The 57,671-nt window shown below is 63.3% G+C and carries 47 protein-coding genes and 2 riboswitches (1 of these 49 running past the window's edge); of the genes, 15 read left to right on the top strand and 32 right to left on the bottom strand.

The window, feature by feature from the left end:
- On the top strand, positions 1 to 587 hold the 3' portion of the coding sequence (locus tag FHS03_RS26690; protein ID WP_183443943.1) for a hypothetical protein. Its footprint begins 157 nt before the window's first position; the window shows 587 of its 744 coding nt (coding positions 158–744); the start codon falls outside the window, past its left edge; it ends in the stop codon at positions 585 to 587.
- Positions 588 to 687: 100 nt separating this feature from the next.
- On the opposite strand, the gene FHS03_RS26685 is transcribed toward FHS03_RS26690, so the two are convergent.
- The 17 genes from FHS03_RS26685 to rpsB all read right to left on the bottom strand — a co-directional run bounded on the left by FHS03_RS26685 (position 688) and on the right by rpsB (position 17,297).
- The gene (locus FHS03_RS26685) at positions 688 to 1,881 is read right to left on the bottom strand and encodes an EAL domain-containing response regulator (protein WP_183443942.1); all 1,194 of its coding nucleotides are present in this window, start codon (positions 1,879 to 1,881) and stop codon (positions 688 to 690) included.
- Positions 1,882 to 1,912: 31 nt separating this feature from the next.
- The gene (locus FHS03_RS26680) at positions 1,913 to 2,698 is read right to left on the bottom strand and encodes a TrmH family RNA methyltransferase (protein ID WP_183443941.1); all 786 of its coding nucleotides are present in this window, start codon (positions 2,696 to 2,698) and stop codon (positions 1,913 to 1,915) included.
- The gene (rnhB, locus tag FHS03_RS26675) at positions 2,695 to 3,315 is read right to left on the bottom strand and encodes a ribonuclease HII (RefSeq protein WP_183443940.1); all 621 of its coding nucleotides are present in this window, start codon (positions 3,313 to 3,315) and stop codon (positions 2,695 to 2,697) included. Before rnhB ends, FHS03_RS26680 begins: the two co-directional genes overlap by 4 nt.
- Entirely contained in the window at positions 3,312 to 4,469 is a 1,158-nt protein-coding gene (lpxB, locus tag FHS03_RS26670) for a lipid-A-disaccharide synthase (RefSeq protein WP_371871779.1), read from the bottom strand. The genes rnhB and lpxB overlap by 4 nt, the downstream gene beginning before the upstream one ends.
- Positions 4,453 to 5,253, bottom strand: coding sequence for an acyl-ACP--UDP-N-acetylglucosamine O-acyltransferase (gene lpxA / locus FHS03_RS26665; protein WP_183443938.1), 801 nt, complete (start codon positions 5,251 to 5,253; stop codon positions 4,453 to 4,455). Before lpxA ends, lpxB begins: the two co-directional genes overlap by 17 nt.
- Positions 5,253 to 5,735, bottom strand: coding sequence for a 3-hydroxyacyl-ACP dehydratase FabZ (gene fabZ / locus FHS03_RS26660; RefSeq protein ID WP_183443937.1), 483 nt, complete (start codon positions 5,733 to 5,735; stop codon positions 5,253 to 5,255). Before fabZ ends, lpxA begins: the two co-directional genes overlap by 1 nt.
- The gene (lpxD, locus tag FHS03_RS26655; RefSeq protein ID WP_183443936.1) at positions 5,732 to 6,787 is read right to left on the bottom strand and encodes a UDP-3-O-(3-hydroxymyristoyl)glucosamine N-acyltransferase; all 1,056 of its coding nucleotides are present in this window, start codon (positions 6,785 to 6,787) and stop codon (positions 5,732 to 5,734) included. The genes fabZ and lpxD overlap by 4 nt, the downstream gene beginning before the upstream one ends.
- Before the next feature lie 30 nt (positions 6,788 to 6,817).
- Positions 6,818 to 7,339 (bottom strand): OmpH/Skp family outer membrane protein, encoded by a 522-nt coding sequence (locus FHS03_RS26650; protein WP_183443935.1) that lies wholly within the window; start codon positions 7,337 to 7,339, stop codon positions 6,818 to 6,820.
- A gap of 34 nt (positions 7,340 to 7,373) precedes the next feature.
- Entirely contained in the window at positions 7,374 to 9,710 is a 2,337-nt protein-coding gene (bamA, locus tag FHS03_RS26645; protein WP_183443934.1) for an outer membrane protein assembly factor BamA, read from the bottom strand.
- A 64-nt stretch (positions 9,711 to 9,774) separates the two neighbouring features.
- The gene (rseP, locus tag FHS03_RS26640; protein ID WP_183443933.1) at positions 9,775 to 11,133 is read right to left on the bottom strand and encodes an RIP metalloprotease RseP; all 1,359 of its coding nucleotides are present in this window, start codon (positions 11,131 to 11,133) and stop codon (positions 9,775 to 9,777) included.
- Positions 11,130 to 12,311: a 1-deoxy-D-xylulose-5-phosphate reductoisomerase gene (gene ispC / locus FHS03_RS26635; protein ID WP_183443932.1), complete on the bottom strand. Its 1,182-nt coding sequence runs from the start codon at positions 12,309 to 12,311 to the stop codon at positions 11,130 to 11,132. Before ispC ends, rseP begins: the two co-directional genes overlap by 4 nt.
- 8 nt (positions 12,312 to 12,319) lie before the next feature.
- Positions 12,320 to 13,153, bottom strand: coding sequence for a phosphatidate cytidylyltransferase (locus FHS03_RS26630; protein ID WP_183443931.1), 834 nt, complete (start codon positions 13,151 to 13,153; stop codon positions 12,320 to 12,322).
- Entirely contained in the window at positions 13,153 to 13,905 is a 753-nt protein-coding gene (uppS, locus tag FHS03_RS26625; protein WP_050407452.1) for a polyprenyl diphosphate synthase, read from the bottom strand. The genes FHS03_RS26630 and uppS overlap by 1 nt, the downstream gene beginning before the upstream one ends.
- A 117-nt stretch (positions 13,906 to 14,022) precedes the next feature.
- The gene (gene frr / locus FHS03_RS26620) at positions 14,023 to 14,583 is read right to left on the bottom strand and encodes a ribosome recycling factor (RefSeq protein WP_050407451.1); all 561 of its coding nucleotides are present in this window, start codon (positions 14,581 to 14,583) and stop codon (positions 14,023 to 14,025) included.
- Between the two features lie 29 nt (positions 14,584 to 14,612).
- The gene (gene pyrH, locus FHS03_RS26615) at positions 14,613 to 15,329 is read right to left on the bottom strand and encodes a UMP kinase (RefSeq protein ID WP_050407450.1); all 717 of its coding nucleotides are present in this window, start codon (positions 15,327 to 15,329) and stop codon (positions 14,613 to 14,615) included.
- A 147-nt stretch (positions 15,330 to 15,476) separates the two neighbouring features.
- Complete coding sequence (tsf, locus tag FHS03_RS26610; RefSeq protein WP_183443930.1) at positions 15,477 to 16,391, bottom strand: translation elongation factor Ts; 915 nt, start codon at positions 16,389 to 16,391, stop codon at positions 15,477 to 15,479.
- Between the two features lie 153 nt (positions 16,392 to 16,544).
- The gene (gene rpsB / locus FHS03_RS26605; protein ID WP_183443929.1) at positions 16,545 to 17,297 is read right to left on the bottom strand and encodes a 30S ribosomal protein S2; all 753 of its coding nucleotides are present in this window, start codon (positions 17,295 to 17,297) and stop codon (positions 16,545 to 16,547) included.
- Positions 17,298 to 17,633: 336 nt separating this feature from the next.
- On the opposite strand from rpsB, the gene FHS03_RS26600 reads away from it, so the two are divergent.
- From FHS03_RS26600 to FHS03_RS26580, 5 genes are all read left to right on the top strand, one after another.
- Positions 17,634 to 18,413, top strand: a complete 780-nt coding sequence (locus FHS03_RS26600; RefSeq protein WP_183443928.1) for an MHFG family PEP-CTERM protein — start codon at positions 17,634 to 17,636, stop codon at positions 18,411 to 18,413.
- Between the two features lie 100 nt (positions 18,414 to 18,513).
- Positions 18,514 to 19,347 (top strand): type I methionyl aminopeptidase, encoded by an 834-nt coding sequence (gene map, locus FHS03_RS26595; RefSeq protein WP_371871780.1) that lies wholly within the window; start codon positions 18,514 to 18,516, stop codon positions 19,345 to 19,347.
- Positions 19,348 to 19,367: 20 nt separating this feature from the next.
- The gene (locus FHS03_RS26590) at positions 19,368 to 21,935 is read left to right on the top strand and encodes a [protein-PII] uridylyltransferase (protein ID WP_183443926.1); all 2,568 of its coding nucleotides are present in this window, start codon (positions 19,368 to 19,370) and stop codon (positions 21,933 to 21,935) included.
- Entirely contained in the window at positions 21,935 to 22,684 is a 750-nt protein-coding gene (locus FHS03_RS26585) for a pseudouridine synthase (RefSeq protein WP_183443925.1), read from the top strand. The genes FHS03_RS26590 and FHS03_RS26585 overlap by 1 nt, the downstream gene beginning before the upstream one ends.
- A gap of 180 nt (positions 22,685 to 22,864) precedes the next feature.
- Entirely contained in the window at positions 22,865 to 23,617 is a 753-nt protein-coding gene (locus FHS03_RS26580; protein ID WP_307729575.1) for a flagellar brake protein, read from the top strand.
- Between the two features lie 27 nt (positions 23,618 to 23,644).
- On the opposite strand, the gene FHS03_RS26575 is transcribed toward FHS03_RS26580, so the two are convergent.
- Positions 23,645 to 25,048: an ATP-binding protein gene (locus tag FHS03_RS26575; protein WP_229426459.1), complete on the bottom strand. Its 1,404-nt coding sequence runs from the start codon at positions 25,046 to 25,048 to the stop codon at positions 23,645 to 23,647.
- A complete protein-coding gene (locus FHS03_RS26570; RefSeq protein WP_183443924.1) occupies positions 25,045 to 25,728 on the bottom strand; it encodes a response regulator in 684 nt (227 codons plus the stop codon). The genes FHS03_RS26575 and FHS03_RS26570 overlap by 4 nt, the downstream gene beginning before the upstream one ends.
- 167 nt (positions 25,729 to 25,895) lie before the next feature.
- Between FHS03_RS26570 and FHS03_RS26565 the strand changes: the two genes are divergently transcribed.
- A complete protein-coding gene (locus FHS03_RS26565) occupies positions 25,896 to 26,702 on the top strand; it encodes a MipA/OmpV family protein (RefSeq protein WP_183443923.1) in 807 nt (268 codons plus the stop codon).
- Between the two features lie 161 nt (positions 26,703 to 26,863).
- On the opposite strand, the gene FHS03_RS26560 is transcribed toward FHS03_RS26565, so the two are convergent.
- From FHS03_RS26560 to FHS03_RS26520, 9 genes are all read right to left on the bottom strand, one after another.
- A complete protein-coding gene (locus FHS03_RS26560; RefSeq protein ID WP_183443922.1) occupies positions 26,864 to 27,712 on the bottom strand; it encodes an aldo/keto reductase in 849 nt (282 codons plus the stop codon).
- A gap of 1 nt (position 27,713) precedes the next feature.
- On the bottom strand, positions 27,714 to 29,696 hold the full coding sequence (locus tag FHS03_RS26555; RefSeq protein WP_183443921.1) for an OPT family oligopeptide transporter: 1,983 nt from the start codon (positions 29,694 to 29,696) through the stop codon (positions 27,714 to 27,716).
- Positions 29,697 to 29,820: 124 nt separating this feature from the next.
- Positions 29,821 to 30,357, bottom strand: coding sequence for a peptide deformylase (def, locus tag FHS03_RS26550; protein ID WP_183443920.1), 537 nt, complete (start codon positions 30,355 to 30,357; stop codon positions 29,821 to 29,823).
- On the bottom strand, positions 30,354 to 31,250 hold the full coding sequence (galU, locus tag FHS03_RS26545; RefSeq protein WP_183443919.1) for a UTP--glucose-1-phosphate uridylyltransferase GalU: 897 nt from the start codon (positions 31,248 to 31,250) through the stop codon (positions 30,354 to 30,356). Before galU ends, def begins: the two co-directional genes overlap by 4 nt.
- A 20-nt stretch (positions 31,251 to 31,270) precedes the next feature.
- A complete protein-coding gene (gene ligA, locus FHS03_RS26540) occupies positions 31,271 to 33,619 on the bottom strand; it encodes an NAD-dependent DNA ligase LigA (RefSeq protein WP_183443918.1) in 2,349 nt (782 codons plus the stop codon).
- Positions 33,620 to 33,632: 13 nt separating this feature from the next.
- On the bottom strand, positions 33,633 to 34,820 hold the full coding sequence (locus FHS03_RS26535; protein WP_371871778.1) for a cell division protein ZipA C-terminal FtsZ-binding domain-containing protein: 1,188 nt from the start codon (positions 34,818 to 34,820) through the stop codon (positions 33,633 to 33,635).
- An 11-nt stretch (positions 34,821 to 34,831) separates the two neighbouring features.
- A complete protein-coding gene (gene smc, locus FHS03_RS26530) occupies positions 34,832 to 38,359 on the bottom strand; it encodes a chromosome segregation protein SMC (protein ID WP_183443916.1) in 3,528 nt (1,175 codons plus the stop codon).
- Positions 38,360 to 38,466: 107 nt separating this feature from the next.
- Positions 38,467 to 39,111 carry a phosphatase PAP2 family protein gene (locus tag FHS03_RS26525; protein ID WP_183443915.1) on the bottom strand — a complete coding sequence of 215 codons (645 nt, stop codon included), beginning with the start codon at positions 39,109 to 39,111 and terminating at the stop codon, positions 38,467 to 38,469.
- Positions 39,112 to 39,197: 86 nt separating this feature from the next.
- Positions 39,198 to 40,616 (bottom strand): serine hydrolase domain-containing protein, encoded by a 1,419-nt coding sequence (locus FHS03_RS26520; RefSeq protein WP_183443914.1) that lies wholly within the window; start codon positions 40,614 to 40,616, stop codon positions 39,198 to 39,200.
- Positions 40,617 to 40,733: 117 nt separating this feature from the next.
- Between FHS03_RS26520 and FHS03_RS26515 the strand changes: the two genes are divergently transcribed.
- Complete coding sequence (locus FHS03_RS26515) at positions 40,734 to 40,943, top strand: arsenate-mycothiol transferase ArsC (RefSeq protein WP_183443913.1); 210 nt, start codon at positions 40,734 to 40,736, stop codon at positions 40,941 to 40,943.
- A 55-nt stretch (positions 40,944 to 40,998) separates the two neighbouring features.
- On the opposite strand, the gene FHS03_RS26510 is transcribed toward FHS03_RS26515, so the two are convergent.
- Entirely contained in the window at positions 40,999 to 43,476 is a 2,478-nt protein-coding gene (locus FHS03_RS26510; RefSeq protein WP_183443912.1) for a DUF1631 family protein, read from the bottom strand.
- 286 nt (positions 43,477 to 43,762) lie between these two features.
- Between FHS03_RS26510 and FHS03_RS26505 the strand changes: the two genes are divergently transcribed.
- On the top strand, positions 43,763 to 43,957 hold the full coding sequence (locus tag FHS03_RS26505; RefSeq protein WP_183443911.1) for a hypothetical protein: 195 nt from the start codon (positions 43,763 to 43,765) through the stop codon (positions 43,955 to 43,957).
- Positions 43,958 to 44,016: 59 nt separating this feature from the next.
- Here the strand turns inward: FHS03_RS26505 and FHS03_RS26500 are convergent, their stop codons facing one another.
- Positions 44,017 to 44,577, bottom strand: a complete 561-nt coding sequence (locus tag FHS03_RS26500; RefSeq protein ID WP_183443910.1) for an ATP-dependent Clp protease proteolytic subunit — start codon at positions 44,575 to 44,577, stop codon at positions 44,017 to 44,019.
- 115 nt (positions 44,578 to 44,692) lie between these two features.
- A riboswitch (glycine riboswitch) is annotated at positions 44,693 to 44,779 on the top strand.
- Positions 44,780 to 44,798: 19 nt separating this feature from the next.
- Positions 44,799 to 44,895: riboswitch (glycine riboswitch) on the top strand.
- A 76-nt stretch (positions 44,896 to 44,971) separates the two neighbouring features.
- Here FHS03_RS26500 and gcvT point away from each other — a divergent pair.
- From gcvT to mgtA, 5 genes are all read left to right on the top strand, one after another.
- Positions 44,972 to 46,090 carry a glycine cleavage system aminomethyltransferase GcvT gene (gene gcvT, locus FHS03_RS26495; protein ID WP_183443909.1) on the top strand — a complete coding sequence of 373 codons (1,119 nt, stop codon included), beginning with the start codon at positions 44,972 to 44,974 and terminating at the stop codon, positions 46,088 to 46,090.
- A gap of 34 nt (positions 46,091 to 46,124) precedes the next feature.
- Positions 46,125 to 46,505, top strand: a complete 381-nt coding sequence (gene gcvH, locus FHS03_RS26490; protein ID WP_183443908.1) for a glycine cleavage system protein GcvH — start codon at positions 46,125 to 46,127, stop codon at positions 46,503 to 46,505.
- Between the two features lie 62 nt (positions 46,506 to 46,567).
- Positions 46,568 to 49,462 (top strand): aminomethyl-transferring glycine dehydrogenase, encoded by a 2,895-nt coding sequence (gene gcvP, locus FHS03_RS26485; RefSeq protein WP_183443907.1) that lies wholly within the window; start codon positions 46,568 to 46,570, stop codon positions 49,460 to 49,462.
- 343 nt (positions 49,463 to 49,805) lie between these two features.
- Positions 49,806 to 50,507 (top strand): PA4824 family protein, encoded by a 702-nt coding sequence (locus FHS03_RS26480; RefSeq protein WP_183443906.1) that lies wholly within the window; start codon positions 49,806 to 49,808, stop codon positions 50,505 to 50,507.
- A 55-nt stretch (positions 50,508 to 50,562) separates the two neighbouring features.
- A complete protein-coding gene (gene mgtA, locus FHS03_RS26475; protein WP_183443905.1) occupies positions 50,563 to 53,253 on the top strand; it encodes a magnesium-translocating P-type ATPase in 2,691 nt (896 codons plus the stop codon).
- A 119-nt stretch (positions 53,254 to 53,372) separates the two neighbouring features.
- Here the strand turns inward: mgtA and FHS03_RS26470 are convergent, their stop codons facing one another.
- The gene (locus FHS03_RS26470; protein WP_183443904.1) at positions 53,373 to 55,007 is read right to left on the bottom strand and encodes a hypothetical protein; all 1,635 of its coding nucleotides are present in this window, start codon (positions 55,005 to 55,007) and stop codon (positions 53,373 to 53,375) included.
- A 13-nt stretch (positions 55,008 to 55,020) separates the two neighbouring features.
- Entirely contained in the window at positions 55,021 to 56,391 is a 1,371-nt protein-coding gene (locus FHS03_RS26465) for a hypothetical protein (protein WP_183443903.1), read from the bottom strand.
- A 145-nt stretch (positions 56,392 to 56,536) separates the two neighbouring features.
- Between FHS03_RS26465 and FHS03_RS26460 the strand changes: the two genes are divergently transcribed.
- On the top strand, positions 56,537 to 57,628 hold the full coding sequence (locus FHS03_RS26460) for an nSTAND1 domain-containing NTPase (RefSeq protein ID WP_183443902.1): 1,092 nt from the start codon (positions 56,537 to 56,539) through the stop codon (positions 57,626 to 57,628).
- The last annotated feature ends 43 nt before the right edge of the window (positions 57,629 to 57,671 follow it).

Raw genomic sequence — 57,671 nt, 5'->3', positions numbered from 1 at the left:
GATCAGAAGTAGAGGTAGGCCAGAGTATGGTATCAACAGCGCTCCGTTCCACAACACCAGCAATCGAAACAAAAATGGATATTGTTCACAAAAGTGAACGTATGGGACTCAACTCAGTCACATTTCGGGCTGGAAAATTCTATCTTTCAGGTGAAAATAGAGAAGGAAAATTCTATCGTTCAAGCAATGAGGTTCTGCTCAGTAGAGCCACTACAAGCCGAGTTGTAGGAGGTTTATTCATTCCGAACCAGACTAACAACCCAACAAAGGTATATTGGTTCCCACATCCAAATTCGCGCAACCCGGATGCAGATGATCATCCATCAATCGACTACAAAGCAACAACAGTGGAGCGTTGGGGAAGTACCTCATTTAAAAGAGAGCTAGTTTACAGCGGAGTTTCTCAAAACACAATATCAATTCTCTATCGAGAATTTAAGGATGACATGGCACGCCCCGCCTTCTCTCAAGAACTCAAATATGACTTGGCTCAAGGACGTTCGATTGGCTATAGAGGCGCACGTTTCGAAATTGAACGGGCCACAAACATTTCTATTACATTTAAGGTTTTGAAGTCTTTGGATTAATTTAATTCGCTTAAGTTACAAGGCAACATCAGCCCTTTAAAAAACGAATTATTAGTTCCACCATTACTAACTTCGCAATGAAACTGCTAAAAGAGTCTTTTCAGAAGAAGTGGCGCCAGTCCGCCAGCCAGCCGGGAATCTCTTCCACCGGCATTGGGCTGGCAATGTAGAAGCCCTGGGCGTAGGTACAGCCCAGGCCTTGCAGAAAGTCCCAGTCCTGGCGGGTTTCGACGCCGACGGCGCAGGAGTGCCGATCCAGGCTGCGCGCCAGGCCAAGGCAGGATTTGAGCACAGTGCCGATGGCTCGCTTTCTTGAGGCGCCATCGACGAAGCTGCGGTCAATTTTGAGTTCCGAAAATGGGATGGCCGCCAGCAGTTGCAGGTTCGAACGCGCGGTGCCGTAATCGTCGATGGCCAGGCCGAAACCCAGCATGCGCAGGCGCAGCAGGCGTTCCAGGAAGTGCGCGTTGGTGGACAGCACGGCCGATTCGGTGATCTCGAAGGTGATGTAGTCGGCCAGGATGCGGTGGCGTTCCAGGCAGGCCGTCATCTGCGGGATGAACTGGGGATGGGCCAGCGTGGTGGGATCGACGTTGACCGAGAAGGAAATCGGGATGTTCTGATCGTGCAGCGCGCGGCAGGCGGCCACCGATTTTTCGATCATGCTCCAGTCGAGGAAATCGATGCGCCGGTTCTCCTCCAGCACGCCGACAAAGGCGGCCGGTCCGAGCACGCCATGCTGGGGGTGGCGCCAGCGCGCAAACATCTCCAAGCCCTTTAACTGCCCGGTTTCCAGCTCGATCTTGGGCTGGAAGAAGGGATCGAATTCGCGCGCCTGCAGGCCGCGGCCCACGTCGGCGAAGCTGAAGGACGGCAGATTCACCGGCTTGGCCGTGGCGACGGGCGTGGTGTAGTTGGCGATCAGGGGCTGCAGGCGTGTGCTGCTGAGCGGTTTGCCGAGGGCGCCCAGCAGATTAACGCCGTAGGCCAAGGCCATGGTTTCGACGCAGAACAGCAGGTCGCTGCTTTGCGAGCCGACCACGATCAGGCCGGCGGCGCTGTCGGCATCGGACAGGCGGCGTATCAGTTCCAGCCCGTCCATGCCGGGCAGGGCCAGGTCCAGCAAGGCGATGTCGATGGGCGGTTCGCTGCCCTCCAGCATATTCAGGGCGGTCTGCCCATCCGCCACCGTCGAGACGCGTACCGCGCCCATATGGCGCAGCATCCCGGCCAGCAGTTCGCGCTGGACCGGTTCACCTTCCGCCACCAGAAAATGCAAAGCCGCGATATCCATGGATTGCTCCTGTACGCGCGCCGCGAGGGCATTAAGCCTGATTCTGCCTTACTTGCTCGAAAAAGCATACCGCCGCGCACGCGGCAACATTCAACGACTCGACCTTGCCAAGGTGCGGGATCACCACCTGGTGGCGCGCCAGCGACAGCAATTCGTCCGACACGCCCTGCCCTTCATGGCCCAATACCCAAGCCACGGGCTGGCGCAGGTCAACGTCGTACAGGCGCTGCTTGGCATAGCCGCTGGTCGCCAGGGTGGCGATGCGGGACTTTTCCAGCAGCGGCGCCAGTTCGACGTTTTCGAAAATATCCAGCACGAAGTGGGCGCCCATCGCGGCGCGCAGCACCTTGGGCGACCAGCAGAAGGCCGTGCCAGGGCTGCAATACACTTCCTTGATGCCGGCCGCCGCTGCGCTGCGCAGGATGGAGCCGACGTTGCCGGGGTCTTGCAGATTGTCGAGCAGGACGGCGTTCACGCTCAGCGCGGCCGGCGTTTCGCGTTGCGGCGTCTCCACCATGAACATCAGGCCGACGCCATGTTCGACCTGGCTGATGGCGTTGTACAGCGCGTCGGGCAGGCTCAGACAGTGGGCGTGGTGGGCCTGCAATTGCATCACGATGGCCGCCACTTCCGGATGGTGCAGCGCCGATTCGCTGACAATGCACTGCTCCGGCGCGCCGCGCAGCTGCAGCCAGGTCTCACACAGGTGCACGCCGTCGAGCAGGGTGCGGCCGGCCTTGCGGCGCGCCTGCGAGCTGGTGGCGAGCTGCTTGAGTTCCTTGTATTGCGCGTTGTCGCGCGAGGTGATCGATTTCATCGCAGCGCCTCCAGCACCTTGCGCACCGGCGCGTAGGAGCGGCGGTGCACCGGCGATACGCCGTGCAGTTGCAGGCGCTCCAGATGCAGGGCCGTGGGATAGCCCTTGTGCTGGTCGAAGCCGTATTGCGGATACTGCAGGTGCAGCTTGACCAGCGCCGCGTCGCGCGCGGTCTTCGCCAGGATCGAGGCAGCCGAAATAGCTTCCACCTTGTTGTCGCCGTCGACGATGGCGATGGACTGGATCTTCATGACCGGGCAGCGGTTGCCGTCGATCAGGGCCAGGGTCGGGATGGTGGACAAGGCCTCGACCGCGCGGCGCATGGCCAGCATGCTCGCCTGCAGGATGTTGATCTTGTCGATTTCCTCTTCCGACGCTTCGGCAATGGCCCAGGCCACGGCGTGCTGCATGATCAGCGGTGCCAGCGCGTCGCGCTTGGCTTCGGTCAGTTTTTTCGAATCGCGCAGGCCGTCGATGGGACGGCCGGGATGCAGGATCACGGCGGCGGCGAACACCGGGCCGGCCAGCGGGCCGCGCCCTGCTTCGTCCACGCCGCAGATGATTTCGTCGGGCGAGTCCGGCAAGTCGTCAAACAGGCCGTTTTGTTGGTTCTTCACTTTGAATTGATCACTTTCATGACCGCTGCCGCACCTTCGGCCGCGCTATTGCGCAGCAGGCTGTGGTGCATATCGCTAAAGCGCTGGGCCAGGCGCAGGCGGTGCGGCGCATCGCTGAGCTGCTGCCACATAGCTTCGGCCAGGGCTTCGGCGCTGGCGGCGTTTTGCAGCAGCTCCGGCACCAGGAATTCGCGCGCCAGAATGTTCGGCAGGCCGATCCAGGGCTGGTAGCCCATATGGCGCATGATTTCCCAGGAAGCGCGCATCATCTTGTAGGCAATGACCATGGGCTTCTTGAACAGCGCCACTTCCAGCGAGGCCGTGCCGGAGGCCACCAGCACCGCGTCGGCGGCGCAGATGGCGGTGTGCGACTGGCCGTCGAGCAGCGTGATTTCGACGTCCTGCAGACCGGCTTCGGCCACCAGTTGCAAGAAGTATTGGCGCTGCTTCTCGCCCGCCATCGGCGCGATGAAGCGCAGCGAGCGGTCGCGCTGCTTGAGCAGCTTGCAGGCGCCGACAAAGGCAGCGGTATTGTACTTAAGTTCGGACATGCGGCTGCCCGGCATCAGCGTGACCACATTGGCATCCTCGGGCAGGCCAAGCTGGCGGCGCGCGCCCGCTTCGTCCGGATTCAGCGGAATCACTTCCGCCAGCGGATGTCCAACATAGGTCACCGGCACGCCAGCCTTCTGGTAGATCGCTTCCTCAAACGGAAACACCACCAGCATGTGCGACACGGATTTGATGATTTTCTTGATGCGTCCACCGCGCCAGGCCCAGATCTGCGGCCCGATGTAGTGCACGGTGGGGATGCCGGCTTCCTTCAGCCGCGCCTCCAGCCCCAGGTTAAAGCCCGGATAGTCGGCGCCGATGAAGACCGCCGGTCTTTCGGCCAGCAGCTGCTCGCACAGCGTGTTCTGGATGCCTTTCAGCTCGCGGTAGCGCGGGATGATTTCGAACAGGCCGCGCACGGTGAGCTTGTCCATCGGCCAGTGGGATTCGAAGCCTTGGGCCAGCATGTTCGCGCCGCCGATGCCGTGGAAACGCGCCTCGGGCAGCTGCGGACGCAGGCCGCCCAGCAGGCGGCTGGCCAGCAGGTCGCCGGACGGTTCGCCAGCAACGACCGCGACCGAAAGATCAGCGGACGATGCCACGGCTTGCCGTATCCAGGAACTCGCGCATGGCGCGCACATGGACGTCGCCGCCGCTGGCCACCACGTCGGCTTCGGCTTCCTGCGCCAGCAGGGCCGCCTTGGCCTCTTCCAGCGTCAGGCCGGAACGGTACAGGGTCTTGTAGGCGGCGCGGATGGCGTTGATCTGCTCGCGCGTGAAGCCGCGGCGTTTCAGGCCTTCGATATTCACGCCGTGGGCCTGGGCCGGATTGCCGTTCAGCAGAACGAAAGGCGGCACGTCCTGGGTCAGGCTGGTGCTCATGCCGACGAAGGCGTGCGGCCCGATCTTGCAGAACTGGTGCACGTTGGCGAAGCCGCTCATGATCACCCAGTCGCCGATCTCGACGTGGCCGGCGAGCTGCGCGTTGTTGGAGAAGATCGTATTGCTGCCCACCGTGCAGTCGTGCGCCAGGTGGACGTAAGCCGAAATCCAGTTATCGTTGCCGAGCGTGGTCACGCCTTTGTCCTGCACCGTGCCGGTGTTGAAGGTGCAGAATTCGCGGATGGTGTTGCGGTCGCCGATCACCAGGCGGGTCGGCTCGCCGCTCCACTTCTTATCCTGCGGCGCGGCGCCGATGGACGAGAACTGGAAGAACTGGTTGTCCTTGCCGATCGTGGTATGGCCTTCGATGACGACGTGCGGGCCGACCTTGGTGCCGGCGCCGATCGTCACATTGGGGCCGATGATCGAGTAAGGGCCGATCTCGACGCCCTCGTCCAGCTGGGCTTTCGGATCGACGATGGCGCTTGGGTGTACGCTTGCCATTACTGCCCCGCTGGCTGGCTCGCGTCGGCGGCGTTACGGATGGTGCACATCAAATCAGCTTCCACGGCCACCTGGCCGTCCACGCTGCCCACGGCCTTGTATTTCCAGATACCGCGCGAAACGCGCAGGATTTCCACGTCCATGCGCAGCTGGTCGCCAGGGACCACCGGGCGCTTGAAGCGCGCATTGTCGATGCCCACGAACAGGACCACCGAATTCTCGTCCGGCTTGATCTTCATGGTCAGGAAGGACACCAGGGCGGCGGTCTGCGCCATCGCCTCGATCATCAGCACGCCCGGCATCACCGGCTTGTGCGGGAAGTGGCCGTTGAAGAACTCTTCGTTTACGGTCACGTTCTTGATGGCGGTGATGTTCTTGCCGTCTTCCCAGTTCAGCACACGGTCCACCAGCAGCAGCGGATAGCGGTGCTGCAGGAATTCCTTGATTTCGCAGATGCCCAGGGTTTTGTTTTCAGTAGTCATGATTCGTCTTGATTCGTTATCGTTTTAATGGTTTTTTCCAGCGCGCGGATCTTGTCGCGCATGGCGGACAAGTTGCGCACGATGGCGGCGGATTTTTCCCACTCGCTGTTTTTCGCCAGCGGATAGAAGCCGGTGTACTGCCCCGCTTCCAAAATGGAGCGCGAGACCATGCTGCCCGAGGAGACATGCACGTGGTCGGCGATGGTCAGGTGGCCCAGCACCATGGCCGCGCCGCCGAAGGTGCAGTACTTGCCGATCTTGGCGCTGCCCGCCACGCCGACGCAGCCGGCCATGGCCGTGTGCGCGCCGATATGGCAGTTATGGCCGATCTGGATCTGGTTGTCCAGCTTGACGCCATCTTCGATGATGGTGTCGGCCAACGCGCCGCGGTCGATGGTGGTATTGGCGCCGATGTCCACATCGTCGCCGATCACCACGCAGCCCACCTGCGGAATCTTGATGTACACGCCGCCTTCGTTGGCGAAGCCGAAACCATCGGTGCCGATCACGGCGCCCGAATGGATGATGCCGCGCTGGCCGATGCGGCAGCGCGCGTGGAAGGTCACGTTGGCGAAGAAGTGCGTATCCGCGCCGACCACCGCCTCGCGGCCGATATAGCAGCCGGCGTCGATCACGGCGCGCGCGCCGACCACGGCGCCCGCCTCCACCGTCACCTGCGGGCCGATATGGGCGCTGGCGTCGACCCGCGCGCTCTCGTGCACCACGGCGCTGGGGTGGATGCCGGCCGGCGGCACGATGGCCGTCAGCGACTCGAAGTACTGGGCCGCCCTGGCGAAGTAGACATACGGGTTCTTGACGACGATGCGCGCGCCCTGGAACTGCTCGGCGACGATGGCGTCGTCGGCGGCCGACACGATCATGGCCGCCGCCTGGCTTTGTCCGGCCTGGGAGCGGAATTTGCTGTTGCTGAGAAAGCTGATGTGCGAAGCGCCGGCGTCCGTCAACGGCGCGATTCCGATCACCTCAAGGTTCGGGTCGCCCACCAACTGCCCGCCCAAGCGTTCGACCAATTCTCCTAGTCGAGTGCCCATCGGGGTGTTCCAATCCAATCTAAAAACTGTTTACTTATCCTTGTCCAGCGCGGCCAAGACCTTGTCGGTAATGTCGATGCGCGGGCTGGCCCAGACGGCGTCCTGCAGCACAATGTCGAAGCCTTCGGTGAGCGCCAGCTGCTTGATGATGCGCGTCGCCTTCTCGGCGATGGCGGCGCGCTCCTCGTTGGTGCGTTGGTTCAGGTCTTCGCGGAACTCGCGCTGGCGGCGCTGGAATTCCTTCTCCAGTTCGAAGTATTCCTTCTGCCGCTTGACGCGCTCGGCCTCGGCCAGCGTGGCGTTATCCTTCTCCAGCTTTTCCGACACCGTTTTCATGCGCACGGCCAGGTCCTGCACCGCTTTTTCGCGCCGCGAGAATTCTTCCGCCAGCTTGTCGCCGGCCGCCTTGGCCAGTTTCGACTCATTGTAAATGCGTTCGGAACTGAGCCAGGCGATCTTGGATGACTGGGCATATGCCGGCGCCAGGGACAGCAGTCCCAGGGCGAGCACGGCAAAATACTTGGTCAGCGTAGCGGGAGCGGTCTTCAACATGGTTCTCCGTAGTATTTGTTATTGCTCTTTGATATTAGAAACCTGCGCCCATCTGGAACTGGAAGCGCTCCAGGCGGTCACCCGGCTTGGCGTTCAAAGGCTTAGCATAACTCAACTTGAGCGGACCGACCGGGGAAATCCAGCTGATACCCAGGCCGGTGGAGAAGCGCAGTTCCGAGATGCGCATTTTTTCGCGCTCGCGGTAAACCTGGCCGCCATCCAGGAAGCCGAACCAGCGCAAGCTGCGGTCCTGGCCCTGGCCTGGGAAGGGCATCTGCAATTCGGAGTTGATCAGCAGGCGCGAAGCACCGCCCAGCGCATCGCGGCTGAGCGGATCGAGCATGCCGAGCGAGGAGCTTTCATAGCCGCGCACCGAACCGATGCCGCCGGCGTAGAAGTTCTTGAAGACCGGGTACTGCTTCTTGCCGAAGCTGCGGCCCAGGCCAATCTCGCCCTTCAGGGCCAGCGTGACTTTGGAGAACAGGGGGCGGAACCACTGGTATTCATATACCGCGCGGCCGTACTTCGATTCGCCGATGAAGTCCGCCTCCAGGTTCACGCGCTGGTACTGGCCGATGGTCGGGGTCAGCGCGCTGTCGCGGCTGTCGCGCTGCCATGCCACCGTCAACGGCACCGAGTTGGCCGACGCGGTACCGATACCGTTGGCCGGGCCGCCGATGCTGCGCAGATAGGTGCGCCAGAAGGTCGGGCTGCTGCTGTCGGTTTCGACTTGCGAGTGTTCCAGGCCGATGCCGAAGAAGACGGTATCGACTTCCGAGAACGGCACGCCGAAGCTGATGCGGCCGCCGGTCTGGCGGATCGAATAGCCGCCGATATTGATCGCCGGCGGGCGGTAGGTGCGCAGATAGACTTCATAGCTGCGCGACACGCCGTCGTCGGTGAAGTAAGGATTGGTGTGCGAGAACGCGATCGAGCGGTTGTACTTGCTGGTGTTGAGCTCAATACCCACGGTATTGCCCGAACCGGCGAAGTTGGCCTGCTGGATCGATGCCGAGAAGGTGAACTTCTCCGCTTGCGAGAAGGCGCCGCCGATCTGGAAGTTGCCGGTCGGTTTCTCGACCACGGTCAGGTTCACGTCGACCTGGTCGGAAGTGCCTTGCGCTTCCGGCGTATCGATGGTCACGTCCTTGAAGTAACCCAGGCGGTCGACGCGGTCGCGCGTCAGCTTGACGCGGTTGGCGTCGTACCAGCTCGATTCGAATTGGCGGAATTCGCGGCGGATCACTTCATCGCGGGTGGTGGTGTTGCCGGCGATATTCATGTGGCGCACATAGGCGCGCTTGCCCGGATCGACGAAGAAGGTAAAGCCCACTTCGCGTTTTTCGCGGTCGATGTCCGGGTTGGCGTTGACGTTGGCGAAGGCGTAGCCGAAGGTCGCCAGGCGGTCCTGGATCAGCTTATTGGTGGCGGTCAGGCGCTCGCCCGAATACACATCGCCTTTGCGCAGCAGCACCAGCTGGCGCAGCTCGTCCTCGCGGCCGAACATCTCGCCTTCGAACTTGATGTCGGAGACTTTGTACTTCTCGCCTTCGACGATATTGATGGTGATGTAGATGTCCTTCTTGTCCGGGGTGATCGAGACCTGGGTCGATTCGACCTGCATCTCCACGTAGCCGCGGTTCAGATAGTAGGACTTGAGCGACTCGATGTCGCCGGTCAGCTTGGTCTTGGAATACTGGTTGGCCTTGGTGTACCAGCTGAACCAGCCGCCGGTGTTCAGGGCCAGCTGGTCGCGCAGCTCCTTGTCGGAGAAGGCCTTATTGCCTACCAGGTTGATCTGCTTGATCTTGGCCACTTCGCCCTCGTCCACCGCGAAGGTGATGCTGACGCGGTTGCGCTCCAGCGGGGTGACGGTGGTGGTCACTTTCACGCCATACAGGCCGCGCGACAGGTATTGGCGCTTGAGTTCCTGCTCGGCGCGATCGACCGAGGCCTTGTCGAAGATCTTGGTTTCGCCGACGCCGATATCCTTCAGCGCCTTGACCAGCATGTCCTTCTCGAATTCCTTGGTGCCCGTGAAATCGACCTTGGCGATGGCCGGACGCTCTTCCACCAGCACCACCAGCACGTCGCCGTCGGCTTCCAGTTTCACGTCCTTGAAGAAGCCGGTCGCGTACAGCGCCTTGATGGTGCTGATGCTCTTGTCTTCGGTGAAGGTCTCGCCCACGCGCACCGGCAGGTAGCTGAACACGGTGCCGGCTTCCGTCCGCTGGATGCCCTCCACGCGGATATCCTTGACGACAAAGGGTTCAAGGGCCAGCGCGCTGCCGGAGCAGAGTGCCAGAGCGGCGGCGCCGATCAGGCTGCGGCGAAAGGAAGGCAAGGCAAAGCGGTCAGAATATAATTTCATTGGCAAATTCAATGGCTTAAATCAGTGGACTACATTTACAAAACGCATGCCGCCGGCCGTGCTTTTACAGCAGCCGGGCAAGATCGTTGAACACGGCCAGCACCATCAAGGCCACCAGCAAGCCCACACCAAGGCGCTGCGCCAGATCGGCAAAACGCTCGGACACGGGGCGTCCAGTTAAAACTTCCAGCGAATAATACAGCAAATGCCCCCCATCCAGAACAGGAATCGGTAGCAAATTCATCACCCCAAGACTGATACTGATGAAGGCGATGAACTGCAGATAGCTTACTGCGCCTATCCGCGATGTTTGTCCCGCATAATCGGCGATCGTGATCGGGCCGGTGACATTGCGCCAGGACGCTTCGCCGGTGATCATCTTGCCGATCATCTTCACGGTCAGCACGCTGGTTTCCCAAACCTTGCGCACCGCCTTTTCCAGCGCCTGCGCCGGCGCCGAAGTGACGGTAATCATATCCGGCGCCATCGGCACCTCGACCTTGATCTTACCGACTGTTACAGGCTGTCCGCCCTTGGCGTCGGTTTCGGCGTCGGGCGTCAACTCCAGCGCGAAAAGCTGGCCGGCACGCCGGCCTTCGATGTGCAGGCTGCGGCCAGGCGCCTTGCGCACCGCGTCGATAAAGGCCAGGCCATCTGCCACGGCCACGCCATCGACGCGCTGAATCAGGTCGCCGCTGCGCAGGCCGGCGCGCGCACCGGCGCCTTCGGCCATCACGCGGCCCACCAGCGCGGGCGGACGGGCCACTGCAATGCCCAGCGCGGTCGGCACGTCGCCTTCCAGGCTGAGGGAGGAAAATGCGGAAGCGGGCAAATCGAGCTGGCGCCGGCCTTCGCCCTGGCGTTCGATGTCGAGGCGGGCGCCCTGCTTGTCGACCACGGACTGGATCAGCGCCCAGCGCAACTCGCTCCAGCCGCGCACCGGCTGCCCGTTGATGGCGACAACCTGGTCGCCGCCCTGGATGCCGACGGTGGCGGCCACGGTGTCGGCGGCCGGTGGCGCCAGCAGGGTCGAAGGCTCGTCCACGCCATGCATGTACAGGCCGGCGAACAGCAGGATGGCAAGCAGGAAGTTGGCGAGCGGACCGGCGGCCACGATGGCGATGCGCTTCCACACGTTCTGGCGCGTGAACTCGCGTTTCAGGTCGGACTCGGGCAGGCCATGCAGATCCTGCTCGCGGCCGTCCAGCATCTTCACGTAGCCGCCCAGCGGCAAGGCCGACACCGCCCACTCGGTCTGGTCGGGACCGAAGCGGCGCGACCACACCACCTGCCCCATGCCGACCGAGAAGCGCAGCACTTTCACGCCGCACCAGCGCGCCACCAGATAGTGGCCCAGTTCATGGATGACGATCAGCGTACCCAGCGCAACCGCGAAAGCCAGCAGGGTTTGCAGGAAGCTCATTTGGCCTGCGCGCCGATCAGGGTTTCAGCGGCGGCGCGCGCCGCCGCGTCCTGCGCCATCAGCGCCTCGATGCTGGAAACGGCGCCGTGCGACAGCTCGTCCATCACGCGCGCGATCACGCGGTCGATCTGGCGGAAGCCGATGCGCTGCTCGAGGAAGGCTTGCACCGCCACCTCGTTGGCCGCGTTCAGCAGGGTCGGCGCGGTGCCGCCGGCGCGCAGCGCGTCGAAGGCCAGGGCCAGACAGGGGAAGCGCTGGAAGTCGGGTTTTTCGAATTGCAGGGTGCCGATCCGGGTCAGGTCCAGCTGGGCCACGCCGGAAGCGATGCGCTCCGGATAAGCCAGGGCGTGCGCGATCGGCGTGCGCATATCGGGGTTGCCCAGTTCCGCCAGCACCGAGCCGTCGTTATAGGACACCATGGAGTGGATCACCGACTGCGGATGGATCACCACCTCGATCTGGTCGGCGGGCGCGCCGAACAGCCAGTGCGCTTCGATCACTTCCAGACCCTTGTTCATCATGGTGGCCGAATCGACCGAGATCTTGCGGCCCATCACCCACTTCGGATGCTTGCAGGCTTCGTCCGGCGTCACGCTGTCGAGCGTCTCGACGGCGCGCTTGAGGAAGGGGCCGCCGGAAGCGGTCAACAGGATCTTGCTCACGCCGGCCGCCGCCGGCACGCGGCCATAGCCTTGCGGCAGGCACTGGAAGATCGCATTGTGTTCGCTGTCGATCGGCAGCAGCACGGCGCCGCTGTCCTGCACCGCGTCCATGAAGAGCTGGCCGGACATGACCAGCGCTTCCTTGTTCGCCAGCAGCACCTTCTTGCCGGCGCGCGCGGCGGCCAGGGTCGGCGCCAGACCGGCCGCGCCGACGATCGCCGCCATCACGCTGTCGACGGCGGCGGCGCTGGCAACATCGCACAGCGCCTGCTCGCCCCACTCCACTTCGGTGCGCAAGCCTTTGGCGCGCAGCAGCGCGTCCAGTTGCGCGGCGGCGGCGGCCGTGCCGACCACGGCGCGCACGGGGCGGAACTGCGCGCACTGGGCGGCCAGTTCCTCGACGCGGCTATGCGCCGTCAGCGCATACACGGTATAGCGTTCGGGATGGCGCGCCACCACATCCAGCGTGGAAACGCCGATGGAGCCGGTTGCGCCAAGTATGGTAATGCTTTGCATAGGAGTCCTTAGAGCCAGGCGCTGACCAGGGCCGCCACCGGCAAGGCCGGCACCAGCGCGTCGATGCGGTCGAGCACGCCGCCATGACCGGGCAGCAGCGTGCTGCTGTCCTTCATGCCGGCGCGGCGCTTGAGCTGGGATTCAAACAGGTCGCCCACCACGGAGGCGATCACGATCACGGTCAATACGGCCAGGGCCTTGAACCAGCCCATGGACGCCTGCAGCTTGACGGCGAAGGTGTCGGCCAGCAGCGGCACGCTGTCGGCCAGCACGATGCTCAGCGCGGACAGGACCAGCACGGCGATCCAGCCGCCGATCGCGCCTTCCCAGGATTTGCCGGGCGAGATGCTGGGCGCCAGCTTGCGCTTGCCGAACGCCTTGCCGGCGAAGTAGGCGCCGATGTCGGCGATCCACACCAGGGCCATGGCCGACAGCAGGTAAGTAGGCGAATGCAGATACAGCGTGAGGATGGCGACGAAGCAGCCGACCAGGGTCACGGCGTAGATCAGGCTGAGCATGACATTGCCCATGCCGTCCAGCGGCGGCAGGCCGAATTTGAGCGTGGGTGCGAAGCGCAGCAGCCAGACCAGCAGGCTCAGGGCGAGCCAGAACTTGGCGGCGCTATGGCCGCCCGCATGCAGGAAGGTATAGGCGAAGGCCGCGGTCCAGAAGGCCGCCACCAGCAGCGGGCGCTTGTTGCCGAACAGGCGGAAGCTTTCCCACACGGCGGCGGCGAAGAACACGGCCAGCACGGCGGCAAAGACCGGGAAATAGTTCAGGAACAAGGCCGGCAGCAGCACCGCCAGCAGGACCAGGGCGGTAATAATCCGTGTTTTCAGCATCAGTTAGTCGTTTCCACCAGTTGTTCGCCGGTGCGGCCAAAGCGCCGCTCGCGGTTCTGATATGAGGCAATGGCCGCGTCCAGGCGCTCGGCGGTGAAGTCGGGCCAGTAAGTATCGGTGAAGTACAGCTCGGTATACGCCAGCTGCCACAGCAGGAAATTGGAAATGCGCTCTTCGCCGCCGGTGCGGATGAACAGGTCGGGCTCGGGCGCATAGGCCATGGCCAGGTGCGGAGCCAGCTGCGCCTCGCTGAAATCGCTGGCGCCGGGATGGGCGGCCACCATCTTGCCCACGGCCTGCATGATGTCCCAGCGGCCGCCGTAATTGGCGCAGACGGTGACGGTCAGGCGGGTGTTGGCGGCGGTCTTGCGCTCGGCGGCGGCGATCATCGCCTGCAGCTTGGCGTCGAAGCGGCTCAAGTCGCCCACCACCTTGAGACGGATATTATTGGCGTGCATCTTCGCCACTTCGCGCTCGAGGGCGGTGACGAACAGGCGCATCAGCAGCGACACTTCCTCTTCGGGACGGCGCCAGTTCTCGGAACTGAAGGCGAACACGGTCAGGTACTCGATGCCGCGCTCGGCGCAGGCCTCGACCACGGTGCGCACGGCTTCCACGCCCTTGACGTGGCCGGCCACGCGCGGCAGGAAGCGCTTGGTGGCCCAGCGGCCATTGCCATCCATGATGATGGCCACATGGCGCGGCACTTTTGGCGCTTCAGGGACTGCAGTCGTAGAACTCGAATATTTCATGAAAACGCTAAAGCCAGTAAATGTGGGTCATACCCGAAAAAACCGAAAACCGGGGACAGACCCGGGGTTTTCCACAATCTTGCCAGAAAACCCGCGTCCGTCCCCGGTTTTTGGACCTTAAACGGTCAGAACTTCTTTTTCTTTTTCGGCAACGATCTTGTCGATGTCGGCGATGAACTTGTCGGTCAGCTTCTGCACTTCGTCGGAGGCGCGGCGCTCTTCGTCTTCCGAGATGGCTTTGTCCTTGACCAGCTTTTTCAGCGATTCATTGGCGTCGCGGCGGATATTGCGCACGGCGATCTTGCCGTCTTCGGCTTCGCTCTTGCACAGCTTGACCATTTCCTTGCGGCGCTCTTCGGTCAGGGCCGGGGTCGGCACGCGGATCAGGTCGCCCTGCGCGGCCGGGTTCAGGCCCAGGTCGGCTTCACGGATGGCTTTCTCGATGGCGGCGCCCATTTTCTTCTCGAACGGCGTCACGCCGATGGTGCGCGCGTCGACCAGGGTCAGGTTGGCCACCTGGTTGATCGGGGTCGGATTGCCGTAGTAATCGACCATCACGTGGTCGAGAATGCCGGTGTGGGCGCGGCCGGTGCGCACCTTGGCCAGATCGCCTTTCAGCGTTTCCAGCGACTTGTTCATGCGGTCTTGCGCGTTCTTTTTAATGTCGGCGGTGGACATTGCTGCTCTCCTGTTGCTTGCAAATATTGTTAAACGTGTACCAGTGTACCTTCATCTTCACCCATAATCACGCGCATCAGCGCGCCAGGCTTGGTGATGGAGAACACCTTGATCGGCAGTTTCTGGTCGCGGCACAGCGCGAAGGCGGTGGCATCCATCACCTGCAGGTGCTTGGCGATGGCTTCGTCGAAGGTGATCGACGGGAACAGGGTGGCGTTCGGGTCTTTTTTCGGGTCGGCGGAATACACGCCATCGACCTTGGTGGCTTTCAGCACGATTTCCGCGCTCACTTCCGAGCCGCGCAGCGCGGCGGCGGTATCGGTGGTGAAGAAGGGATTGCCGGTGCCGGCGGCGAACACCACCACCTTGCCCTCTTCCAGATACTGCAGCGCCTTCGGGCGCACATACGGTTCCACCACCTGTTCGATGCCGATGGCCGACATCACGCGCGCGGTCACGCCCACATGGCGCATCGCGTCGGCAAGGGCCAGCGCATTCATGACGGTGGCCAGCATGCCCATATAGTCGGCGGTGGCACGGTCCATGCCTTGGGCGCCAGGCGCCACGCCGCGGAAGATATTGCCGCCGCCAATCACGACCGCCAGTTCCACACCCAGTTTCGCGACCTCGGCCACGTCGGCCACCATGCGCTCGATCGTGCCCCGGTTGATGCCGTAAGCATCATCTCCCATCAGGGCTTCGCCGGACAGTTTAAGGAGGACACGCTTGTAGGCTGGTTTTGACATGAGCTGGGGCTCCTAAATTGATTATTCGGTATGACACCGGCGGCAATATTATCGGCATGATACGCGCCGCCGGGAAATTCGCCAGCCCGTTTCGGCCACGGGCTGGGGAAGGCTTAAAAAAACGGGCCTCTCGGCCCGTTTTCTTGATTACGCTCCTTTGGAGGCAGCCATCTGGGCTGCCACTTCGGCGGCGAAGTCGTCCTGCTTCTTCTCGATGCCCTCGCCCACCACGTACATGGTGAAGGCTTTCACGCTGGCGTTCGCGGCTTTCAGCATCTGCTCGACGGACTGCTTGTCGTTCTTCACGAAAGCCTGGTTCAGCAGCGACACTTCTTTCAGGTACTTCTGCACGGAACCTTCCAGGCGCTTGGCGACGATCTCGTCGGACTGGGCTGGCTTGCCTTCGGCAGCCGCTTTGGCCGCGTCTTCTTCGGCCTTGGCCTTGGCGACCGAACGCTCTTTCTCGATCAGTTCGGCAGGCACTTGCTCGGAGGACAGGGCCACCGGCTTCATGGCGGCGATGTGCATCGCCACGTCTTTACCGACTTGCTCGTCGGCGCCGTCGAACTCGACGATCACGCCGATGCGGGTGCCGTGCAGGTAGGAAGCCAGCTTGGCGCTCGATTCGAAGCGCTGGAAGCGGCGAATGGTCATGTTCTCGCCGATCTTGCCGATCAGTGCGGTGCGCACGTCGTCCAGGGTCTTGCCGTCGCCGGCCGGCAGGGCCAGCAGGGCAGCCACGTCGGCCGGGTTGTGCTCGGCCACCAGTTTGGCAGCGGTGTTGGTCAGGGCCAGGAAGTCGTCGTTCTTGGCCACGAAGTCGGTTTCCGAGTTCACTTCGACCAGGGCGCCAACGCCGCCGGCGATGTAAGCTGCCACCACGCCTTCAGCGGTGATGCGGGCCGACGCTTTGGACGCTTTGCCGCCCAGCTTAACGCGCAGAATCTCTTCTGCCTTGCCCATATCGCCATCGGCTTCGGTCAGGGCTTTTTTGCATTCCATCATTGGTGCGTCGGTTTTGGCGCGCAGTTCGCCGACCATTGCTGCAGTAATCGCTGCCATGTAATTCTCCTGTAATTCGGTGGATCAACCGGGGCGGCGCCTTGCGGCAGCCAGCAACATCCGGCATATCGTTAAAAAAAAGGGGGAGCTGATGCCACCCCTTTTCAATGCTCGCTTTTCAGCTCAGCAATCCGCCTGGAAGCGGACCAGAACTTAGGCTTGTTCGTTGACTTCTACGAACTCGTCGCCGGCGCCAGTCTTGATGGTTTCCAGGACTTCAGCGGAGGCGTTGGCACGGCCTTCCAGGATTGCGTCTGCCACGCCGCGGGCGTACAGGGTGATCGCTTTCGAGGAATCGTCGTTACCAGGGATAACGTAGGTCACGCCTTCTGGGGAGTGGTTGGTGTCAACCACGCCGATCACTGGGATGCCCAGTTTTGCAGCTTCGGTGATCGCGCCTTTGTGGTAGCCAACGTCGACCACGAAGATTGCGTCAGGCACGCCGCCCATTTCCTTGATGCCGCCGATGGATTTCTGCAGCTTTTCCATTTCGCGGCTGAACATCAGGGCTTCTTTTTTGGACAGCTTCTCAACGGAACCGTCTTCGATCGCCGCTTCCATGTCTTTCAGACGCTTGATCGAGGTTTTGATGGTTTTGAAGTTGGTCAGCATGCCGCCCAGCCAACGCTGGTCAACATAAGGAACACCGGCGCGTTGTGCTTCGGCAGCGATGATATCGCGAGCCTGGCGCTTGGTGCCCACCATCAGGATGGTGCCACGGGAAGCGGCCACTTGGCGCACGGTCTTCATCGCCTCCTGGTACATCGCCATGGTTTTTTCCAGGTTGATGATGTGAATTTTATTGCGGTGGCCGAAGATGAACGGAGCCATCTTTGGGTTCCAGAAACGGGTTTGGTGGCCGAAATGGACGCCGGCTTCCAGCATTTCACGCATCGTTACAGACATTTTTAACTCCAGGGTTGGGTCTGGAATCCGTTCAGTGACCCTTGCGGGCACCCTTGTCGAGCGGATTCGGGTTTATAAATAAGTAGATTTACAACATTGCTCAAACCGGAATTCAAGCAACCCGAAATTCTACCTTGAAACAAGGGTTTGCGACAAGTTTTGCGCAGTTTTCCCATGCGTGGATGCAATTATTTACTTTCAAGAAATGAAATTTCCTTAGATGTAAGTAAATTGTAAAAAGGCAAGCGGAGATGGCGAAATGTCTATATCATTGCGGCTGCGCGTTTCATCGAAGTTTCTCTCACCAACTATCAAGCACGCACCTACTACCTATCTATGTCCATCGCACTCGCCACCACTCTGGTTGCCGCAACGCTGATGCCCCGCTGCTCCTGGGACCGCCCGGGACGGAATCCTTATCGGGGCACGCCAGCAGCGGCCATGTCCCGCTATCCGGATATTCCGGAACCGCAGCGCCGCATCCTCGCCGAACGCATCGCGCGCGGCCAGATGGACGAGATGGTCGACATCAGCCGCGACGCCATCCAAGGCAAGGGCAAGCGCGGCTACGAGAGCGAAATCCGCGACATGCACTTCGCCGCCCGCACCGTCTGCGGCGAAGTCACGCGCGGCAAATGGGCGCCGGAGCGCCTGGAGCCGGCCGCCATCTATTGCGAAGGCGAGCACTGCATTATCGTGCCGAAGATCTGCAATAACATCAGCCGCATCACGCGCAAGCCGCTGGCCGCCGTCCCGCTGGCGCAGAAGAAAAAGCTGCCCAAGCTGGTCACGCCGGGCGATCCCGGCCTGGACGAGGATGTGCGCGACGAGGCGCGCGAGATCGAAGCCGACGTCACCGACGCCCTGGCCGCGCTACTGGACGAAACGCCGGTCAACGGCGGCAATTACCAGCCCGGCCGCCACGCCGAACCGGGCGACCTGATCGGCTTCATCGAAGGCGACGACCCGGATCGCGATTTCTTCAACAACAACAGCCATGGCAAGCCGATCACCCCGATCGAACCGGCCGTGCCGGTGCCGGAACCATCGTCCTGGCTGATGCTGCTGGGCGGCCTCGGCCTGCTGGGCGCCTGGCGCCTGCGCCGCCAGGGCTGATCTCCCCCGCCGCCCTGCCCCGGCCTCGTTTATAATCTCGCTATTGCGGGCGCGCCGCGTGAAGCCGCGCGCCCTTCCGCCAATATTGAGCAAACCCGAGATTACAAGCGAAATGACCATATCCATCAAGAGCCCCGAGGACATCGAAGGCATGCGCATCGCCGGCCGCCTTGGCAGCGAAGTGCTCGACTACATCACCCCCTTCGTCAAACCCGGTGTCACCACGGGCGAACTGGACCGCCTGTGCCATGAGTACATGGTCAATGTGCAAGGCACCATCCCCGCCCCGCTGAACTACTGCCCGCCCGGCTACACGCCGTATCCGAAAGCCATCTGCACCTCGGTCAACGACGTGATCTGCCACGGCATCCCGGGCGACAAGGTGCTCAAGAACGGCGACGTGGTCAACCTCGACATCACCGTCATCAAGGATGGCTACCACGGCGACAACAGCCGCATGTTCTTCATCGGCGAGCCGTCGATCCTGGCGCGCCGCCTGTCCGACATCACCTACGAGTGCATGTGGCTGGGCATCGCCAAGGTCAAGCCGGGCGCCCACCTGGGCGATATCGGCCACGCCATCCAGGTGCACGCGGAAAAAGCCGGCTATAGCGTGGTGCGCGAATTCTGCGGCCACGGCATCGGCAAGGTCTTCCACGAGGAGCCGCAAGTGCTGCACTACGGCCGTCCCGGCACGCTGGAGGAACTGGTGCCGGGCATGATCTTCACCATCGAGCCGATGATCAACGCCGGCCGCCGCGAAATCCGCGAAATGGGCGACGGCTGGACCATCAAGACCAAGGACCGCAGCCTGTCGGCGCAGTGGGAACACACCGTGCTCGTGACCGAAACCGGCTACGAGGTGCTGACCCTGTCCGCCGGCAGCCCGCCGCCGCCCGCCTTCATCCTGGACGCGCAGGCCGCTGCAGCCTGAAAACAATGCCGCATGCCGCGATGCAGAATGATCTGCGGGACCAGCTCAAGGCCCGCCTCAAGGCCGACCGCCTGCAGGTGGTCGCCACCTTCCAGGCCGACGGCAAGCCGGAAAAGCTGCTGCGCAGCCTGCGCCAGAGCGTGGACGCGGTGCTCGCCACGGCCTGGGAAGCGGCCGGCCTGCCGGCGCGCACCGCCCTGGTCGGCGTGGGCGGCTACGGCCGCGGCGAACTGTTCCCCCATTCCGACGTCGATGTCCTGATCCTGCTGCACCAGGCGCCGGACGACGCCACGCGGCGCCGCCTGGAGTCGCTGGTGCAGCTGCTGTGGGACCTTGGCTTGGAAGTGGGCCACAGCATCCGCACCGTGGACGAATGCCTGAGCGAATCGAAAGCCGACATCACGGTGCAAACCAGCCTGCTCGAAGCGCGCCTGGTGACCGGCGAGCGCGCCCTGTTCGAAGAGCTGCAGCAGCGCTACGACGCGGCCATGGACGCGCAAGCCTTCTTCAACGCCAAGATGCTGGAAATGCGCCAGCGCCACGCCAAGTACGAGGACACGCCCTTCGCGCTGGAGCCGAACTGCAAGGAAAGCCCGGGCGGCCTGCGCGACCTGCAGGTGATCCTGTGGCTGGCCAAGGCCGCCGGCCTGGCCAATTCCTGGCGCACCCTGGCCACGCGCGGCCTGATCACCCAGACCGAAGCGCGCCAACTGATGGAAAAGGAGCGCGCCTTCAAGGATATCCGCGTGCGCCTGCACCTGCACGCCGGCCGGCGCGAAGACCGCCTGGTGTTCGACGTGCAGACCGCCATCGCCGAAACCCTGGGCCTGCAGGCCACCGGCAGCGGCCCGCATATGCGGCGCGCCAGCGAATACCTGATGCAGCGCTATTACTGGGCGGCCAAGGCCGTGACCCAGCTGAACACCATCCTGCTGCAGAATATCGAGGCCCAGCTGTTCCCGCAGAACGGCGAGACCCACCCCATCAACGCCCGCTTCGCCGAGGTGGACGGCTTCATCGACATCGTCGATGACGACACCTTCGAGAAGACGCCTTCGGCCATGCTCGAAGTATTCGTGCTGATGACGGAACGCCCCGCCATCAAGGGCATGACGGCGCGCACCATGCGCGCCCTGTGGCACGAGCGCTTCAAGATCGACGCCGACTTCCGCAACGATGCGGTCAACCGCGCCTACTTCCTGCGCATCCTGCAGGCGCCGGTCGGCATCATCCACGCGTTGCGGCGCATGAACGAGCTGTCCATCCTGGGCCGCTACCTGCCCAACTTCCGCAAGATCGTGGGCCAGATGCAGCACGACCTGTTCCACGTCTACACGGTGGACCAGCACATCCTGATGGTGGTGCGCAATATGCGCCGCTTCACGATGACCGAGCACGCCCACGAATACCCCTTCTGCAGCCAGCTGATGGCGAATTTCCCGCAGCACTGGCTGCTGTACGTGGCGGCCCTGTTCCACGACATCGCCAAGGGGCGCGGCGGCGACCACTCCAAGCTGGGGCGGGTCGATGCGCTGCAGTTCTGCCAGGACCATGGCATGGGCAAGGACGAAACCGAGCTGGTGGTGTTCCTGGTCGAGCAGCACCTGACCATGTCCCAGGTGGCGCAGAAACAGGATTTGTCCGACCCCGACGTGATCGCCGCCTTCGCCCGCCTGGTGCGCGACGAGCGCCACCTGACCGCGCTCTACCTGCTGACAGTGGCCGATATCCGCGGCACCAGCCCGAAGGTGTGGAATGCCTGGAAGGCCAAGCTGCTGGAAGACCTGTACCGCATGACCTTGCGCGTGCTCGGCGGCGAGCCGCCGTCGGCCGACCGCGAACTGAAAAACCGCCAGCAGGAAGCGCTGGCCACGCTGCGCCTGTATGGCTTGCCGCCCGACGCGCACGAAGCGCTGTGGCAGCAGCTGGACGTGGCCTACTTCCTGCGCCACGACGCCTCCGACATCGCCTGGCAGACGCGCGCCCTGTACGACCGCCTGAACAGCGGCCAGCCGGTGGTCAAATGCCGCCTGGCGCCGATCGGCGAAGGCTTGCAGGTGGCGGTCTACATTCCCGACCAGCCCGACCTGTTCGCGCGCATCTGCGGCTATTTCGACCGCAAGAATTTCAGCATCCTCGATGCGAAAATCCACACCACGCGCCACGGCTACGCGCTCGACACCTTCCTCGTCACGGAACAGAACTTCGCCAAGAGCTACCGCGACATCATCAGCCTGATCGAGCATGAGCTGTGCGCGCTGCTGGAAGCGGCCGGGCCGCTGTCGGCGCCGGGCAAGGGACGGCTGTCGCGCCTGTCGCGCACCTTCCCGCTGCAGCCCAGCGTGGACTTGCGGCCGGACGAGCGCGGCCAGTATTATCTGCTCTCGGTCACCGCCAACGACCGTCCCGGCCTGCTGTACTCCATCGCCACGGTGCTGAGCCGCTACAAGATCAACCTGCATACGGCCAAGATCATGACCCTGGGCGAACGGGTGGAAGACGTCTTCCTCGTCGACGGCGCCGCCCTGGCCAATGCCCGCCTCCAGCTGCAGCTGGAAACCGATTTACTGGAAGCTTTGAAAATCTGATGTCTGAAGAATTATTACGCCTGTCCAAACGCATGTCCGAACTGGGCCTGTGCTCCCGCCGCGAAGCCGATGAATGGATCGCCAAAGGCTGGGTGCGGGTCGATGGCAAAGTGGTGTCCGAACTGGGTACCAAGGTCTACCCGAGCCAGCGCATCACCGTCGAGCGCCAGGCCGCGGCCGAGCAATCGAAACGCGTGACCATCCTGATCAACAAGCCGGTCGGCTACGTCAGCGGCCAGGCCGAGGACGGCTATACCCCGGCCGTGGCCCTGATCAAGCCGGAAAACCGCTGGGCCGACGATCCCTCGCCCGAGCAATTCCACCCGACCCAGTTGCGCAGCCTGGTGCCGGCCGGCCGCCTCGACATCGACTCGGTCGGCCTGCTGGTCTTGACCCAGGATGGGCGCATCGCCAAGCACCTGATTGGCCACGATACCGAGATCGACAAGGAATACCTGGTGCGCGTGCAGTACAGCAAGCCCGGCAAACTGCCCGACGCCGACCTCAAAAAGCTCAACCATGGCCTCTGGATGGATGGCAAGCCGCTGCTGCCGGCCAAGGTACGCTGGCAGAACGACGACCAGCTCAGCTTCACGCTGCGCGAGGGCCGCAAGCGCCAGATCCGCCGCATGTGCGAGATGGTGGGACTGAAGGTGATCGGCTTGAAACGCGTGCGCATCGGCAAGGTCAAGCTGGGCGACCTACCCCAGGGCCAGTGGCGTTACTTGCATCCCGATGAACGTTTTTGATGGCAAAAACGCACCAAACTAGCGTAATTTACAACGTTTCTCTGTTTTTTATCGGCGACAAGGCGGATTTTCTTGCTGTTTGGCAAGCCAAGCCCGCCGGAAGCCTGTAAGATTAAAGCGGTGCCCTGCTGGAGGGCGCAAACCCTATCTGATGCAAAGTTAGCCGTCGTGAACGATCCAATGCCAAACGATTTCCGCAAGGGACCACCCCGTCTCGCCGATGCGGTGGAGCCGATTGCCGCCGGCTCCAAGCCGCACGAGATGGTCGAACCGGAAGATATCGCCGATGCCCTGGCGATTCTGGCCGAGAATGGCGACGCCATTTCGATTTATCCCTCGTCCAGCACCGAGGTGGTGATGGCGCGCCTTGCCTCAGTGGACCGGGAACGCTACCGTTTCGTCATCCAGCTCAACGAAGGCACGTATCTGCCGCCCGGCGACGCCACTTTCGTCACTTGGCTGCGCAGCGCCAAGCTGCAATTCAAGCTGCACGACCCGCACTGGAATAGCCTGGCCGAACAGCCGACCTTGATTCCGGCCGAATTTCCGGACAAGTGTCTGGTGCTCAACCGGCGCGCCGCCGCGCGGCTGGAAACCCCGCTCGGCACTTACCATACGGCGTCCTTCGTCCTGAACGGCAAGCCGTATGAAATGCAACTCTATGATTTTTCCGCCGGCGGCATCGGCATGCGCTGCGCCCCGCGCGACGCGGTCGGCCTGCATGTCGGACGCAAGCTGCAAAGGGTCAGGCTGGAAATGGGGCCGCAGCGCGTCATCATCTGCGACCTGGAAATCCGCCTGTCGCGCCACTACCGTTCCTTCCTGCTCGGCGAGCAGGTGCAGATCGGCTGCCAATTCACCAATGTGGCGCCGCACCTGCGCGCGGAAATCGACCAGGTGCTGGAACAGCTGAACGGCAACCGCCGCCGCTGAGCCGCACCTTTTCCCGTCTTGCCGGACTCAGGCCGCCAGCGGCAGCCTGACCGTGGCCAGCAAGCCCGGGCCGCGGCCGGTCGAATCGAGGCGGATCTCGCCGCCATGCTGCGCCACCGCCGCCTTCACGATGGCCAGTCCCAGACCGCTGCCGCTCTGGGTCTGGTTCGGATCGCGGTAGAAGCGGTCGAAGACGCGCTCCTGCAGCGCGCTGGCAATGCCCGGCCCCTGGTCCGCCACGCTCAGGATCGCTTCCGGCCCGCAGCGCCGCACCCGCACCTTCACCATGCCGCCCTGCGGGCTGTATTTGATGGCGTTTTCCACCAGATTGTCGATCAGCGACACCAGGGTTTCGCGCTGGCCGCGGATCGGCACGCCGTCCTCGGCCGCCAGCTCCACTTCCACGCCGCGCAGGTGGGCCAGGCCCGAGAGCGCCGCCAGGCGGTCCTGCAGCAGTTCGTCCAGCGCCACCGTCTCCACCGCGCCATGGGCCGCCGCGTCGCTGCGCATCAGCATCAGCAGCTGGCTCACCAGGCGCGTGGCGCGCGAACCGCTGTTCAGGATGCCGCTCAGCAGCTGGCGCGTGCGGGTGTCGGTGGTCTGGCTTTGCAGCGCCTCGACATTGATATTCATGGCCGCCAGCGGGGTGCGCAGCTCATGCGCCGCGTCGGCGATGAAGACGCGCTCGCGGATCGCGCTGTCGCTGACGCGCCGCATCAGATTATTGATGCTCTCGACCATGAACGTCAGCTCGCGGTGGCGCGCCTTGAACGAGAGCGGCGCCAAGTCCTGCGGCCCGCGCGAAGCCACCTCGCGCGCCACCTGGTTCCAGGGGCGCAGCGCCATGCGGATCGAGATCCAGGCCGGCAGCAGCAGCACCGGAATGCTGATCAGCAGCGGCAGCAGATAGAAGCCGCGCGAATTGAAGGTGAAGAAAATCTGCCCGGCGTCGGCCGGCACCAGCACCGTCATGCGCGTGCCGCTGGGCGCGACGGCGCGCGTGCGGGCGCGCCAGCGGCGGCCATCCTTGTACAGGGTTTCGATCTCCTCCACCTGCTTGGGCAGCAGGCCGCTGGGCGTGTTCGGGCTGCGGTAGATTTCGCGGCCATGGCCGGTGACGATGATGCGCGGCGCGAAAGTATCCTCATGCAGATCGCTGTAATTGTCGCGCAGCGCCCCGTCCAGCTTGGCCAGCGAGGCGCGCTGCTTTTCCGGCAAGCCTTCCAGGCTGTCCGTCACCTCGACGAAGCTGTCGTAGATGCTGTTCATGCCGATCAGGGTCAGGTCGTTGCCGCTCTCATTGATGACGAAAGCGACGCCCAGGCTCCACAATAGTGTCAGCAAGGCCATTTGGGCCAGCAGCAGACGCTTGATCAAGCTCGGTTCAATCAGATAGCGCCACCAGTGCCGGAGCTTCTGCCAGCCCATCATTTGGCATTGCCGCCCACGGGCGCCTGCTGGTCGATCACATAGCCGACGCCGCGCACGGTGCGCACATAGCCCTCGCCGATCTTGCGGCGCAGATTGGCCATATGCACGTCGAGGGAATTGCTGGCATTGGCCTGGGCGCCGGGCAAGGCCTGCTCTTCCAGGCTGCGGCGCGTAACCACGCGGTCGACGCGCATCATCAAGGTTTTCAGCAGCACGTATTCGCTGGCTGTCAGATCAAGCGGGCGGCCGTGCACGGCAGCGCGCCGGGTCGGCGTGTGCAGGCTCAGGCCACGCAACTCCAGCGTGGCGCCGTCGAAGCCATAACTGCGCCGGGCCAGGGCGCGCACGCGCGACAACAGCTCGGCCAGTTCGAAAGGCTTGACCAGGTAATCGTCGGCGCCCGAATCGAGGCCGCGCAGGCGGTCGGGCAAGGTGTCGCGTGCGCTCAGGATCAGCACCGGCAAGTCCTGGCGCTCGCGGCGCAGACGGTTCAGCAGGGTCAGGCCATCGCCGTCGGGCAAGCCCAGGTCGAGCAGAATCAAGTCGCAGCTCTCGCTGGCCAGCTGGTAACTGGCGTCCTCCAGGCGGCGCACCCAGACCACTTCCATGCCCTGGTCGGCCAGCGCGATGCGCACGCCGTTGCCCAAGTCCAAATCGTCTTCAATCAGCAGGATTTTCATACATGATATTTTAACCAGGGTAAGCTAAAGAAAGCATAAAGAAGGGCCTTCATGCAATCTTAAGGAAAAGCTTAGTTTGCCTTCATGGAACGTAAAGATAATCCGTCCAGCCGGTTTCCTCATCCAATAAAAGCGAAACCGCCCCTTAACTTGACCTGGACAAAAATATGACATCACGGATTTACCTGAAGCGCGGCGCCGCCGTTCTCCTCACCCTGCCCGCCCTCCTGGCGCCATCGGCGCAAGCCGAAGAGGCCAAGCCCGGCAATGTACTGACGCTGGGCGGCGGCGTCGCGGTCGGGCCACGCTACTCCGGTTCCGACGAAAATCAGGTCGGCCCCGTATTGGGCATTGATTATGCTATGGCCAATGGCTTTTATGCCAGCACCCTGCGCGGTCTTGGCTACGGCCGCAGTTTCGACAAGCTGAACCTGAACGCCGGCATCGGTGTGCGCGGCGAGCGCAAGGAGAAAGACACGCAGAAATTCGGCGGCAGCAGCGGCTCGCCCAAGCTGCGCGGCATGGGCGACATCAAGGCCAGCGCCACCGCCCTGTTCGGCGCCAGCTACGCCATCGCCGAAGGCTTCGAAATCAGCACCCGCCTCGAACTGCCCATCTCCCACCGCGAAAACGGCAAGACCCTGAACATCGGCGCCAGCGGCGTGCTCTACAACCAAGGCCGCGACACCGTCACCCTCAGCGCCAGCACCAGCTTCGGCGACGCCAAGTACAACCAGACCTATTACGGCGTCAGCGCTGTGCAAGCCGCCCACTCCGGCTACCGCGCATACAAGCCAAAATCTGGCCTGTATGAAGCAGAAATTGGCGTGAGCTGGGAGCGCAAGCTCGGAAAAAACTGGGGCGTCACCACCATGCTTGGCGCCACCACCCTGCTGGGCGACGCCAAGAACAGCCCCATCGTCTTCCGCAAGACCAGCCCCACCGGCGCCGTCTACGCCAGCTACAGCTACTAAACCCGCGCCGTTTGATCTTCCTCAACAAATGTCCCACCCTGGTGTCAGGCACCAGAGGTGGACATTCTTTGATCTAGCGCAAAAAATGTCCTACCCCAGTGCCTCGGCGGCCCCGCCTGACACCAGGGTGGGACATTGTTTGATTTGGCGCAAACGCTGGTTTAGAGCATGGCGAGCGGGGTGGCGCGGTGCGGTGGGGGGAAGGCTTGGTCGATGGCGGCTAGCTCGTCGGGACTGAGCTGGAGGTCGTGGGCGGCACGGTTGGCGCGCACATGGGCCGGAGACGCGGCTTTGGGGATGGCGATGACACCATCTTGCCGCAGCACCCAGGCCAGGGCGATCTGGGCCGGGGTGGCGCCATGGGCCATCGCCAGTTTTTGCAGCAGGGGATGGTCGAACAAGTGCTGTTGTTCGCTGCGCGCCGATTCGAGCGGACTGTATGCCATCACGGCAATATTGTGCTGCCGGCACCAGGGCAGCAAGTTCCATTCGATGCCGCGCCGGCGCACATTGTAGAGCACCTGGTTGGCCGCCACGGCGGCGCCATCCGGCAACGTCAGCGCTTCTTCCATATCGGCGCGGTCGAAATTGCTGACGCCGAAGGCACGGATTTTGCCGGACTTGTGCAGGACAGCGAAGGCTTCCAGCGTTTCATCGAGCGGCACGTCGCCGCGCCAGTGCAAGAGGTAGAGGTCGAGATAATCGGTGCGCAAACGGCGCAGGCTGCGTTCGCAGGCCTGCACCAAACCGGTGCGCGTGGCGTTGTGGGGATAGGCCTTGCTGACGAGATAAGCCTGCTCGCGCCGGCCGGCCACCGCTTCGGCCACCACGTCCTCGGCGCCGCCATCGGCATACATTTCGGCGGTGTCGATCAGGCTCATGCCGAGGTCCAGGCCCAGTTGCAGGGCCCGCACCTCTTCGGCTTTGCGGGCAGCCGATTCGCCCATATTCCACGTGCCCTGCCCCAGCACCGGTACGCTGTGTCCCGAAGCCAGGCGCAGGGTGCGCATCTTACGCCTCGCAGCGGCGGGCCGAATTGGCCGACCAGCGGTACAGGCCCGAGACCACCGCGGCGCCGACCGCCAGCGCGATCAGCATGGTGGTCGATTCGCCCATGCTATTGGCGATGGCCAGCGGCTCGCCCTTGCCCGAGAGCACGATCAAGCCGGCCAGCGCCACATTGAACAGGCTTTCGCCGACGATGAAGCCGGACATGATCAGTACGCCCAGGCGGGACGCGGCTTCGCCGTAGCTCTTGCCATGCACGGCCTTCTCGAAGAAGTAACCGGCCACGGCGCCCACCACCACCGGCGCGGTCACGGCGCTCGGCAGGTAGATCGCCAGGCCCACGCCCAGCGGCGGCAGGCTGAGACGGTCTTTGCTCGACGCTTTCAACAGGTAATTGATGGCTACCAGGACCAGGCCCAGCAAGGCGCCATAGCCCACCAGATGCCATGGCAGGTCGCCGCCGATCACGCCCTTGGCCAGGGTCGAGATCAGGGTTGCTTGCGGCGCGGCCAGGGGCTGGTCGGAAATCGCATTGGCGTTCGGCGCGCCGGCAAAGCCGTTGGCGTGATTCAGCAGTTCCAGCACCGGCGGCACCACGCAGGAACCGGCGAACACGCCGATGATCAGGGCCAGCTGCTGTTTCCACGGCGTGGCGCCGACCAGCTGGCCGGTTTTCAGATCCTGCAGATTATCATTGCCGATCACGGCCACGGCCAGCACCACGGTGGTGACGAACAGGGCGTAGGCGATCAGCGCCTGGCTGGTTTCCGGTCCCATCACATGGCGGCCGACGAAGCCGACGGTGGCCGCCGCGCCCAGAATGGTCAGGATGGCCAGGCCGGACACCGGCGAGTTGGAGGAGCCGATCAGGCCCGCCATATAGCCGCACACGGCGGCGGCCAGCATGCCGGCGATCAGGATGTAGCCGACGCCCACCGCCACCAGCGGCAGCGACAGCTCGGACAGCGGGCCGCCCTGCAGGAAGCTGGCCAGCAGCCAGCCGGCCGGCACCATGGACAGCAGCGTCACCAGGCCGACCAGGAAAATCGGCAGGTCGCGGTCTTCGCGCGGGATGTCCGCGCCGCCGCTCTTGGCATGCGCCGATGCCGCCAGCGCCGATTGCAGGCCGCCCACCACCGGCTTGACCAGGGTGGCCAAGGTCACAATAGCGGCCGCGCCGATGGTGCCGGCGCCGATCATGCGCACCTGGGTGCGCCAGATGGTGGTGGCGTGGTCGGCCACCGACGCATCGGGCATCGGGTTCCAGCTGGTCAGCAGCGGCACCAGCACGCCCCAGGCGATTGCCAGGCCGACCGCCATGGCGATGCCGACGGTGATGCCCATCAGGTGGCCGGCGCCGACCAGGGCCAGGGAACTCGATGCGCCCAGGCCGGTGGCGCCGCCGCCGAATTTGACGAAATGCGCCACTTCGCCGGCGATCAGGCGCGCCGCGGCGAGGAAGGCGAACAGGCCCGAAGCGACCGCGCCCCAGATCACGGCCCACAGGCCGGCCTTGCCTTCTTTCGCGCCGGCGCGCGAGGCGGTCCCGACTTTCAGTACTTCAGCCGCGGCCACGCCTTCCGGATAGGGCAGGTTCGATTGCGACACCAGCGCGCGGCGCAGCGGCATGGTGTACATCACGCCCAGCACGCCGCCCACGGCGCAGGCGCCGAAGGTGGGCCAGAACGGGATCTGGGTCCACCAGCCGATCATCAGCAGGCCAGGCAGCACGAAGATCACCGAAGCCAGCGTGCCGGCGGCCGAGGCGATGGTTTGCACGATATTGTTTTCCTGGATGGTGGCGTCCTTGAAGGCGCTCAGCAAGGCCATCGAAATGACGGCGGCAGGAATCGAAGTGGCGAAGGTCAGACCCACTTTCAGGCCGAGATAGACCTGGGCGGCGGTGAAGATCAGCGTGATCAAAATCCCGAGGACGATGCCGCGGATGCTGAACTCCAGTGGGTTGGACGGCGTGGTTTTATTCATCCCTGTTACTCTCCGGTTTCCAAGTAGTTCTGGTGGTTGTTATATACTGGGCAATCTTGTTGCACCGGATATTACGCCACTTTTCCCCCGCCGCCAATTAATTGTATCGTCTATTAATCCTCTATTAATCGTCGGAATTTGGATCGAGGTCGGGGAACATCACCGAGGTGTAGCCGAAGCGCGAAAAGTCGCGGATGCGGCTGGGATAAAGGATGCCGAGCAGGTGGTCGACCTCGTGCTGCACCACGCGCGCATGGAAACCGTCCACTTCGCGCAACAGCTTATTGCCGTATTGGTCGTAGCCTTCGTAGCGCAGCCGCGTGTAGCGCGGCACGCTGCCGCGCAGGCCGGGCACGGACAGGCAGCCTTCGAAGCCCTCTTCCTGCTCGTCGCCGAGCGGCGTCAGGACGGGATTGATCAGCACCGTCTCCGGCACCTGGGGCGCGTCGGGATAGCGTTGATTGGATTTGAAGCCGAAGATCACCAGTTGCAGGCTGACGCCGATCTGCGGCGCGGCCAGGCCGGCGCCGTCGGCGGCGTGCATGGTGTCGAACATATCGGCGATCAGGCCATGCAGGGCCGGGGTATTGAATTCACGGATGGGATCGGCCACGCGCGATAAAAGCGGGTCGCCCATCTTCAGAATTTCGCGTACCGTCATTGACCACCCTCCAGCTGACTGTGGATCTCGTTCAGATAAGCGCGGAAGGCCTTGCCGGTCTCCTCGTGCTTGAGGCCCATGGCCAGGGTCGCTTTCAGATAACCGAGCTTGGAACCGCAATCATAGCGCTGTCCTTCATAACGGTAGGCCAAAACGCGTTCGGCCTGCATCAGCGCAGCGATGCCGTCGGTGAGCTGGATTTCGCCGCCGGTGCCGGCGCCCAGCGTTTCCAGGTAGTCGAACACGCGCGCGGTCAGCACATAGCGGCCGACCACGGCCAGCGTGGACGGCGCCACTTCCGGGTGCGGTTTCTCGACGATGGCCGAGACCAGGTCGATATTCGGGCGATAGGCTTCGGCGCTGACGATGCCGTACTGGCGCGTATCGGCGCGCGGCACTTCCTGCACGGCCAGCAGGCTGGCGCGTTCGTAGGTATAGGTTTCCGTCATCTGCGCCAGCACCGGTTTGACGCCGGGCGCGGTGTCCATGAAGTCGTCGGCCAGCAGCACGGCAAACGGTTCGCGGCCGATGATGGGACGGGCGCACAGCACCGCATGACCGAGGCCCAGCGGCTCGGACTGGCGGATATAGATGCAGTTGACGTGGCGCGGAATCACATTGCGCACCACTTCCAGCAAGGCTTGCTTGCCCGCCGCTTCCAGTTCGGATTCCAGCTCATAAGCCTTGTCGAAATGGTCTTCGATGGCGCGCTTGTTGCGGCCGGTGATGAAGATCAGGTCCGTGATGCCGGCCGCCACCGCCTCCTCCACCGCGTATTGGATCAGCGGCTTGTCGACGATAGGCAGCATTTCCTTCGGCTGCGCCTTGGTGGCGGGAAGGAAGCGGCTGCCAAGACCGGCAACAGGGAAGACAGCTTTTCGAATTTGGCTCAAAGTTTTCTCCGTAGGGATGTTTATGCGCCGCCCTGGCCCAGCAAGGCCAGCAAGCCCGCCTCATCCAGGATGGTGACGCCCAGCTCTTCCGCCTTGGCCAGCTTGCTGCCCGCTTCGGCGCCCGCCACCAGATAGGAAGTTTTTTTCGAGACGGAGCCGGACACCTTGCCGCCCGCCTGCTCGATCAACGCGGCGGCCTGGTCGCGGCCCATGGTGGGCAGGGTGCCGGTCAGCACAAAGGTCTTGCCGGCCATCGCGCCTTCGGCGGCGGCGGTTGCCGGCAACTGGGCCAGCAGCTCGGCGCGCAAGGCGTCCAGAGCCAGCAAGGCGTCGCGGTTGGCCTGCACCGCCATCCACTCACCCAGCGCGCCCGCCACGGTAGCCGGCAAACCGAAGACGTCGAAGATCTTCAGATAGGCCAGCGCTTCCAGCGTGAGGCCCTGCTCGATCAGCTGGCGGCAGCGCGGCTCGGTCAATTTCGGAATGCCCATGGCGGCCAGCAGCGATACCGGCTCCAGCTTGTCGCGCAATTGGGCCTTGGGCGCGTGTTCGCCCTGCGGGGCCACGCCCGCCGCCAGCAGCGCGTCGATGGCTTGCTGGTTCTTCGGCTCGGCAAAGAATTCGGCGATCGATTCGGCCACCGTGCCGCCGATATCGGGCAGCACGCGCAGCAGGGCCACCGGCGCCCGGCGGATCAGCGCGAAATGGCCCAGCCATTCGGCCAGGGTCTTGGCGGTGGATTCGCCCACATGGCGGATGCCCAGCGCGAACAGCAGGCGCTCCAGCGGCGGCGTCTTGCTGGCGCCAATCGCTTCCAGCAGATTGTCGGCCCATTTGGTGGCGATCTTGCCCTGCTGGACCGTCTCCGGCGTGGTGCCGTCGCGCTCATCGGCCAGGCGCTTCATCTTGAGCAGGTCGTCCAGCGTGAGCTTGAACAGGTCGGCCACGCCGTGCACCAGATTGCACTCGACCAGATTATCGATATAGCGGTCGCCCAGGCCTTCGATGTCCATCATGCGGCGGCCGCTGAAATGGCGGATCGCTTCCTTGCGCTGGGCCGAGCAGAACAGGCCGCCCGAGCAGCGCGCGATGGCTTCGCCCTCTTCCCGCACCACGTGCGAGCCGCACACGGGACAGGATTTCGGCAGCACATAGGCGGCCGGTTCCGGCTGCGGGCGCTTTTCCGGCACCACGGCCAACACTTCCGGGATCACGTCGCCGGCGCGGCGCACGATGACGGTGTCGCCCACGCGCACATCCTTGCGGCGCACCTCGTCCTCGTTGTGCAGGGTAGCGTTGGTGACGGTGACGCCGCCGACAAAGACCGGCGCCAGGCGCGCCACCGGCGTGATGGCGCCGGTGCGGCCCACCTGCACTTCGATGGCCTGCACCACGGTGGTGGCTTCCTCGGCCGGGAATTTGTGGGCCAGCGCAAAACGCGGCGCGCGCGAAACGAAGCCCAGCTCGCGCTGCTCTTCCAGCAGATTGGTCTTGTACACCACACCGTCGATCTCGTACGGCATGGCGGGACGGGCCAGGCCGATCCGGCTGAAGTAGTTCAGCAGGCCGTCCTTGCCGCGCACCACGGCGCGTTCCTTGGCCACCGGCAGGCCCAGCTCCTCGTACCAGTCCAGCAAGGCGGAATGCGAAGACGGCAGTTCCGCGCCCAGCAGCTCGCCGATGCCATAGGCGAAGAAGCGCAGCTTGCGCTGGGCCGTGATGCGCGAATCGAGCTGGCGCAAGCTGCCCGCCGCCGCATTGCGCGGGTTGACGAATTCCTTTTGTCCGGCTTCGCGCTGGCGCGCGTTCATGGCCTCGAAATCGGCCTTGAACATCAGCACTTCGCCGCGCACTTCCAGCACGCGCGGCAGGTGCTCGCCGCGCAGGCGCAGCGGAATCACGCCGATGGTACGGATATTGGCCGACACGTCCTCGCCGGTATAGCCGTCGCCGCGCGTGGCGGCCTGCACGAACAGACCGTTCTCGTAACGCAGATTGATGGCCAGGCCGTCGAATTTGACCTCGGCGGCGTAGTCCACTTCGAGCTTGTCCAGGCCTTCGCGCACGCGGCGGTCGAAATTCTCGATATCCTCTTCGGAGAAACCGTTATTCAGCGACAGCATGGGCACGGCGTGCGTCACCGCGTCGAACTGCGGCAGCGGCGCCGCGCCGACGCGCAAGGTCGGCGAGTCGGGCGCGGCCAGTTCGGGATGCTCCGCTTCGATCTTTTGCAGCTCGGCGAACAGCTGGTCGTATTCCGCGTCCGGAATGGTGGGCGCGTCCAGCACGTGATAGGCGTGCAGGTGGCGGTTCAATTCCGCCGTCAGCCACGCGGCGCGTTCGGCCGGGCTTTGATTCAATTCACTCATGATGCGGTACTACTCAGCTGAACAGGCGCAGGGCGCGGGTGGAGCCGGCGGGGATGTCGGCGCTGTCCATCTCGGCGTAAAAATCTTTCACCTGGCCGGCGATTTCCGTCAAGGCGGCGTCGCTCAGCGGCTGGTTGTAATCGTCCACGATGGTCGCGTCCAGGCGCGCCACCAGCGACTTGGCGCAGGCGATCATGGCGCCGAAGCCGTCGCGCGCCGGCGCCACGCAGGGCACGTCGAGCAGCAGGGTCAGGCGCGGCGTGGTCTCTTCGGCCAGGGTGACATTGGTGGAGAGGCTGAACAACTGGCCGCCCTCGTTGTCGCGCATCGTATAGCGGCCGTCGGGACGCACATCGAAGCCCTGTTTTTCCAGGGCGCCGAGCAGGGTGGTGATGGCCCATGGCGCGCCGTTGCTGGCCAGGTTCACGCCCAGTTGGGCATCGTGGCTGGCGACGAAGCGGTGCAGGTTCTTGGCTTCGGCCATGACGTCGATCATGTCCGGGATATGCGGTTCGGCGCTGATCTCATCGGCCACGCCGCGCAAGCGCGTCGCCAGTTCCGAATATTCCAGTTCGTTCAAGGCCGTGCTGCGGCTGGCCAGCTGGACGCCGCCTTGCAGCTTGGTGTAGACCGTGCCATGCACGATCGGTTCCCAGTCGCCGCTGACGGCCAGGCCGATGTAGTGCACCGGCTTGCTGCCGACGAAACGCAGCTTCTGCAGCGCGGGCAGGATCTTCTCGCCGCGCACCGGCGCTTCCAGTTCCAGCGGCAGCAGGCAGTCGATCAGCGGATCGACCAGGCTGGTGGCCAGTTCGGCCGGCGGCACCGAAGCGTCGGCGCTGCGCGCGGGCGCGGGCGCGGCGGCCTGGGTGCCAGCGCCAGCGGCACTGGCGGCGGCTGGGGCGGCATGATCGGTTTCCTCGGCACCGGGCGCAAAGCTCGGCGCGGGCAGATCGCCTTCCACATGCTCGGGCGCCGCATAGGCGCCGGAACCGGCGTCCGGCAGCGGGGTTTCGTCCAGCGAGAAGCTCGGCTCATGGCGCGCGGACGGCGCCTGGACCTCGTCGCCGCTGCGCATCAGCACATCGTCATGGTCGGAGGCGAAAGCGCGTTCCACACTCTTCTTGGCCTTGTACTCCTGCCACTTGTTGTAGGAGATAACGCCGACGATAAAAACACCGCCGGCTGCGATTAAACTCATTTGAAAATCTGTCATGCTGCTTGTGCCTCGGAAGCGAAATTGGCGGCGGCTTCCATATCCACCGCCACGATGCGCGATACGCCCTGCTCCTGCATCGTCACACCGATCAGTTGATTGGCCATCTCCATCGCAATCTTATTGTGCGAGATGAAGAGGAATTGGGTATGTTCGGACATGCGCTTCACCATGCGGCAGAAGCGCTCCGTATTGGCGTCGTCCAGCGGTGCGTCGACTTCGTCGAGCAGGCAGAACGGCGCCGGGTTCAGGCGGAACATGGAGAACACCAGCGCGGTCGCGGTCAGCGCTTTTTCGCCGCCCGACAACAGGTGGATGGTGGCGTTCTTCTTGCCCGGCGGCTGGGCCATGACCTGCACGCCCGAGTCCAGGATTTCGTCGCCCGTCATGATCAGCTTGGCCTGGCCGCCGCCGAACAGAATGGGGAACAGTTCGGAGAAATGGCCGTTCACGCGGTCGAAGGTATCCTGCAGCAGGTCGCGGGTTTCCTTGTCGATCTTCTGGATCGCGTCTTCCAGCGTGTTGATCGCCTCGGTCAGGTCGGCGTTCTGCGCATCGAGGAAGTTCTTGCGTTCGGACGCCTGCGACAGCTCGTCGAGCGCCGCCAGGTTGACCGCGCCCAGCGCCGTAATTGCATTGCTCAGGCGCGTCACCTCGCCCTGCAGATAGGATGCCTTCATATCCGGATGCAGCTTCTCGCTCAGCGCCGCCTCGTCGGCCTGCACCTCGGCCAGTTGCTGGGCGAACTGCTCCTGGTTCAGGCGCGCGGCCTGCTCCTTGAGCTGCATCTCGGTGATCTTGTCGCGCTGCGGCTGGAGGGTGCGCTCGGACTGCATGCGCGCATCCTCGGCCTGGCGCAGCTGCTGGGTAATCTGGTCCAGCTCATGGCGCGCGTCGGCCAGCGCACGTTCCTGCTGCGTACGGCGGTCGAGCAGTCCCTGCAAGCCTTCGTTGGCGGCGCCCGACTCCAGGCCTTCCAGCTCCAGCTGGCCGGCTTTCACGCTCTGCTCGACCTGCTCCACCTGATTCGTGGCGGTGACGATATTGCGGCGCAGTTCTTCGATGCGGCTGCGCGCCGCCTTCTCGGCGAATTCGGCTTCCTGCGCCTTGCGTTCCAGCTCGCGCAGCGCTTCGCGCGCGTCGGCCAGCCGCTGTTCCTTGGCCATGAAGGCGGTCTGGCCTTCCTCATGCTCGCCTTGCAGATTGCCCAGCTCCATATCGAGCTGTTCGAATTTTTCCTCCGATTCGAGCTTGACCTGCATCTGCTCTTCTTCCTGCGCCGCGATCTCGGCCAGGTCGGCTTCGATCTGGTCGCTGCGCTGGTTGAAGCGCGCTTCCACCTCGGACAGCTTCATCACTTCCAGCTGCAGGCTATGCACGGTCTGGGTCAGGCCCTGGATCTTCTGGCGCAGTTCGGCCAGGGTACGGGCGTGGTGGCTGACGGCCGCTTCGGCGCGCACGGCGCGCGAACGGGCTTCCTCGGCCAGCAGGGACTGGGCGCGCAACTGCTTGCCGATGTTTTCGATTTCCTGCTGGCGGCCCAGCATGCCGTCCTGCTCCGCGTCGGCGGCGTAGAAGCGCACGCTGTTCGGCGTAATCATATGGCCCTGGCGCGTGACGACGCAGGCGCCCACCGGCAGGCTGGCGCGCGCCTGGAAGGCGCTGGCCGCATCGTCAGCCATGAAGACCAGGTGCAGCCAGTCCTGCAGCACGCCGCGCAGGCCGGGATCGTTGAGTTTCAACAGGCTGATAAACGGCTTCAGGCCCGCCACTTCCGGTTCGTTGGCGGGGGCCGCCGTCACCGGCGCGAACAAGGCCAGCTTGGCCGGCGGTGCGTCGTTGAAGAAGTGCTTGGCCCAGTCCAGGTTCGAGACCTGCAAGGCCGAGGTGCGCTCGCGCAGCACCGCTTCCAGCGCGCTTTCCCAGCCATCTTCGATATGCAGCTTCTGCCACAGACGCGGTAACTCGTTCAACTCATGCTTTTCCAACCAGGGCGTGACCTTGCCCTCGGTCTGCACGCGCTCCTGCAACTGGCGCAGCGCGTTCAGACGCGCTTCCAGCTGGGCGTTGGCCGCCGTTTCCTTTTGCACCGCGGCCTGCGCCTGCTGGCGTTCCTCTTCCAGCTTGGGCTGCAGCTCCAGCGCTTCTTCCAGATGGAAGTTCTGCTCTTCCAGGGTTTGCTGCTTTTCTTCCAGCTGCAGCTTCAGGTTCGCCAGATGGCTGGAATCCGGCAAAGCCAGGCCACTCTTTTCCTGCTGCAGGCGCTCGCGCCGCGTCGCCAGGCCGGCAAGAATATTGGAGGCGTTGCGCTGGTGCGCCGATTCCAGCTCCAGCTGCTGCTGCGCCTGCATGATGCGGGCGCGCGATTCCGTGCTGCGGTTCTGCGCTTCGCGCCATTCCGTCTCCAGCATGGGCAGCAGCTCGGCCTTCTGTTCGGCCATGATGCGCGACTGCTCGACCTTGGCCGACAGCTCTTCGAGATTGAATTCGGCTTCCTCGACCTGGCCGGCATAGTCGCTGGCCTGCTGCTGCCACTGGTCGCGCTGGGCGGCCAGCGTCACCAACTGCTGCTGCAGGCGGGTGCGCGATTCGATCACGAACTTGATCTGCGCTTCCAGGCTGCCGATCTCGGAATTGGTCTGGTACAGATGGCCCTGGGCCTGGTGCAGGCGGTCGCCCACGGCAAAGTGGGCTTGGCGCATCTGCTCCAGCGACAGCTCCACATGGCGCAGCTTGGCCGTCTGCTCTTCCAGATCGGTCTGGGCCTGTTCCATCTCGCGGAAAAAGCGCGTCTGCTCGCCGTGCGCCTCGTTCTTGCGCAGGAGCCAAAGCAGTTTCTGCTTCTCCTCCTGGTCCGATTGCAGCTGGTGGAATTTGTTCGCCACCGCCGCCTGCGCCTCCAGCCGCTCCAGATTGGAATTCAGCTCGCGCAGTATGTCTTCCACGCGCAGCAGGTTTTCGCGCGTATCGTGCAGGCGGTTTTCCGTTTCGCGGCGGCGCTCCTTGTACTTCGACACGCCGGCCGCCTCTTCCAGGAAGACGCGCAGTTCTTCCGGGCGCGATTCGATGATGCGGGCGATCATGCCCTGGCCGATGATGGCGTAGGCGCGCGGCCCGAGGCCGGTGCCGAGGAAAATGTCCTGGATGTCGCGGCGGCGCACCGGCTGGCTGTTGATGTAGTACGTGGAAGTGCCGTCGCGCGTCAGCGTGCGCTTGACCGCGATCTCGGCATATTGGCCCCACTGGCCGGAAGCCTTGCCTTCCTGGTTGTCGAACACCAGTTCAACCGAGGCCCGGCCGGCCGGCTTGCGCAAGGTCGAACCGTTGAAAATCACGTCCTGCATGGACTCGCCGCGCAGCTCCGAGGCCTTGGATTCGCCCAGCACCCAGCGCACGGCGTCGATGATATTCGACTTGCCGCAGCCATTGGGGCCGACCACGCCTACCAGCTGCCCGGGCACCTGGAAATTGGTGGGATCCACAAAAGACTTAAATCCCGACAATTTGATGGAAGATAGACGCACGTTGTTATCTGTTCTTCGCCCGGACAGGCAAGGTTAAAAACCTGGCTATCATACCATTTTGTGAATGGAATCTGGCCAAAAACTCACTGCTGAAACGTGCCGCAACGCTAGAGCAGCGGGCTGTGCGAGCCGTTTTTCGGCGGTCCGAGCTGCCAGGTGCGCTGATGCGGCTTGTCCTTGCCGGACAGGTAGAGCGCCAGATCGCGCATCCATTGCTCAGTGGGCGCCTGCTCCGTGCGGGGCGCCATCAGCAGCACCGGCACGCACAACACGGCGAGCACACGGCCCATCACCACATGGTGCTCGGTGCGCGCGCTCCAGATAAAGGCGGCCGCCACGGCCAACCCCAATCCGGCGCCGCTGATCACTTCCGACCAGGAGTGGGCCAGCACCGGCACGCGCGAAACGCTGATCAGCAGGGACAGCAGCACGCCGCCGCCCGTGGTCCAGTAACGAAATTCCAGCGAACGGTGGCGCGACGCCAGATAAGCGGCCACCGGGAAGACCGCGCAGGCGCGCATGGCATGGCCGCTGATACCGGCAAATTGCAGCTCCGGCACGCCCAGGCCCCAGCCCAGATACGCCACCTTGGTGCCGACCACCAGCGCCATGCCTGCGCCAAACAGCAGGCACCAGTTCAGGGTCAAGCGCCAGGATTTACCCGCCAGCAGCCAGACTGCGATCGCCACGCCCAGCGGGCCGGTCACATTCAAACTGCCCAATATGCTCAAAAACTGCCAACCATTCATCATTGCCATATCTCTTGTTGCCTGTCCAGACGGACGCTGAGCGCATGATACACGGCGCGGCGGCCGTCCGGATTCAATCGGAACAGGCTTCAGCTATCCTTAATTTTTCGTTCGAACTTCATGCCGTTGGCGCGCCCGGTGTCGACCACGAAGCCGCTGACGGCATTCGCCGCGTCGCGCTGCATGCGGATGGTGGCGCCGCGCGCGGTGAAGGTATCCTGGCCCGATGGAACCAGCTGCGCTTCATCGCGCGCGGTGCGCATCAGCAGTTGGCCATCTTTAAGCTGCACCTCCCATGTCGCCTGCAATTCCGGGCTGTGATAACGGCCAAGGAAAGCGCCCTCGCCGCCTGCCGGCGGCGTAAAGGGTTCGGGCTTGGCGCGCGCCTTGGCCGGCTCGCGGCTGCCCGTCAATACGGACTCCAGGTAGATGTCCACCACGTCCAGAGCCATTTTGGCGGGACGGGCCTGGGCCAGATTGCACAAGACCGCCACCGTCATCCGCTGCGCCGGGATGCGCACCATCTGCGAACGGTAGCCCGCAAAAGCGCCCGCGTGCGACACCATGCGCTGGCCGCGATACTCTTCCAGCATCAAACCGCGCGCGTATTGAAGGCTGGAACCGTCGTTCAACCGGCCCGCCTGCTGCAGCTGCTCATTGAGCCAGGCGCCGCCGACCTTGGGCGCGTAGAAGTTGGCGTCCCATTTCGCCAGATCGGTCAGATTGGTCTGCACCGCGCCGTCGCCGGCCTGCTCCCAGTCCGACATATTCACGCCGAAGCTGCCGTCCGGCCGCAGCAGATAGGCCGTGGCGCGCTGCGGGAAGACGGTGCGGTGGTTTTCCAGGATGCGGGTTTCTTTCATGCCCAGCGGCTCGAAGATGCGCTCGCGCGAGAACTCGCCCAAGGTCTTGCCGCTCACCTGCCTGACGATCTGGCCGAGCAGGAAGTAGCCGGTATTGCTGTAACGGTGCTCGCTGCCCGGCTTGAAATTCAGGCCCTTCTGGCGCTGGATGGCGGTCAACGCGTCGGCATCCGTGGTGTAGTCTTCATCGTTGAAGCCCGCCATCGTCAATAGCACCAGATAGTCGCGCAGACCGCTGGTATGGTGCAGCAGATGGCGCACGGTGATGGGGGTGCCGTAATCCGGCATCGCAGGCAGGAATTTGCGGATATCGTCATCCAGCGCCAGCTTCCCATCCCGCGCCAGCAGCAGGATGGCGGCGGCGGTAAACTGCTTGGAAGTCGAACCTATATCGAATACCGTGCGCTCGGGGCGGATCGGCAAACCGTATTCCAGGCTAGCCTGGCCATAGCCCTTTTGATAGACCATACGGCCATCGCGGATCACGCCCAAGGCGCAGCCGGGCGAATCGGCATGGTTATATTGCTCGAAAACGCGGTCCACGCGCTCATTCAGTGGCTCGGGCTTGGCGGCATGCGCGGCCAACGGCAACAGGACGGAGAGCAGGACGGGAAACAGCGTATATGGCGGTCTATGGGTAGGCATCGTAGGCGTCCGGTAAGAGAGCAGCGAAGAGTAAATTGCCACAACACAATAATTGCATATTGTGCCATTGATAACAATAACATTGTCTGCAATATTGGCGGCTTAACCGGAAGCCCTATGAAACCCACACCCGCTATCCTATTCGTCTGCATGGGCAATATCTGCCGCTCCCCCACGGCCGAAGGCGTCATGCGTCAGCGCGTACTGGAAGTCCCCGCCCCCTACTACGGCGGCGTCCAAGGCTTCGACCAGGTACTCGACTACATCGAAGACGCCGCCGACGGCCTGATCCGCGACTTGCGCGCGAACCCGCCAGACAAAACCTGAAACCCATAGCTTGAGTCCGTGTCCGATTGGGGTCAGACCCCAATCGGACACGGACTCAAGCGGCGCTGGCGGCGTCGTCGTTGACGGCGCCCATGCCCATGGCGCGCGAGAGGGCCTGGCCAACGACACCTTCGCTGCGGACCAGCCTGACCGTTTCGTCGCGGAAGCGCTGGGCCAGGGCTTCGCCGGACAGGGAAAACGCTTCCTGCCGGCTGCTGGTGGAGAAGATGTACAGCGTGCGCAAGGGACTGATCCAGGCCAACTTGACTTTGCGCGCCTCGCCCTCTTCCTGCTCGAATTCAAGCCACATGCCGCGCGCCAGGCTATCCACTTCGATGCTGGCGTCGTCGTCGGCCGGGGGCGCGGCGGCGGCTTCTTGCTCGGCTTTCGCTTGCAGCTGCAGGCGGCGTTCGGCGGCTTTCTGCGCCACTTCCATCGAGATTTCGAGCTGGCGCTCGGGCGAGATTTCCAGCGGGGCGCGCACGATCGATGCATGGCATTCGGCCAGCTCGGCGAAAAATTGCAGGCGGTCAGCGTCCTGCCATTTGATCACGTCGAGCCATTTGTTCAGGGCGGACAGCAGCGATGGCAGACGGGCGATGAGCTTTTTGCGTTCGTCGGCGCTGATCTTGGGCTTGACGCTCCAGATCAGGTCATCCATGGTCTGGGTGGCGTTGTTGACGGCGCCGGGCTTGTCGTCTTCGACGCTGTAGGCGATGGTCAGCACCGAGGTCCATTTGTTTTCGAGGAAGGCTTCCAGCACGGCGATCACTTCGCCGGTGCCGATGCGCAGCGCGACGGCGTCCTGGGCAGAGCGGGCGGCGGCGGCCATCTTTTCCTGTTTCAGCGCGGCGGCGATGGGCTCGGCGATCGCGGCGGCGGCGGCCGTTTCTTCGGCCTTGATCGAGGCTTCCAGCTCGTCGACGGCTTCGCTGAAGACGCCCAGCTCATGTTCGTAGCCGCGGCCCACGCGGTCGACGCTGCGCTGCATGGCCTGGTACAGCGGATCGTCGGGATTCTTGTGCTGCTCCCAGCCCATGCGCGACAGCAGGTCGATCATGCGCCGCGCCGGGTGCTCTTCCTGGAAGAAGAAGTCCTTGTCCAGCAGGGCCGCTTTCAGCACGGGGATTTGCAGGAAGCGGATCAGGTTGCGGATTTCGGGCGAAATGCTCTGGTCGCGGAAAACGGTTTCGAAGACGGCCGACAGCAGGTCGATGGTGCTTTCGTCGGCGCGCGACAAGCTGCCTTGCGGAGCGGCCTGTTTGACCGAGGGCAGCACGAAGACATTCGGCGGCAGCGGCGCGCCGGCGGCAAAGGCCGCCGCCTGGAATGGCATGGCGGCGTCCTGTCCGAAGATGCCCTGCCCCGCTGCGGCGTGGGTGGCGCTGCCTGCCGACACTCCTGCCGCTGCGTGTGCGGATGCGGCCTGGCCTGGCGCGGCCTGCTCGGTGCCCGGCCGCCAGCCGCCCATCAAGGCCGTATTCTGCTGCAATTGGGCCAGGTAACTGAGCAAAGGCTGCCTGGCGCCCACCACGGAGGCGTGCTGGGCCGCTTCATTCGTCACATTGCCGATGAATCCTTGCGCCGCGCCTTGCAGCCAGGGCGCCTGCGCCAGGCCCGCGGCGGCGACGCCGATCGGCACCGAAACGCTGGCCGGCTGGCCGCCGCCCGCCAGATGCGGCAGCGCCAGATCGAAATCGCCGATCTGTTCCATCAGGGCCGGGCTTTGGGCGGCCACTGGCGGCGCGTCCTGCACCGAGAAGAACTGGCGCAGTTGCTCGGCCAGCGCGGCCTGCTGCTTGCGCTGGCGGGCCGGCGCGGCGGAAGCGTCATGGCTGTCGGCCTTGCGCGCCTTGTACTTTTCCACGGAGCCGGGCAGCACGCCTTTGCGCTCCAGCGCCAGGTTCAATTCTTCCAGCATCGGCCCCAGATCGATAAAGCTGTCCGGCTTGAGCAGCGTGGGCAGCAGATGGGCCGCTTCTTCATCGGTATTGAACTCGCTCCAGGCGTCCAGCATGGCGGCCAGGAAGACGTCGGGGCGGAAGGGATTCTGGTTCACGCGCAGGATGTCGCGGTCGAGCAGGAAGGCCAGGCGCACATTGAGCGTGGCCAGCGCATCGGCATAGCGCGTCTCGAACGGTTTGCTGACGCTGCCCAGCGCGACCTTGCTGTCCATCTCCTCGTAAGGCACGAGGGACAGCGGCTGGTCGGCGGCGCGCGGCGCGGCCTTCTTGCCAGGGGCGAGCTGGGCCAGCTCCTGGCGCACGGCGCGTTCCAGGCGCTTGGCCACCAGATTCAGCAGCGCATAGTGGTTGTTACGCAACAGATTGCCGGCATGCAGACGCATCTGCACTGCGCGCAGGTCGGCACCCATATCGTTGCCGTCGACCAGGATGCCGGCCAGGCCGGTGGCAAACGCGGTGAACTGGCTGGCGACGTGGCGCTGCGCGATTTCGATCAGGCTCTCCAACAGCGCATGCCGCGGCGAGACCGTCTGTTTCGGCGCCGTGGATGTTGTTGGATTGGAATTCATGATGGGCCTTCGGTGAACTTGCTTGTATTCTGGCAGATTATTGCTGCATGGCAATAGGCAAAAAGAAACAAATCATCCTTTTGCCTCTGTTTTTTTTGCGGACTATCATGTAGGTACGTCTTGGGCCGGAGGCCTTATCCTACAAGCGTTCCCGGCGAACTCCGATACCGCAGGCGTGGCTGAAATCGCATCATTGCCCCCACCGGAAAGGTATCGGCGAAGGCATGCCTTCACCGATACATCTTCGGCGAGTGATTGTTTCAACTTCATACGAGAGGAAATCAAGATGAACTCGAACCGCAAAGACTCATCGAAGGGCTCCGAAAAGCCGGAAAAAGGCGCCAGCCGGCAGTCGGCCGACCAGGCTTCGCGCACGGCCAGCCGCGATCTGGCCGACGAACGCGCCAGCCGCAAGAGCGAAGGCAATAAACAGTCGGGCAGCACCGGCAACGCCAACAAGGCCAGCCAGCGCAACCGCTGATTGACGCCAGCACGGCGGCATCCGCCGGGTGCCGCCTTCCCTTCCCCTCAGACTTCCCTTCAGATATTGCGCAGACGCTTGCCCTTGGGCGGGCGGAAGTCGCGGACCTCATGCACCAGGCTCACCGAATGGGCGTCTTGCGCCGTCAGGTGCAGGTCGGTGTAGTTGTGCGTTTCCCAATGCTTTTCACTGAGCTTGATGCGGTCGCGCAGGATGGATTCGGTGCGCTGGTCGTCGGCCTGCAGGCCTTCGACGATGACGCGCAGGGTGTCGGGCCGGGCGCCCGAGGGCGCGCTGGCGTGCGATTTATGCACCATGAAACGGGCCGTGGCGCTGGCATAGCGCTCTTCGCCGGCCAGGAACAGGATGACGGCGATCGAGGCCACCGCCCCGCCGTTGTACATGACGACCTTGAACGGCAGATTGCGCAGGTAGTTGTAGAGGCATAGCCCGTCGCTGACATAGCCACCGTTCGACTGCACCAGAATGTGCGCGACTTCGATGCCATCCTCGCTCATCTCGGCCGCCGCCTCGAACACGCGGTGCACCATATCGCTGTTCACGTCGCCCGACAAGGTGAACCAGGCTTGCCCGTCCAGCTTTGCTTTGTCTTCGCTCATGGCCGTCCCCATTTGGAATACAGGAACCATTCTAGCAAAGCCCGCGCCAGGGGGCGCGCACGCGCTTTGACACAACTGTCAGATTGACACGCCCTACCTTCTGACATATATTTCCGAGTCTTGATCGGGAGAGGGCAAATTCGCTTTGCCGCCGAAGGGGCACCACCCAAAAACTCTCAGGCAAAAGGACCGGTCAAGGGCTCTGCGGCGCAAGACGCCAACAGGCCAACTCTGGAGAGCGGCCATATGGCCCACCGAAGGGGCGTGCGGGATGCAAAATCCCGTTATCTCTCAGGTACCGAGGACAGAGGGGTAGACGATCAGTGTGGAAAAGGCTGCTTTAGCTTCTCCGTGCGTGCTCTGTTAACCCTTTAACGATAGGTCCGAGGTATTCATGACGCTCAAAGCAACCCCACTCAATAACGTACACCGCGCCCTGGGTGCGCGCATGGTCGATTTCGGCGGCTGGGACATGCCCGTGAACTACGGTTCGCAGATCGAAGAACACCATGCCGTGCGCAGCGACGCGGGCATGTTCGACGTGGCGCATATGTGCGTGGTCGATATCAAAGGCCCGGACGTGCGCGGCTTCCTGCGCGGCCTGCTGGCCAATAACGTCGACAAGCTGCAGGTGAGCGGCAAAGCCCTGTATTCCTGCATGCTGAATCCGGAAGGCGGCGTGATCGACGACCTGATCGTCTACTTCCTCACTGAAGACTGGTTCCGCCTGGTGGTCAACGCCGGCACCGCCGAGAAAGACGTGGCCTGGATGCAGGCCCGCAACGAGGCGACCAACGCCGGTCTGACCATCACCCAGCGCCGCGACGGCGCCAATGCCATGGCCCTGATCGCCGTGCAGGGTCCGACTGCCCGCGCCAAAGTGTGGCAAGTGATCCCGCAAGCGCAGCAGGCCACGGCGGAAATGAAGCCATTTAACGTGGCTCTGGTCCAAAACACCCCCTTCGGCGAAGCGATGGTAGCCCGCACCGGCTACACCGGCGAAGACGGTTTCGAGATCGGCGTACCGGCCGATCAAGCGGCAGCGCTGTGGAACGCCCTGCAAGCGGCCGGCGTGAAGCCGGCCGGCCTGGGCGCGCGCGACACCCTGCGTCTGGAAGCCGGCATGAACCTGTACGGCCAGGACATGGACGAATCCGTGAATCCGCTGGACGCCGGCCTGGCATGGACCATCGACCTGGTCAGCGAGCGCGATTTCGTCGGCAAGGCCGCCCTGCAAGCGAAAGGCCAGAACGCCCAGTTCGTGGGCCTGATCCTGCGCGAAAAAGGCGGCGTGCTGCGCGCCCACCAGAAAGTGATCGCCGCTTCCGGCGAGACCGGCGAAATCACCAGCGGCACCTTCAGCCCGACCATGCAGCAGGCCATCGCGCTGGCGCGCGTGCCGAACGGCGTGAACGTGGGCGACACCGTGCACGTGGAAATCCGCGACAAGAAGCTGGCCGCCACCGTGGTCAAGCTGCCTTTCGTGCGCAACGGTAAAATCCTCGCCGCCTGACCCCGAATACAACACAACCCCACTGGAGCCACAAATGAACATCCCTGCAGAACTGAAGTACACCGAATCCCATGAGTGGGTACGTCTGGAAGCCGACGGCACCGTCACGGTAGGCATTACCGAATTCGCGCAGGACGCGCTGGGCGACATCGTGTTCGTCGAACTGCCTAAAGTGGGCACCACCTTCACCGCCGGCGACGACGCCGCCGTGGTGGAATCGGTGAAAGCGGCCAGCGACATCTACGCTCCGCTGTCGGGCGAAGTCATCGCCGCCAACGAAGAAGTGGCCGGCGCGCCGGAATCGATCAACAGCGACGCCTACGGCGCCTGGCTGTTCAAGCTGAAGCCGAGCGACGCCTCGGCCATCGACGGCCTGCTGGACGCCGCCGCATACGGCAAGACCACCGCAGCCTGATTTAGCACCCATTCAGGGCCAGCATGCGCTGGCCCTTTTTCCATTTGGCCTGAGATTCAACCATGACCCGCACCAGCCTGACCCAACTTGAAGCACGCGATGCCTTCATCGCCCGCCATATCGGCCCGGACAGCGCCGAACAGCAGCAGATGCTCGACGTCCTCGGCTACGCCTCGCGCGCCGCCCTGATCGACGCCATCGTCCCTGCCCATATCCGCAACAAGAGCGCCCTGCCCCTCGGCCAGTTCTTCGAACCGAAGCCGGAACAGCAGGCGCTGGCCACGCTGAAGGGTCTGGCCGCCAAGAACAAGGTGCTGAAATCGCTGATCGGCCAGGGTTACTACAACACCCATACGCCCGGCGTCATCCTGCGCAATATCTTCGAAAACCCAGCCTGGTATACCGCCTACACCCCGTACCAGCCTGAAATCTCGCAAGGCCGCCTGGAAGCGATCCTGAACTTCCAGCAAGCCGTGACCGACCTGACCGGCATGAGCATCGCCAACGCGTCCATGCTGGACGAAGGCACCGCCGCCGCCGAAGCCATGACGCTGCTGCAGCGCGTGGGCAAATCGAAATCGACCACCTTCTACGTCGCCAACGACGTGCTGCCGCAAACCCTGGAAGTGGTGCAGACCCGCGCCGAGCCGCTGGGCATCACCGTGAAGACCTTCGACCCGGCCGAACTGGCCGGCGTGACCGACGCTTTCGGCGTGCTGCTGCAATACCCTGGCGCCAATGGCGTGGTGCGCGACTACCGCGCCGGCGTGGAAGCGGTGAAAGCCTCCGGCGCCCTGGTGGTGGTGGCGGCCGACCTGCTGGCCCTGACCGTGCTCACGCCTCCAGGCGAATGGGGCGCGGACGTGGTGGTCGGCAATAGCCAGCGCTTCGGCGTGCCGCTCGGCTTCGGCGGCCCGCACGCCGGCTACCTGGCCACCCGCGACGAATACAAGCGTTCCATGCCGGGCCGCCTGGTCGGCGTGACCATCGACCAGCAAGGCAACAAGGCTTACCGCCTGGCCCTGCAAACCCGCGAGCAGCACATCCGCCGCGAAAAAGCCACCTCCAACATCTGTACCGCACAGGTGCTGCTGGCCGTGATCGCGTCCATGTACGCCGTCTACCACGGCCCTGCCGGCCTGAAACAGATCGCCCAGCGCGTGCACCGCTACACCGGCGTGCTGGCCGCGAACCTGCGCACCCTGGGTTACGGCATCGCCAACGAAACCTTCTTCGACACCCTGACCGTGAAGACCGACCGCGCCGAGCAGCTGCACGCCGCCGCCGTCGCCAACGGCATCAACCTGCGCAAGATCGACGCCCACCACGTTGGCCTGTCGCTGGACGAAACCACCACCCGCGACGACCTGTCCGCGCTGTGGAGCGTGTTCTCGACCGGCGTGGCGAACGCCCCTGCCGCACCGGACTTCGACAGCGTCGACGCCGGCGTGCAGCAAGCCTTCCCGGACAGCCTGGCGCGCGCCAGCGAGTACCTGAGCCACCCGGTCTTCAACCGCTACCACAGCGAATCGGAAATGCTGCGCTACCTGCGCAGCCTGGCCGACAAGGATCTGGCGCTGGACCGCACCATGATCCCGCTGGGTTCCTGCACCATGAAGCTGAACGCCACCAGCGAGATGATTCCCGTCACCTGGCCTGAGTTTTCCAGCATCCACCCGTTCGCGCCGAACGAGCAGACCGTGGGCTACCGCGAAATGATCGCCCAGCTGGAAGAAATGCTGTGCGCCGTGACCGGCTACGCCGCCGTTTCGCTGCAGCCGAATGCCGGTTCGCAAGGCGAATACGCCGGCCTGCTGGTGATCCAGAAGTACCACCAGTCGCGCGGCGAAGGCCACCGCAATATCTGCCTGATCCCATCGTCGGCGCACGGCACCAACCCGGCATCGGCCAATATGGTCGGCATGCAGGTGGTGGTGACCGCTTGCGACGAAAACGGCAACGTCGACCTGGCCGACCTGAAAGCCAAGGCCGAGCAGCACAGCAAGAACCTGGCCTGCGTGATGGTGACCTACCCATCGACCCACGGCGTGTTCGAAGAAGGCATCAAGGAACTGTGCGACATCGTGCACGCGCACGGCGGCCAGGTGTATATCGACGGCGCCAATATGAATGCACTGGTGGGCGTGGCCGCGCCGGGCAGCTTCGGCGGCGACGTATCGCACCTGAACCTGCACAAAACCTTCTGCATCCCGCACGGCGGTGGCGGCCCAGGCGTGGGTCCGATCGGCGTCGGCGCGCACCTGGCGCAGTTCCTGCCGAACCAGCGCTCCACCGGCTACCAGCGTAACGAGAACGGCATCGGCGCCGTGTCAGCCGCCGCTTTCGGCTCCGCTTCGATCCTGCCGATCTCCTGGATGTACATCGCCATGATGGGCGGCGAAGGCCTGACCGCGGCCACCGAAACCGCGATCCTGAACGCCAACTACATCGCCCGCCGCCTGGCGCCGCACTACCCGGTGCTGTACACCGGCCATGACGGCCTGGTGGCGCACGAGTGCATCCTGGACCTGCGTCCGCTGACCGATGCCACCGGCATCAGCAACGAAGACGTGGCCAAGCGCCTGATGGACTTCGGCTTCCACGCGCCGACCATGAGCTTCCCGGTTCCAGGCACGCTGATGATCGAGCCGACCGAATCCGAAGCCAAAGGCGAGATCGACCGCTTCATCGACGCCATGATCGCCATCCGTGGCGAAATCGCCAAGGTTGAAAGCGGTGAGTTCGACAAGGCCGACAACCCGCTCAAGTTCGCGCCACACACGGCCGAAGTGCTGACCGCCGACAACTGGGACCGCAAGTACAGCCGCGAAGTGGCAGCCTACCCGGTGGCCTCGCTGCGCAAGCAGAAATACTGGCCACCGGTCGGCCGCGCCGACAACGTGTATGGCGACCGTAACCTGTTCTGCGGCTGCGCGCCAATGAGCGACTACGAGTAAAGCCGGCCTCCCCCTCAGGCCTTGGCTAAAGCCGGCCCACCGCAAGGTGGCCGGCTTTTTTTACTTGGATTTACATCTTTTTTCTTGACACCCCCTCGCCTGCCTCACTACCATTCGGGCTCCATTAACTTTCGGAGTCCTACGTGAGTCCTTGTTCTAGTGACAGTAGTCGATTAACGATCGGCGCATAACACAGCAAGCACGCAGACTTCATCCCCTGCCGTTTCCTTGCTGTGCAAGGTACGGTGTCAAGCATCACAGCATCACCCTTCCCTTTTCGTTTTTCGGCTACTGGCCCCATTCAAGCGTCTCGCTCAGCTCACTGATCCCTCAGGAGACAGCGATGAACCTGTTTTATCTCGCACGGCGCCATGCGTTCGTGATGACCCTGTTTGCGCCTGCCCTGGCGCAAGCGGCACGGCCGATGGCGGCCGACGATGCCAGCATCCTCGATGCCGGCCACTGCCAGCTCGAAAGCTGGAGCCAGCGCTCGTCCGCGCAAACCGAGTTCTGGGCCATGCCGGCCTGCCGCCTCGGTTCATGGGAACTGGGCGCCGGCACCGGCCGCCTGCAGGAGCGCGAAGGCGCGCAAGCCCGCACGCGCTCGCATATGCTGCAGGCCAAGACCCTGTTCCGTCCCCTGTCCACCGACAGCTGGGGCGCGGGCCTGGTCGTGGCCGAGCAGTTCCATAGCGGCGACGGCGGCAAGGGCGACCTCTCGCTCAACCTGCCCATCAGCTTTTCCTTCCAGGGCGACGCCGTGCTGCTGCACGCGAACGCCGGCTGGCTGCGCGAACGCACAGCCCACCGCGGCGGCGCCACCTGGGCGCTGGGCGCGGAGTTCGCCGTCACGCCCAAGACTTCGCTGACGCTGGAAAGCTTCGGCTCGCGCTTTGGCCACAGCTATGTGCAGGCCGGCGTGCGCCACACGCTGATCCAGGATCGGCTCGATATCGACGCCAGCTACGGCGAGCGTCTGGGCTGGCGCGGCAAGGAACGCATCTTCGCCATCGGCCTGACCCTGGCCGGCCCCGCGCTGCACTAATAAAAATGAGGACGGCCCGCCGTCCCCTGCAAATCCGTTTTGAAAGGAAGAGATCATGACCCTCTTCAAGCACCTGTTCGCCTCTTTCCTGAACAGCCGCCACCTGGCACGCCTGTTCCGCCGCAGCGAGCTGCCCCTGCCGACCGCGCAGGGCGCCGCTAAAGTGCTGCCGAATCAACTGGGCCTGGCGCTCGGCCTGGCCGCGCGCGAAGCGCAGGACGCGCTGTTTGAGCGCCTAACCAGCGGCAGCAATGGTCTGTCCCAGGAAGCCGCGCAAGCCGTGTTGGAACGCGACGGCCCGAACGAAATGGGCCACGAAAAGGCCCTGGGCTGGCACCAGCGCCTGTGGCAGTGCTACCGCAATCCCTTCAACGTGCTGCTGACCGTGCTGGCCCTGGTGTCCTGGCTGACCGAGGATGTGAAAGCGACCATCGTCATCGGCACCATGGTGGTGCTCTCCACCCTGCTGCGCTTCGTACAGGAAGGCCGCTCCAGCCGCGCCGCCGAGCGCCTGCAAGCCCTGGTCAGCAACACCGCCACCGTGCTGCGCGACGGCCAGTCCTGCGAGCTGGCGATCCGCGAGCTGGCCGCCGGCGATGTGGTAATGCTCTCCGCCGGCGACATGATCCCCGCCGACTGCCGCCTGCTGGCAGCGAAGGATTTGTTCGTGAGCCAGGCCGCCATGACGGGCGAATCGCTGCCGGTGGAGAAAAGCGCCGAAGCGCCGTCCGCCGCCATCACCGATCCCTTCGACATGGCCAATCTGCTGTTCACCGGCACCAATGTGATTTCCGGCTCGGCCACCGCGATAGTGCTGAGCACCGGCAACCGCACCTGCTTCGGCGCGCTGGCCGACCGCGTGGTCAGCAGCGAACGCGCGCCGACCGCCTTCCAGGCCGGCATCAACAGCGTGAGCTGGCTGCTGATCCGCTTCGCGCTGGTGATGGCGCCGCTGGTTTTTGTCGTCAACGGTTTCACCAAGGGCGATTGGAGCGACGCTTTCCTGTTCGCGCTCTCGATCGCCGTCGGCCTGACGCCCGAAATGCTGCCCATGATCGTCACCAGCACCCTGGCCAAGGGCGCGGTGCTGCTGGCGCGGCGCAAGGTGGTGGTGAAACGCCTGGACGCGATCCAGAGCTTCGGCGCCATGACCGTGCTGTGCACCGACAAAACCGGCACCCTGACCCAGGACGAAATCGTGCTGGAACGCCACGCTGACATCAGCGGCCAGGAAAGCGAGGACGTTCTGAAGTTCGCCTTCCTCAACAGCCACTACCAGACCGGCCTGAAAAATCTGCTGGACCGCGCGGTGCTCAAGCATGTGGAAATGCTCAACAAGCTGAATCTGGCGCAGGACTACCGCAAGATTGACGAGATCCCCTTCGACTTCGTGCGCCGCCGCATGTCGGTGGTGGTGTCCGAGCGCGAAGACCATCATGAGCTGATCTGCAAGGGCGCGGTGGAAGAAATCCTGTCCTGCTGCACGGCCGTGCGCCAAGGCGAGCAGGTGCTGCCGCTGGACGACGCCATGCTGGCACGCGTGACCGAGCATACCCGCTCGCTCAACGCGCAAGGCCTGCGCGTGGTAGCCCTGGCCGTGAAGGAAGTGCCGCCGCAAAAGGCCGAATACAGCCTGGCCGACGAATCCGACCTGACCCTGATCGGCTACATCGCCTTCCTCGATCCACCGAAGGATTCCAGCGCCCCTGCCCTGCGCGCCCTGGCCGCCCACGGCGTGACGGTGAAAGTGCTGACCGGCGATAACCACCTGGTGACGGCGCGCGTCTGCCGCGACGTCGGCCTGCAGGTCGATGGCGTGATCCTCGGTCCCGACCTGGATGCGCTGGGCGATGCCGCCCTGGCCGACGTCGCCGAACGCAATACCGTGTTCGCCAAACTCAGCCCACTGCACAAGGAGCGCCTGGTGAGCGCCCTGCGCGGCAAAGGCCATATCGTCGGCTTCATGGGCGACGGCATCAACGACGCGCCAGCGCTGCGCGCGGCCGACATCGGCATCTCGGTCGATTCGGCGGTGGACATCGCCAAGGAAGCGGCCGACATCATCCTGCTCGAAAAGAGTCTGATGGTGCTGGAAGAAGGCGTGCTGCAAGGCCGCCGCACCTTCTGCAATATGCTGAAGTACATCCGCATGACGGCCAGCTCCAACTTCGGCAATGTATTCTCGGTGCTGGTCGCCAGCGTCTTCCTGCCCTTCCTGCCGATGCTGCCGGTGCATCTGCTGGTGCAGAACCTGCTGTACGACGTGTCGCAGATCGCCATCCCCTTCGACAATGTGGATGCCGAGCTGGTGGCGCAGCCGCTCGACTGGAACCCGCGCGACATCGGCCGCTTCATGCTGTTCTTTGGCCCGCTCAGCTCCATCTTCGACATCGCCACCTTTGGCCTGATGTGGTACATCTTCGGCGCCAATGCGGAAGCGAAGCAGACGCTGTTCCAATCCGGCTGGTTCATCGTCGGCCTGCTGACGCAGACGCTGATCGTGCACCTGATCCGCACACCCAAGCTGCCCTTCGTGCAAAGCCTGGCCTCGCCCGCGCTGCTGGCCGCCACGCTCGCCATCATGGCGCTCGGCATCTGGCTGCCGATGGGACCACTGGCCCACGCCTTCAAGCTGCAAGCCCTGCCCATGGCCTACTTCCCATGGCTGCTCAGCATCCTGCTGGCGTATGCCGCCCTGACCACGCTGATGAAGCGCGTCTACCGCCGCAAATTCGGCTGGCAGTAACAGCCCAGCCCGTGTCCACCTTGGTGCCTGGCACCAAGGTGGACACGGGCTCAAGAATAAAAAAAACCCCGGGTCGTCCATTCCCGGGGCTGTAAAGGGGTACTACGCAATCGTTTGAATCAGGCGACGGCGGTGTCGTGCTGCACGGGGTGCGGGACGGCGTGCAGTTCTCCTTGCGCCAGCGAGGCCGATTCCCACACCGCCGTTTGGGTGATTTCTTCGCTCACCACCAGTTTCCCGCTCGGGTCGTAACGCTGCCATTCCAGGGCGCCGCCCGGCGTGACGCCCACCGCATGCACGCCGCCATTGGCCACATCGGCCGTCAGCGCGGCACTGACCAGGAAGGATGCCACCGGATACGGCAGGCGCCACGGCGCGCCCAAAGTCCGCGACAGCATGTACAGCCCTCCCGAGCCATCCGTGTAAGCCAGATGCTCGCCCGAATCGTCGCACTCGCTCCATACCAGCTGCGCACCACCGATCTGCGCCACCGGCTGCGGCACGCTATGGCCGCCGCGATAGACGACGATGCTGTCGCCCGCCACAAACACGTCCGGCACGTTCGGCACCGAACCGGGCGCCAGATGCACGCTGGCGGCGCGGCGCGGCAAGGCGGTGTAATCGATATTGACGGCCCAGCCGCATTGGTCCGGGAAGGAATTGAAAGCCAGCGCGCGTTCACCGCCTTCGTCATACAAAGTCCACAGCCCCGGCAGGCGGTAGCTGCCCGCCACATAACCGCGCACCTGGCGCGCTTCGGCCGGCAGGCGCAGATGCGACATCATCGTCAGCGGCGCGGCGGCATTGAAGCACCAGGTATCGTGGGCGCCGTTGACGCTGGCCGTCAGCAGCACCAGCGGCGCCGCGCCCGGCTGCAAGGGGCCGAAGGCGATGCGCGAGGCGATGGCGCCGGCCGGCGTGTCGGGGCGCGGCGTCAGCGCGCAGAAGGCGGCGTACCAGCCTGCTTCGTCCATCCAGTTGGGCAGGCCGCAGGCGGTGTAGATCGTGCTGTTGGGCGCATCCTGGCGCGCGGCCACGGCCAGCGCGATCGAGATATTGCCGTCCGCCCCCTGGCGCACATCGATGCATTGCACCACGGCCTTGGCGGGACGCGGCAAAGCCGCGCTCAAATCCGTCTGCGACCAGCGGCCGAACGGCGTACGGCGGAACAGATACAGGTGGCCGTTGGCACCGACCGTGAAGATCAGCGGCACGCTTTCGCTGTCGCGCGCCAGGAAGAAAGGCTTGCGCGCATCGGCCGGCGCGGCGCAAGGGCCGGAACGGTAGCCCGCCTCGTACAGCGGCACAAAATGACGCAGCACCAGGTCGGCCAGCGGCTCGTTCTCCAGCTGGCGCAACCAGTAGCCATGGTCTTGCGAGGCCACGGCGTCGTAGCGGTCGAACACGGCGTTATAGGCGCGCAGCAGACGGGCGCGCGCATCCAGCTCGGCCATCTCGGGACGATCCAGCAGGCGCAGCGCCAGCTCGGCACGGCCCAGCACCACGCTGGACTGGCGCGCGATCAGCGAGGTCCAGGCCAGCGCCTCGGACGGCGTTGGCTCGCGCCGCAAGACAATACGGCTGACGCGCGCCGCGACAAAGGAACGCGCCCCGGCCGACACCGCGCCATTGGCCGCGTGGACATGACGGGTCGGCGCTTCCAGCCCGCCATTGGCGGCCGGGGCTGAAAAGCCCGCGTGGTTGAAACTGCTGCCGCCGAATTCATTCGGCGCGAATGCGATCATATTGGCCATTTTTCGTCCTTGTTTATCCGGCTGCGCTGACAACTCGAATTTCGAGATCGCCTTGCGCGTTGACCAGAAGGTCTACTGGAGTAAGCCGCAAATCAGGCGCCAGACGAGCCAGCGCATTCTGGAGAGCCGCGGCAAAGGCCGATTCCAGTGGAATAACAATCTCCTGCTGCACCGCCGTCAGACTGCAGGCATTGCCGTCCCAGGCAGTGCCAATACGGTGCATATTCAATAGATGAAGCAGCGGGTCGGAGACGATATACATGCCGCCCACGCCGGAATCCGTCACGGGCAGCGATTTGCGCGCCCGCATCTGGATGCCGATATGGCCGCGCGCCACAAATTCCAGACACAGCGACCATTGCAGCGTGGCGCGCGCCCAGCCCTTGCCCATATACACGCGGCTGCGTCCCGGCGCCAAATCCTGATTTACCCGGTCCCATTCATAACGGGTTAATAGACCGTGCACCACCACCGTGGGACGGGCGATGCCTTTATCATCCAAAGGTGCGGAATGGGTGATATTGAATTGCAGCTCTTGCTCGGATTCGCGGTCATGGGAAGTTTTACCTTCCTCCTGCCAATGCAAAAGTACATGGTCGCGATAATTCCAACCGTTGCTGGTTGGGGTGAATACCGCTCTCTCTCCATTTTTCAGAGATGCATCCACACCCGATTTTTCATTGACGGTTTCAGCCTCATCGATTTTATGCGGTTGCCCTTCGCGCGATTCCATAAAATCCGGCTGGTCGTTCAGGCATTTTTCGAGCGGTTCAAGCAATAATGGTTTAAGCACACGTTCGAGAAAACTACTACGCGGCAAAACAACCCTATCCTGCCCCGTTGCCCGCAAAACCTGATCGGATAAAGAACGCAACCACTCGGAAACAGCTGATGTAAAGAAATTTTTCAATGCCTCATTATCGCAATGCATAATCGATCGCTCGATATTGCAATGCGCCGCATGCAAAGCTAAACGGCCATCGCTGGTTATTCCAACTGAAAAACACAGTTTCCAGCCCGATACGTTTTGCCGCAGAATACTGTTGCGCTGACCAAATCCGTTGTAGAAGCAAATATTGCCATTAAGCATAGTTAGCGTCAGCCAAGCCATGCTCGGCTTGGCCGCGACGATCTCCACCATGGGCGCCCAAATTGTTACACGGTCGCCACCGATGCCTCCCAGCACCATCCCCCCCTGCTCCAAGTTGCCTGCATGAACGGAATCGGGGATCGTTCCGTTACGTAACAATTGAGCAAGTTGCGCGTTCACCACATCCTGCGATGGTGCCCAAATCAAGTCCAGTTCTGGTGGCTCACTGGCTGGCAGATCCACCTCGGGGACTCGTGCGCTGGAGCTTTCAAAAGAGGCAATGTAAGAAATCATTTAATTCACTTGGGGAAATGTTAATATTTGCCTTGAGGGCATGGGTTGCACTGTACAGAACGCTGTCAGAAAGCGCCTTCCGGAAACCTTCCGGAACGTAAGTTGCTGTTTTTGAAGAGTTTTATTTTTTGAAATTTGAGGGCAAATGGGGCATAGGGAATTCCGTTTCGGCGACTGGCAAGTGGATGTCGAAGGCAATACGCTGACCGACGGAGCCACGCGCATCCCCCTGGAGCCTCGCGCAATGGAAGTTTTGCGCTATCTTTGCCGCCATCCGGGTGCGGTCATTCCCGCCGAGGAATTGCTTCAGGCCTGCTGGGGATCATCTGAGTTCGGTGACAACCCAGTTCACAAAGCGATCACCCAACTGCGCCGCGCGCTCGGTGATTCGAGCACCGAGCCACGTTACATTGAAACCATTCGCAAGCGAGGGTACCGGGCGATTGCCGAGGTGATCGAGGCGGAGGAAGATGGGCAGGTTGTATGGACAAGTGGGTCGCCGTTTCGGGGATTGGAACCGTTCCAGGAGAATCACTCAGCGATTTTCTTTGGACGAGTGCAAACTACGGCGCGATTAAAATACTTGGTCGAAAAGCAAGCGCTAGCTGGCCAAGCGATGGCCTTGGTATTAGGTCCATCCGGCTCAGGGAAAACCTCGCTGGTTCGTGCTGGTTTAATGCCACAATTAATGCAGTCAGCTGTTGATAATAATAGCTCGATTATGCTTAATTGCTCGCTTTATTTAGATTGTGCAGATTTGGGCGAAGGGTCAATTTTTCATGCCCTGGCCGCTGTTTTAATTGATGCCGAGTGTAATAATACGCCCCTTTTCCCTGGAGAAAGCGCGCACAGCTTGGGAAATAAATTGGAATCCGGAGAAACAGAGGAAATTTTCTCCTCACTTCCGAACAGCAAAAAACCAGTAGTTGGAATTTTCATAGATCGGCTTGAGGCAATATTCCGGGAAAAAAATATCAATGACAATGGACGTGAATATTTTATTGATCTGTTACAAAAATTCTCAATCAGCAAATCAATTCTAGTGATATTGGCATGCCGCAATGATTTCTATCCTGACATCATTGCGTTACCCAGATTGATGGAATTAAAAACAAGTGGGGGGCATTTCGATCTTACGGCACCGGATGGAGTGGATATTGCACAAATCATACGGCTACCGGCTAAGGAAGCACTGATTAATTCATCAGGCGCTGCTCCGCGCGGCAGTCGGACCTGAGACAATAGCGGCATCCCCACTGTTCGCCATCGGCCATGCAAAA

This window comes from Pseudoduganella violacea (assembly GCF_014191875.1).
In the GTDB taxonomy this organism is placed as follows: Bacteria; Pseudomonadota; Gammaproteobacteria; order Burkholderiales; family Burkholderiaceae_D; genus Rugamonas; species Rugamonas violacea_A.
Note: the sequence above shows the minus strand (reverse complement) of the source record. Positions and strands in the feature narration are given on the sequence as shown.

What these genes read in the sequence shown, in the direction of transcription:
- FHS03_RS26685 (WP_183443942.1), bottom strand. Translation starts at nt 1,881, where the DNA reads ATGGATATCGCGGCTTTGCATTTTCTGGTGGCGGAAGGTGAACCGGTC.
- FHS03_RS26680 (WP_183443941.1), bottom strand. Translation starts at nt 2,698, where the DNA reads ATGAAATCGATCACCTCGCGCGACAACGCGCAATACAAGGAACTCAAG.
- lpxA (WP_183443938.1), bottom strand. Translation starts at nt 5,253, where the DNA reads ATGGCAAGCGTACACCCAAGCGCCATCGTCGATCCGAAAGCCCAGCTG.
- fabZ (WP_183443937.1), bottom strand. Translation starts at nt 5,735, where the DNA reads ATGACTACTGAAAACAAAACCCTGGGCATCTGCGAAATCAAGGAATTC.
- lpxD (WP_183443936.1), bottom strand. Translation starts at nt 6,787, where the DNA reads ATGGGCACTCGACTAGGAGAATTGGTCGAACGCTTGGGCGGGCAGTTG.
- FHS03_RS26650 (WP_183443935.1), bottom strand. Translation starts at nt 7,339, where the DNA reads ATGTTGAAGACCGCTCCCGCTACGCTGACCAAGTATTTTGCCGTGCTC.
- bamA (WP_183443934.1), bottom strand. Translation starts at nt 9,710, where the DNA reads ATGAAATTATATTCTGACCGCTTTGCCTTGCCTTCCTTTCGCCGCAGC.
- rseP (WP_183443933.1), bottom strand. Translation starts at nt 11,133, where the DNA reads ATGAGCTTCCTGCAAACCCTGCTGGCTTTCGCGGTTGCGCTGGGTACG.
- ispC (WP_183443932.1), bottom strand. Translation starts at nt 12,311, where the DNA reads ATGCAAAGCATTACCATACTTGGCGCAACCGGCTCCATCGGCGTTTCC.
- FHS03_RS26630 (WP_183443931.1), bottom strand. Translation starts at nt 13,153, where the DNA reads ATGCTGAAAACACGGATTATTACCGCCCTGGTCCTGCTGGCGGTGCTG.
- uppS (WP_050407452.1), bottom strand. Translation starts at nt 13,905, where the DNA reads ATGAAATATTCGAGTTCTACGACTGCAGTCCCTGAAGCGCCAAAAGTG.
- frr (WP_050407451.1), bottom strand. Translation starts at nt 14,583, where the DNA reads ATGTCCACCGCCGACATTAAAAAGAACGCGCAAGACCGCATGAACAAG.
- pyrH (WP_050407450.1), bottom strand. Translation starts at nt 15,329, where the DNA reads ATGTCAAAACCAGCCTACAAGCGTGTCCTCCTTAAACTGTCCGGCGAA.
- tsf (WP_183443930.1), bottom strand. Translation starts at nt 16,391, where the DNA reads ATGGCAGCGATTACTGCAGCAATGGTCGGCGAACTGCGCGCCAAAACC.
- rpsB (WP_183443929.1), bottom strand. Translation starts at nt 17,297, where the DNA reads ATGTCTGTAACGATGCGTGAAATGCTGGAAGCCGGCGTCCATTTCGGC.
- FHS03_RS26600 (WP_183443928.1), top strand. Translation starts at nt 17,634, where the DNA reads ATGTCCATCGCACTCGCCACCACTCTGGTTGCCGCAACGCTGATGCCC.
- FHS03_RS26590 (WP_183443926.1), top strand. Translation starts at nt 19,368, where the DNA reads ATGCAGAATGATCTGCGGGACCAGCTCAAGGCCCGCCTCAAGGCCGAC.
- FHS03_RS26585 (WP_183443925.1), top strand. Translation starts at nt 21,935, where the DNA reads ATGTCTGAAGAATTATTACGCCTGTCCAAACGCATGTCCGAACTGGGC.
- FHS03_RS26580 (WP_307729575.1), top strand. Translation starts at nt 22,865, where the DNA reads ATGCCAAACGATTTCCGCAAGGGACCACCCCGTCTCGCCGATGCGGTG.
- FHS03_RS26575 (WP_229426459.1), bottom strand. Translation starts at nt 25,048, where the DNA reads ATGATGGGCTGGCAGAAGCTCCGGCACTGGTGGCGCTATCTGATTGAA.
- FHS03_RS26570 (WP_183443924.1), bottom strand. Translation starts at nt 25,728, where the DNA reads ATGAAAATCCTGCTGATTGAAGACGATTTGGACTTGGGCAACGGCGTG.
- FHS03_RS26565 (WP_183443923.1), top strand. Translation starts at nt 25,896, where the DNA reads ATGACATCACGGATTTACCTGAAGCGCGGCGCCGCCGTTCTCCTCACC.
- FHS03_RS26560 (WP_183443922.1), bottom strand. Translation starts at nt 27,712, where the DNA reads ATGCGCACCCTGCGCCTGGCTTCGGGACACAGCGTACCGGTGCTGGGG.
- FHS03_RS26555 (WP_183443921.1), bottom strand. Translation starts at nt 29,696, where the DNA reads ATGAATAAAACCACGCCGTCCAACCCACTGGAGTTCAGCATCCGCGGC.
- def (WP_183443920.1), bottom strand. Translation starts at nt 30,357, where the DNA reads ATGACGGTACGCGAAATTCTGAAGATGGGCGACCCGCTTTTATCGCGC.
- ligA (WP_183443918.1), bottom strand. Translation starts at nt 33,619, where the DNA reads ATGAGTGAATTGAATCAAAGCCCGGCCGAACGCGCCGCGTGGCTGACG.
- FHS03_RS26535 (WP_371871778.1), bottom strand. Translation starts at nt 34,820, where the DNA reads ATGAGTTTAATCGCAGCCGGCGGTGTTTTTATCGTCGGCGTTATCTCC.
- FHS03_RS26525 (WP_183443915.1), bottom strand. Translation starts at nt 39,111, where the DNA reads ATGATGAATGGTTGGCAGTTTTTGAGCATATTGGGCAGTTTGAATGTG.
- FHS03_RS26520 (WP_183443914.1), bottom strand. Translation starts at nt 40,616, where the DNA reads ATGCCTACCCATAGACCGCCATATACGCTGTTTCCCGTCCTGCTCTCC.
- FHS03_RS26515 (WP_183443913.1), top strand. Translation starts at nt 40,734, where the DNA reads ATGAAACCCACACCCGCTATCCTATTCGTCTGCATGGGCAATATCTGC.
- FHS03_RS26510 (WP_183443912.1), bottom strand. Translation starts at nt 43,476, where the DNA reads ATGAATTCCAATCCAACAACATCCACGGCGCCGAAACAGACGGTCTCG.
- FHS03_RS26505 (WP_183443911.1), top strand. Translation starts at nt 43,763, where the DNA reads ATGAACTCGAACCGCAAAGACTCATCGAAGGGCTCCGAAAAGCCGGAA.
- FHS03_RS26500 (WP_183443910.1), bottom strand. Translation starts at nt 44,577, where the DNA reads ATGAGCGAAGACAAAGCAAAGCTGGACGGGCAAGCCTGGTTCACCTTG.
- gcvT (WP_183443909.1), top strand. Translation starts at nt 44,972, where the DNA reads ATGACGCTCAAAGCAACCCCACTCAATAACGTACACCGCGCCCTGGGT.
- gcvH (WP_183443908.1), top strand. Translation starts at nt 46,125, where the DNA reads ATGAACATCCCTGCAGAACTGAAGTACACCGAATCCCATGAGTGGGTA.
- gcvP (WP_183443907.1), top strand. Translation starts at nt 46,568, where the DNA reads ATGACCCGCACCAGCCTGACCCAACTTGAAGCACGCGATGCCTTCATC.
- FHS03_RS26480 (WP_183443906.1), top strand. Translation starts at nt 49,806, where the DNA reads ATGAACCTGTTTTATCTCGCACGGCGCCATGCGTTCGTGATGACCCTG.
- mgtA (WP_183443905.1), top strand. Translation starts at nt 50,563, where the DNA reads ATGACCCTCTTCAAGCACCTGTTCGCCTCTTTCCTGAACAGCCGCCAC.
- FHS03_RS26470 (WP_183443904.1), bottom strand. Translation starts at nt 55,007, where the DNA reads ATGGCCAATATGATCGCATTCGCGCCGAATGAATTCGGCGGCAGCAGT.
- FHS03_RS26465 (WP_183443903.1), bottom strand. Translation starts at nt 56,391, where the DNA reads ATGATTTCTTACATTGCCTCTTTTGAAAGCTCCAGCGCACGAGTCCCC.
- FHS03_RS26460 (WP_183443902.1), top strand. Translation starts at nt 56,537, where the DNA reads ATGGGGCATAGGGAATTCCGTTTCGGCGACTGGCAAGTGGATGTCGAA.